At 56.3% G+C, this 46,774-nt stretch carries 48 protein-coding genes and 1 pseudogene (1 of these 49 only partly in view); 22 read left to right on the top strand and 27 right to left on the bottom strand.

The annotated features are described in order from the left end of the window. Positions 1–408: 408 nt before the first annotated feature. Complete coding sequence (locus FHP24_RS26570; RefSeq protein ID WP_139679255.1) at positions 409–612, bottom strand: hypothetical protein; 204 nt, start codon at positions 610–612, stop codon at positions 409–411. Between the two features lie 312 nt (positions 613–924). Here FHP24_RS26570 and FHP24_RS26565 point away from each other — a divergent pair, with 312 nt between their 5' ends. The 4 genes from FHP24_RS26565 to dinB all read left to right on the top strand — a co-directional run bounded on the left by FHP24_RS26565 (position 925) and on the right by dinB (position 4,564). Further along, complete coding sequence (locus FHP24_RS26565; protein ID WP_139679254.1) at positions 925–1,146, top strand: hypothetical protein; 222 nt, start codon at positions 925–927, stop codon at positions 1,144–1,146. Positions 1,147–1,273: 127 nt separating this feature from the next. Continuing rightward, positions 1,274–2,311 (top strand): IS110 family transposase, encoded by a 1,038-nt coding sequence (locus FHP24_RS26560; RefSeq protein ID WP_139679253.1) that lies wholly within the window; start codon positions 1,274–1,276, stop codon positions 2,309–2,311. Positions 2,312–2,574: 263 nt separating this feature from the next. After that, positions 2,575–3,342 (top strand): SOS response-associated peptidase family protein, encoded by a 768-nt coding sequence (locus FHP24_RS26555; RefSeq protein WP_139679274.1) that lies wholly within the window; start codon positions 2,575–2,577, stop codon positions 3,340–3,342. Positions 3,343–3,463: 121 nt separating this feature from the next. Next, positions 3,464–4,564 (top strand): DNA polymerase IV, encoded by a 1,101-nt coding sequence (dinB, locus tag FHP24_RS26550; protein ID WP_180356138.1) that lies wholly within the window; start codon positions 3,464–3,466, stop codon positions 4,562–4,564. A 269-nt stretch (positions 4,565–4,833) separates the two neighbouring features. Here dinB and FHP24_RS26545 read toward each other — a convergent pair whose 3' ends face one another. Then, positions 4,834–5,802 (bottom strand): 3'-5' exonuclease, encoded by a 969-nt coding sequence (locus FHP24_RS26545; RefSeq protein ID WP_180356137.1) that lies wholly within the window; start codon positions 5,800–5,802, stop codon positions 4,834–4,836. A gap of 214 nt (positions 5,803–6,016) precedes the next feature. Here FHP24_RS26545 and ku (FHP24_RS26540) point away from each other — a divergent pair, with 214 nt between their 5' ends. Together ku (FHP24_RS26540) and ku (FHP24_RS26535) are read left to right on the top strand one after the other, a co-directional pair. Next, a complete protein-coding gene (ku, locus tag FHP24_RS26540; RefSeq protein WP_139679252.1) occupies positions 6,017–6,901 on the top strand; it encodes a non-homologous end joining protein Ku in 885 nt (294 codons plus the stop codon). 14 nt (positions 6,902–6,915) lie between these two features. Then, complete coding sequence (gene ku, locus FHP24_RS26535; RefSeq protein WP_139679251.1) at positions 6,916–7,731, top strand: non-homologous end joining protein Ku; 816 nt, start codon at positions 6,916–6,918, stop codon at positions 7,729–7,731. A gap of 8 nt (positions 7,732–7,739) precedes the next feature. Here ku (FHP24_RS26535) and ligD read toward each other — a convergent pair. From ligD to FHP24_RS26515, 3 genes and pseudogenes are all read right to left on the bottom strand, one after another. Beyond that, positions 7,740–10,364 (bottom strand): annotated as a pseudogene (ligD, locus tag FHP24_RS26530) (DNA ligase D). A 566-nt stretch (positions 10,365–10,930) separates the two neighbouring features. Further along, a complete protein-coding gene (locus tag FHP24_RS26520) occupies positions 10,931–11,497 on the bottom strand; it encodes a hypothetical protein (RefSeq protein ID WP_139679249.1) in 567 nt (188 codons plus the stop codon). Positions 11,498–11,854: 357 nt separating this feature from the next. Next, the gene (locus FHP24_RS26515) at positions 11,855–12,097 is read right to left on the bottom strand and encodes a hypothetical protein (protein ID WP_139679248.1); all 243 of its coding nucleotides are present in this window, start codon (positions 12,095–12,097) and stop codon (positions 11,855–11,857) included. A gap of 423 nt (positions 12,098–12,520) precedes the next feature. Here FHP24_RS26515 and FHP24_RS26510 point away from each other — a divergent pair, with 423 nt between their 5' ends. After that, positions 12,521–12,838, top strand: coding sequence for a hypothetical protein (locus tag FHP24_RS26510; RefSeq protein ID WP_139679247.1), 318 nt, complete (start codon positions 12,521–12,523; stop codon positions 12,836–12,838). 369 nt (positions 12,839–13,207) lie between these two features. Here the strand turns inward: FHP24_RS26510 and FHP24_RS26505 are convergent, their stop codons facing one another. The 10 genes from FHP24_RS26505 to FHP24_RS28870 all read right to left on the bottom strand — a co-directional run bounded on the left by FHP24_RS26505 (position 13,208) and on the right by FHP24_RS28870 (position 22,494). Next, a complete protein-coding gene (locus tag FHP24_RS26505; protein ID WP_139679246.1) occupies positions 13,208–14,677 on the bottom strand; it encodes a sensor domain-containing diguanylate cyclase in 1,470 nt (489 codons plus the stop codon). Between the two features lie 193 nt (positions 14,678–14,870). Then, positions 14,871–15,470 (bottom strand): hypothetical protein, encoded by a 600-nt coding sequence (locus FHP24_RS26500; RefSeq protein WP_139679245.1) that lies wholly within the window; start codon positions 15,468–15,470, stop codon positions 14,871–14,873. A gap of 132 nt (positions 15,471–15,602) precedes the next feature. Beyond that, a complete protein-coding gene (locus FHP24_RS26495) occupies positions 15,603–16,007 on the bottom strand; it encodes a SyrB-like regulator (protein ID WP_139679244.1) in 405 nt (134 codons plus the stop codon). Positions 16,008–16,495: 488 nt separating this feature from the next. Beyond that, the gene (locus tag FHP24_RS26490) at positions 16,496–17,335 is read right to left on the bottom strand and encodes a transporter substrate-binding domain-containing protein (RefSeq protein ID WP_139679243.1); all 840 of its coding nucleotides are present in this window, start codon (positions 17,333–17,335) and stop codon (positions 16,496–16,498) included. 25 nt (positions 17,336–17,360) lie between these two features. Next, the gene (locus tag FHP24_RS26485) at positions 17,361–18,521 is read right to left on the bottom strand and encodes an alanine racemase (protein ID WP_246091953.1); all 1,161 of its coding nucleotides are present in this window, start codon (positions 18,519–18,521) and stop codon (positions 17,361–17,363) included. After that, positions 18,518–19,279, bottom strand: a complete 762-nt coding sequence (locus tag FHP24_RS26480; RefSeq protein ID WP_139679242.1) for an ABC transporter permease — start codon at positions 19,277–19,279, stop codon at positions 18,518–18,520. The genes FHP24_RS26485 and FHP24_RS26480 overlap by 4 nt, the downstream gene beginning before the upstream one ends. A gap of 13 nt (positions 19,280–19,292) precedes the next feature. Further along, positions 19,293–19,967: an ABC transporter permease gene (locus FHP24_RS26475; RefSeq protein ID WP_139679241.1), complete on the bottom strand. Its 675-nt coding sequence runs from the start codon at positions 19,965–19,967 to the stop codon at positions 19,293–19,295. Next, the gene (locus FHP24_RS26470; protein WP_139679240.1) at positions 19,964–20,773 is read right to left on the bottom strand and encodes an ABC transporter ATP-binding protein; all 810 of its coding nucleotides are present in this window, start codon (positions 20,771–20,773) and stop codon (positions 19,964–19,966) included. The genes FHP24_RS26475 and FHP24_RS26470 overlap by 4 nt, the downstream gene beginning before the upstream one ends. A 91-nt stretch (positions 20,774–20,864) precedes the next feature. Then, positions 20,865–21,767, bottom strand: coding sequence for a helix-turn-helix domain-containing protein (locus tag FHP24_RS26465; protein ID WP_139679239.1), 903 nt, complete (start codon positions 21,765–21,767; stop codon positions 20,865–20,867). A gap of 334 nt (positions 21,768–22,101) precedes the next feature. Then, positions 22,102–22,494, bottom strand: a complete 393-nt coding sequence (locus FHP24_RS28870) for a helix-turn-helix domain-containing protein (RefSeq protein ID WP_180356136.1) — start codon at positions 22,492–22,494, stop codon at positions 22,102–22,104. A 487-nt stretch (positions 22,495–22,981) separates the two neighbouring features. On the opposite strand from FHP24_RS28870, the gene FHP24_RS26455 reads away from it, so the two are divergent. Next, positions 22,982–23,194, top strand: coding sequence for a helix-turn-helix domain-containing protein (locus FHP24_RS26455; protein ID WP_139679270.1), 213 nt, complete (start codon positions 22,982–22,984; stop codon positions 23,192–23,194). Here FHP24_RS26455 and FHP24_RS26450 read toward each other — a convergent pair. Beyond that, positions 23,158–23,430 carry a helix-turn-helix domain-containing protein gene (locus FHP24_RS26450; RefSeq protein WP_139679237.1) on the bottom strand — a complete coding sequence of 91 codons (273 nt, stop codon included), beginning with the start codon at positions 23,428–23,430 and terminating at the stop codon, positions 23,158–23,160. The two genes, FHP24_RS26455 and FHP24_RS26450, sit on opposite strands and share 37 nt — an antisense overlap. Before the next feature lie 129 nt (positions 23,431–23,559). Between FHP24_RS26450 and FHP24_RS26445 the strand changes: the two genes are divergently transcribed. The 6 genes from FHP24_RS26445 (at position 23,560) to FHP24_RS26420 (ending at position 29,726) form a co-directional block, all read left to right on the top strand. Next, on the top strand, positions 23,560–24,345 hold the full coding sequence (locus FHP24_RS26445) for an IclR family transcriptional regulator (protein ID WP_139679236.1): 786 nt from the start codon (positions 23,560–23,562) through the stop codon (positions 24,343–24,345). Next, positions 24,257–25,531: a Xaa-Pro peptidase family protein gene (locus FHP24_RS26440; protein ID WP_342782361.1), complete on the top strand. Its 1,275-nt coding sequence runs from the start codon at positions 24,257–24,259 to the stop codon at positions 25,529–25,531. Before FHP24_RS26445 ends, FHP24_RS26440 begins: the two co-directional genes overlap by 89 nt. Then, a complete protein-coding gene (locus FHP24_RS26435; protein ID WP_139679234.1) occupies positions 25,528–26,760 on the top strand; it encodes a threonine synthase in 1,233 nt (410 codons plus the stop codon). The genes FHP24_RS26440 and FHP24_RS26435 overlap by 4 nt, the downstream gene beginning before the upstream one ends. Before the next feature lie 73 nt (positions 26,761–26,833). Next, positions 26,834–27,793, top strand: a complete 960-nt coding sequence (locus FHP24_RS26430; protein WP_139679233.1) for a tripartite tricarboxylate transporter substrate binding protein — start codon at positions 26,834–26,836, stop codon at positions 27,791–27,793. After that, positions 27,790–28,221: a tripartite tricarboxylate transporter TctB family protein gene (locus FHP24_RS26425; protein WP_139679232.1), complete on the top strand. Its 432-nt coding sequence runs from the start codon at positions 27,790–27,792 to the stop codon at positions 28,219–28,221. Before FHP24_RS26430 ends, FHP24_RS26425 begins: the two co-directional genes overlap by 4 nt. Positions 28,222–28,223: 2 nt before the next feature. Beyond that, positions 28,224–29,726: a tripartite tricarboxylate transporter permease gene (locus FHP24_RS26420; RefSeq protein WP_139679231.1), complete on the top strand. Its 1,503-nt coding sequence runs from the start codon at positions 28,224–28,226 to the stop codon at positions 29,724–29,726. On the opposite strand, the gene FHP24_RS26415 is transcribed toward FHP24_RS26420, so the two are convergent. Both FHP24_RS26415 and FHP24_RS26410 read right to left on the bottom strand, forming a co-directional pair. Further along, on the bottom strand, positions 29,723–30,751 hold the full coding sequence (locus FHP24_RS26415) for a PLP-dependent cysteine synthase family protein (RefSeq protein ID WP_246091952.1): 1,029 nt from the start codon (positions 30,749–30,751) through the stop codon (positions 29,723–29,725). The two genes, FHP24_RS26420 and FHP24_RS26415, sit on opposite strands and share 4 nt — an antisense overlap. After that, complete coding sequence (locus FHP24_RS26410) at positions 30,748–31,449, bottom strand: GHMP family kinase ATP-binding protein (RefSeq protein ID WP_180356135.1); 702 nt, start codon at positions 31,447–31,449, stop codon at positions 30,748–30,750. The genes FHP24_RS26415 and FHP24_RS26410 overlap by 4 nt, the downstream gene beginning before the upstream one ends. A 710-nt stretch (positions 31,450–32,159) precedes the next feature. On the opposite strand from FHP24_RS26410, the gene FHP24_RS26405 reads away from it, so the two are divergent. Next, positions 32,160–32,771: a hypothetical protein gene (locus FHP24_RS26405; protein WP_139679229.1), complete on the top strand. Its 612-nt coding sequence runs from the start codon at positions 32,160–32,162 to the stop codon at positions 32,769–32,771. A gap of 36 nt (positions 32,772–32,807) precedes the next feature. On the opposite strand, the gene FHP24_RS26400 is transcribed toward FHP24_RS26405, so the two are convergent. The 5 genes from FHP24_RS26400 to FHP24_RS26380 all read right to left on the bottom strand — a co-directional run bounded on the left by FHP24_RS26400 (position 32,808) and on the right by FHP24_RS26380 (position 36,779). Further along, positions 32,808–34,790 carry a relaxase/mobilization nuclease domain-containing protein gene (locus FHP24_RS26400; protein WP_139679268.1) on the bottom strand — a complete coding sequence of 661 codons (1,983 nt, stop codon included), beginning with the start codon at positions 34,788–34,790 and terminating at the stop codon, positions 32,808–32,810. Beyond that, a complete protein-coding gene (locus tag FHP24_RS26395) occupies positions 34,756–35,139 on the bottom strand; it encodes a hypothetical protein (RefSeq protein WP_139679228.1) in 384 nt (127 codons plus the stop codon). The genes FHP24_RS26400 and FHP24_RS26395 overlap by 35 nt, the downstream gene beginning before the upstream one ends. 4 nt (positions 35,140–35,143) lie before the next feature. Then, positions 35,144–35,548 carry a hypothetical protein gene (locus FHP24_RS26390; protein ID WP_139679227.1) on the bottom strand — a complete coding sequence of 135 codons (405 nt, stop codon included), beginning with the start codon at positions 35,546–35,548 and terminating at the stop codon, positions 35,144–35,146. Positions 35,549–35,552: 4 nt separating this feature from the next. Then, a complete protein-coding gene (locus FHP24_RS26385; protein ID WP_180356134.1) occupies positions 35,553–36,302 on the bottom strand; it encodes a ParA family protein in 750 nt (249 codons plus the stop codon). 66 nt (positions 36,303–36,368) lie between these two features. Beyond that, the gene (locus tag FHP24_RS26380) at positions 36,369–36,779 is read right to left on the bottom strand and encodes a hypothetical protein (RefSeq protein WP_139679225.1); all 411 of its coding nucleotides are present in this window, start codon (positions 36,777–36,779) and stop codon (positions 36,369–36,371) included. Positions 36,780–36,907: 128 nt separating this feature from the next. Between FHP24_RS26380 and FHP24_RS26375 the strand changes: the two genes are divergently transcribed. The 5 genes from FHP24_RS26375 (at position 36,908) to FHP24_RS26355 (ending at position 39,896) form a co-directional block, all read left to right on the top strand. Continuing rightward, on the top strand, positions 36,908–37,582 hold the full coding sequence (locus FHP24_RS26375) for a hypothetical protein (RefSeq protein WP_139679224.1): 675 nt from the start codon (positions 36,908–36,910) through the stop codon (positions 37,580–37,582). A 17-nt stretch (positions 37,583–37,599) separates the two neighbouring features. Then, positions 37,600–38,229: a thermonuclease family protein gene (locus FHP24_RS26370; RefSeq protein ID WP_139679223.1), complete on the top strand. Its 630-nt coding sequence runs from the start codon at positions 37,600–37,602 to the stop codon at positions 38,227–38,229. Positions 38,230–38,243: 14 nt separating this feature from the next. Further along, positions 38,244–38,846 (top strand): thermonuclease family protein, encoded by a 603-nt coding sequence (locus FHP24_RS26365; RefSeq protein ID WP_246091951.1) that lies wholly within the window; start codon positions 38,244–38,246, stop codon positions 38,844–38,846. Between the two features lies 1 nt (position 38,847). Further along, the gene (locus tag FHP24_RS26360; protein ID WP_139679221.1) at positions 38,848–39,162 is read left to right on the top strand and encodes a hypothetical protein; all 315 of its coding nucleotides are present in this window, start codon (positions 38,848–38,850) and stop codon (positions 39,160–39,162) included. A 197-nt stretch (positions 39,163–39,359) separates the two neighbouring features. After that, positions 39,360–39,896 (top strand): hypothetical protein, encoded by a 537-nt coding sequence (locus FHP24_RS26355; RefSeq protein WP_139679220.1) that lies wholly within the window; start codon positions 39,360–39,362, stop codon positions 39,894–39,896. 16 nt (positions 39,897–39,912) lie between these two features. Here the strand turns inward: FHP24_RS26355 and FHP24_RS26350 are convergent, their stop codons facing one another. Then, complete coding sequence (locus tag FHP24_RS26350; protein WP_139679219.1) at positions 39,913–40,248, bottom strand: helix-turn-helix domain-containing protein; 336 nt, start codon at positions 40,246–40,248, stop codon at positions 39,913–39,915. Between the two features lie 353 nt (positions 40,249–40,601). Here FHP24_RS26350 and FHP24_RS26345 point away from each other — a divergent pair, with 353 nt between their 5' ends. Further along, positions 40,602–40,886 (top strand): hypothetical protein, encoded by a 285-nt coding sequence (locus FHP24_RS26345; RefSeq protein ID WP_139679218.1) that lies wholly within the window; start codon positions 40,602–40,604, stop codon positions 40,884–40,886. A gap of 12 nt (positions 40,887–40,898) precedes the next feature. Further along, the gene (locus FHP24_RS26340) at positions 40,899–42,257 is read left to right on the top strand and encodes a hypothetical protein (protein ID WP_139679217.1); all 1,359 of its coding nucleotides are present in this window, start codon (positions 40,899–40,901) and stop codon (positions 42,255–42,257) included. Between the two features lie 212 nt (positions 42,258–42,469). On the opposite strand, the gene FHP24_RS26335 is transcribed toward FHP24_RS26340, so the two are convergent. The 3 genes in view from FHP24_RS26335 to virB10 are tightly spaced (each overlapping or abutting the next) and all read right to left on the bottom strand, a layout consistent with a single transcriptional unit that may run on beyond the window. Continuing rightward, complete coding sequence (locus FHP24_RS26335; RefSeq protein WP_139679216.1) at positions 42,470–45,187, bottom strand: type IV secretory system conjugative DNA transfer family protein; 2,718 nt, start codon at positions 45,185–45,187, stop codon at positions 42,470–42,472. Further along, on the bottom strand, positions 45,156–46,205 hold the full coding sequence (gene virB11 / locus FHP24_RS26330) for a P-type DNA transfer ATPase VirB11 (RefSeq protein ID WP_139679215.1): 1,050 nt from the start codon (positions 46,203–46,205) through the stop codon (positions 45,156–45,158). The genes FHP24_RS26335 and virB11 overlap by 32 nt, the downstream gene beginning before the upstream one ends. After that, positions 46,202–46,774 carry the final stretch of a type IV secretion system protein VirB10 gene (virB10, locus tag FHP24_RS26325; RefSeq protein WP_139679214.1) on the bottom strand. The gene runs 792 nt beyond the window's last position, so only the last 573 of its 1,365 coding nucleotides appear in the window; its start codon lies beyond the right edge, outside the window — the gene reads right to left on this strand; the stop codon is at positions 46,202–46,204. Before virB10 ends, virB11 begins: the two co-directional genes overlap by 4 nt.

Here is a 46,774-nt window from a genome sequence, read left to right as displayed (position 1 = left end):
TAGGCTGAATTCTGACCCGAGAGCTTCGGATAGGCGGGATTGGTGTTGGCCTTGTCGTGACAGGTCAGGCAGGCCGGGACCTTGTCAGTAGTGCGGCCCTGTTCTGCCAGCACACGGCCCTTTTCGATGAGACCAATCGATCTTGGTTGTAGTTGCGCGCCTCCATTTCAAGGCGTTTCGCTGGATCGCCAATATTCGGGAAGCAAGCTCGTGCTGATGGGGATTTGCGGACGGGCACCATCATAGTGTTAAGGTTTCTGTCTGCTCCCATGCAGCTAACAACATCTTCTTCGCGAGCACTGTCTCCGGGGATATGTTGGTGAGCAGGCGTATCTGAGACTTAGACGTGTTTCCGAATTTGTTCACAAGCCGAAGGGCATTGCGAATAATTCGCGCCCAAGTCGACATTCAGATGGTGATAGGCTCAAGGATCTGCCTCAGGTTCGCTGGCGTGCGGACGCCGAAGAGCCACCAGTTTATCAGGTCTCGCGCGACAGCCTGAGTTTGCGGATCCTTGGTGTCGAGCTTCTGTTCGCAGCACAGATCGTCAAGAACGCCGCGCAACATAGTCAGATCGTCGGAACCCAGCACATCGAATGATGAGAAAACCATGCTTTTTGCCCTAACCCGCCTTCTTTGTATCGAAGCCGGCGTAGCTGCATAGATGCTAAATCTAGCAATCATCATTTGTTTATGCTGCGTCGGACCAGTCAACGACACCGCTGTAAATGGCGATGGTAGCCGTGCCTGGCGCTGGAAAGACAAGCGGATAGCATGCAGGATCACATGCTGGCTGGTTCCTGGCGATCTTCAAGGGTGTGTTGCGTGTCACAAACGACAAACTTCGTTGCTGAACTGATCTAGGCCGCAAATTCGACCGCCGAGGTTACGCCATTTGAGCGCAGACGCCTGCTGAAGAGAGGTATGGCAATCGTTGGCGCGCAACAGGAACTCCTCGAACTCCGCGGCAACATCGTTCCGATCCGGCCGGGCTTCATGCAAGACATGGCCAAGCTGGCGGAGATCGCTGGCCGGGACGACGGTATCGTAGTCCTGATCGGGGCGGGCATGCTGATGTTGGCAGAGGAGATCCGACGGCTGCGGGTTCAACGCAATGCGGTCCAAGGTTTTACTTACGCCTATTGAAACGCCGCGGACATGCTGGTTCACTATCGGCAAAGAGGAGCCGACATGTGTTGGTGTGGACGGCTCTGAGACCTCGGAGATCCGTGGCATAATTGCCATGGATCTATGAGCGAGAGGAGCGCTTAGCATGAAGACCCTAATACGGATTGGAATGGACACATCGAAAAACGTGTTTCAGTTGCACGGCGTCGACCAAACTGAAGGTGTCGTACTACGCCGCCAGTTACGGCGTCGGGAAATGATCAAGTTCTTCGAGAACACGCCTCCCACTTTGATCGCTATAGAGGCCTGTGGCAGCTCGCATCACTGGGGACGTTTACTGAGTGCCTTCGGACACGAAGTGCGCCTTATCCCACCGCAATACGTCAAGCCGTACGTGAAACGAGGAAAGAATGATGCAGCGGATGCTGAAGCTCTATGCGAAGCGGTCAGCCGCCCGTCGATGCGGTTCGTTCCTATAAAATCGAAGGAGCAGCAGGCCGCTTGCATGTTGATGAGCGTTCGGGAACCGATGGTTGGCATGAAGACGCAGCTATCGAACGCGATCCGTAGCTATGCGGCTGAGTTCGGCATCATTGGGCCATCTGGTCGCCAAAACGTCAGCGCGTTGATCAGGCGGACACTTGAGGATGATACGCTTCCTCAGCTTGCGAGAGAGCTATTCAATCTTCAGGCGAAAGAATATCAGGCAGTGGAGGCTAGGCTTGAAGAGGTCGAAGCCAAGCTGATGAAGTGGCACCGAACCGATGATGTCAGTAGGCGGATTGCGACGATTCCAGGCATAGGACCGATTGGGTCAACGATGTTGAGCGTTAAGGCCCCTCCGGCCGAAAACTTCAGCTCGGGCCGCCACTTTGCCGCTTGGCTTGGTTTGACCCCTAAACACCACTCGACCGGTGGTCGGGTTAGATTGGGAGGCATCACCAAGGCAGGCGATCCGTCGATCCGATCAACGCTCATTGTCGGTGCAACCGCCCTACTAAGACATGTGAGGAAGGGACGAACGAAACCCTCACGGTGGCTCGCTGCAATGCTGGAGCGTAAGCCGCCGAAATTAGTCGCGGTCGCGCTGGCCAACAGGTTCGCCCGCATCGCTTGGCGACTGATGATCTCCGGCGGCGTTTATGATAGGCTGGAAGGTCCTGAACTATCCGCTGCGGTGTAGCCTGAACAATCCGGCCAACTTTCCAGAGCGAACGGCCGAGTAACCGAACTTGCAGGAACGAGTAGATGGAAACACCGATTGGTCGATACCCGCGACAGTCCGAAGGTTGCACTGGCGAAAAAACGTCGCGCATGTGTTTGGGGCGCGGGTAGCGAACACCATCTTGGCCAGCAGATTAAATCTGCATCAACAGGCCGGACATCTGATTGCAAGCAATCGCGTTGTCCGTATGCTCAGATCCTGACGAGGGAGGAGCCGTCCACATCTGCAACCTCTATCGCACGGAAGACAAGGATTGGGTTTCGCAATGGGCCAAGGACGCTGAGCGCCTTATCAACCCGATGGCGGCCTATCAGTTGAACCCGGATCAGATGGGGCCGATCCTGCGCAATACCGCTAACGGCAATAAGCAGCTTGTCCATGCTCGATGGGGACTGCCCTCGCCGCGTTACGCACGCGAAAAGGCGGCAAAGGCAAAGGCCGACAAACTCATTGCCAAAGGCAAGACTGCGGATCTCGAAGACCTTATCCGCATGGAGGCGGATCGCGGCACGACCAATGTGCGCAAGCTGACATTTCCGCACTGGAAGCGCTGGCTCGAACATCGATGCGTCGTCCCGGTCACCAGTTTTGCCGAGAAGGATCCGAAAAGCCAGGTGCCGGGCGGCAAGGTCCTAAATGCCTGGTTCGCCCGCGATGAGCAAACATCGCTGATGTTCTTTGCCGGCATCCATGTGCCGCATTGGCAAAGTGTGAGGAAGGTGAAGGACGGACCGACGACCGATGATCTCTATGGTTTCCTAACGACGGATTCGAACGAGTTGGTGAAACCGATCCACGAGAAAGCGATGCTGGTTCTTCTTCTTTCCCCAGAAGAGGTCGACGTCTGGATGCGGGCACCACGGAATGAGGCAAAGGCTCTTGCCCGGCCATTGCCGGACGATGCGCTTACCATCTCGTCCCGCGAGCCCTATGGTGCCTGGATTGTTGCGAAAGACGGCGAACCACTGCAGCAATCGCTACTATTGTGACATGCCGCCCGCGGATCGCATTCCCATTATTTGACTCTCTCCACAAATGTTCCTATTTTGTTCTTTTCGACATGGAAAGATATGAACATGAACTGCCTAGCTAGCCGCTGAAATCACATCGATGGATATCATAACCTCTCCGACCATCAGAAAGATCATCCATGTCGATATGGACGCCTTTTATGCGTCGGTGGAGCAGCGCGACAATCCAGAGCTTCGTGGCAAGCCGTTGGCGGTCGGGGGCGCTGCTGCACGCGGCGTGGTTGCAGCCGCCAGCTACGAAGCCCGAAAATTCGGAATTCATTCGGCCATGCCGTCGGTCACCGCTGCGCGCAAATGCCCTGAGTTGATTTTCGTAAAGCCACGCTTTGAGGTCTATCGGGCCGTTTCGCAGCAGATCCGCGAGATCTTCGCCGAATACACGCCGCTCATCGAACCGCTATCGCTCGATGAAGCTTATCTCGATGTGACCGAGAACCTGAAACATATGCCGATCGCCACAGAGATCGCACTGGAGATCCGCGCCAGGATCAAAGCGGTGACTGGGCTCAATGCATCTGCCGGCATCTCTTACAACAAATTCCTCGCCAAGATGGCGTCGGACCTCAACAAGCCGAACGGTCAGGCTGTCATCACGCCGAAGAACGGCGCCGCTTTCGTGGAGGGACTTGCCGTCAAGAAATTCCACGGCGTTGGCCCGGCCACGACGGAAAAGATGCACAAACTCGGGATCGAGACCGGCGCCGACCTGAAGGCTCAGTCGCTACAATTCCTCACCCAGCATTTCGGCAAGTCTGGTCCGTATTTCTACGGCATCGCTCGTGGCATTGATGATCGCCGGGTTAGGCCGGATCGCGTGCGGAAATCCGTCGGTGCCGAAGACACGTTCAGCCGAGATATCGACGACCTTGATCGTGCGATCCGTGAGCTGAAGCCACTTGCGGATAAGGTCTGGAACTATTGCGAAGCCAAGGGCATCACGGCCAAGACTGTCACCGTGAAGATCAAATATTCGGACTTCAGCCAGGCGACCCGAAGCCGGACCGCCGCCCTGCCGTTTTCTACGTGCCAAGACATTCTCGATGCCGCCTCAGGCCTTCTGGAAACGGTCTATCCGTTCAGGCGCTCGGTGCGATTGCTGGGCGTAACTCTGTCTTCGCTCACGAGTGACCAAGATGACGCTGGCAGCCAGGTTCAGCCGCAACTGGATTTCAGCATGTAAGTGAAACGAAAAAGCCTGCCGCGGGAGGAGGTGCGGCAGGCTTTTCGAATATAGCTGAACAGCGACTGGGAGGAAGAATGCCGCTGTTCCTTCAGGCTACCCTTGCGAGGAGGAGTGGGCCGCCTGAAATACGAAGCTCTGTGGGAGGAGGTACATCGCTTCGTTGAGATTGTTTATACAGCATCCCAGAGTTCCGGTTAGATAGCTTACAGCAACTCAGCTATGCGATAGATGCAAGTCGACCGAAGCGAATGCCTAATATTGTGCCATCAGGCTCGAAACCGGTCGAAGGCCGTCAGGAACTTGGTTGGCGGATCGGCTTCCGGATAACGATATATATCAGTCCGGAGATAGTGAAGTTCGTCGGCGAGATCGTGTTCATCGACCTCAATCCACCATGACTTTGGCCGGCCCTCACTCCCGTCCGACCACCGGTATCCGCGCGCCTTAAGGTGATCCTTCAGATCAAACGGGCTGTTTTCGGCAAAGATGCGGACACGGGATTTCTGGCTGTTGAGATAAAGCTCGGCAAAAGGCGTCGAGGCGGCAGGCCCCGTTTTTCGATCGAGGACCTCCAGCAAAGCGAAACAGTCGTCGACCGCTCTATGCCCATCGTGGAAATATCCGGCCTGACCGATGAGATAACCCAGCTTGGTACCCTCAAAGCCACGTGCCGACCAGTCGATCTCCGAGTTCGAACATGCCCAGGCCTTGTCCGAGAACGCTGATGAGAAAGCTTCACAGAAGGGGCGGTCGAAACCGGCATTGTGGGCGATGATGAGATCAGCAGGTGCGACCATGGCTCGCACGGCCTGCATGTCGATCAACTGCCCTGAAACCATCTCGTCCGTGATGCCGGTCAGCTTGGTGATTTCAGGCGGTATTGTTTTGCCGGGCTGCTGCAGGCCGCCATACACACCTGTTACGTCGCCTATCCCTCCCCGCTCGTCGAACGTAAAGGCGATCAGGCCTATTTCTATGATGTCCTCGTTGCGATGATTGAGACCCGTGGTCTCGGTGTCCAGGATGACTCCCTTCAGAGAGAACTCGGGGCGAGGAAAGGCCACGACTTCGAGAGGCTCAATTTTCCGCAAGACACGATAGCGACCGGACGCTGACAGATGCGCGACCATTTCGGCCTCCGTCATCTGTCGTCCCGCCGGCCGTTCACCCCGCGGCCGGGGTGAAACCTCACCTATAGGCAGATCGTCGGAAAACATATCGAACTGGGTGGGCAAATCTGACCGTCCTATCGCAGAGCACATTCGGTGCTACCACGATGAGCGATTGCAGTCATCCAATGGCCTTGGCTCATGACAACGATCGAACCTCTGTCCCACGTATTTAATCAGAACCACGGGATCAGTACCCTCGCTCCCAACGACAAAGCAACCGGAACGATTCAGCGCTTGTCCTGTTAATGGGCAACGGCTGTATCGGAGACAAAGGGACATGACATCGCCACGCGCCAACTGGAAAGGTCACCTCAGGCTTGGCGAAATCACCTGTCCTGTAGCACTCTACACGGCTGCCTCGTCCTCCGAGCGGATCAGTTTTAACATCCTCAACCGCAAGACTGGCAATCGGGTGCGTCGCGAATTCGTCGATAGCGAGACCGGAGATGTCGTCGAACACGACGATCAGGTCAAGGGCTATGAAACCAGCAATGGCCGCTATGTCGTACTGGAGCCGGACGAGATCTCCGCTGCAGTGCCCGCCAGCGACAAGACCTTGGCGATAACGGCGTTCATCCCGTGCGACGAGATCGATGATGTCTATTTCGACAAGCCCTACTATCTGGCGCCACAGGAAATGGGAGAAGAGGTCTTCGCTTTGCTCCGTGACGGAATGAAAGAGACCCAGGTGGCGGCGATTGCCAGCACGGTGCTTTTCCGCCGGCTTCGAACGGTGTTGATCCGACCCCATGGCGATGGCCTGATCGGAACCACCTTAAATTTCGATTACGAGGTGCGACCGGCAGACGAGGTCTTCGCGGACGTGGCGGACATCAATATCGACAAGGAAATGCTCGACCTGGCCGCTCATATCATCGCTACGAAGAAGGGCTCTTACGACCCGTCAAATTTCGATGATCGTTACGAGGAAGCTCTCGCCGAGTTGGTGAAGGCGAAGATCGAGGGCAAACCGTTCAAAAAGATTCAAGCACCAAAGGCATCGAAGCCGAGCGATCTCCTCCAGGCATTGCGGGACAGCGCCGGCGCGGCCCAGAAAAAGCCGACCAAGCGGAAATCCGCCAACTCCAACACCACCCGGAAGACAGCGACCAAGAGCGGCAAGTCCAAATCCGCCGGATCGTCTCGTCGCAAAGCCGGATAAGGAGCTGAACCGCGATGCCACTGCGTCCCTACTGGAAAGGCTATCTCAAGCTATCGCTCGTTACCTGTTCGGTGGAAATGACACCGGCAACCTCCGATAGTGAGAAGATCAAGTTCCATACGCTGAACCGCGCGACGAACAATCGTGTCTTGAGCCAATACGTGGACTCGGTCACGGGCAAAGCTGTTCGCGAGCCGGATGAGGTGAAGGGCTACCAGCGGGCCGAAGACGATTACGTCATGCTGGAGGACGACGATCTCGAGCATGTCGCGCTGGAGAGCACGAAGACGATCGACATCTCCATTTTCACGCCCCGCGATGAAATCGACTGGATCTGGCTCGACAAGCCCTATTATCTGACGCCAAACGACAAAGTGAGCGAAGAAGCGTTTGCCGTCATCCGTGCTGCAATGGATGCAAAAAAAATGGTCGGAGTTTCCCGGCTCGTCCTCGGCCGCCGCGAGCGGGCCGTGATGCTTGATCCACGAGGCAAAGGCATTGTCCTATGGACGCTTCGCTATGGCGATGAGGTGCGCGACGCAAAAGATTATTTCGATGGTGTGAGCAAGGCAAAGCCGGACAAGGACGCGCTGCCGCTCATTCGCAAGCTGATCAAGAAACAGACCCGCCATTGGGATGCCGAGATGGTCTCGGACCCCGTTCAGGAAAACCTTCTTGACATCATCAAATCAAAAAAGAAGCACCGAAAGCCCACGGCGGCAAAAACGTCCGAGCCTGGAAAGGCTGAAAAACCGAGCAACGTCATCGATATCATGGACGCCCTCAGAAAGTCAGTCGAAGCTGACAATCGCCGGTCGAAGAAAAAGTAACTGGCAAATCAGGCTTTCCCGTCGAGCCGCTTGATCGCTTGTGCGAGCGAGCGCTTGGATTGATCATAGTCTTTCCAGGCGTCGCTCTTGCTCAGAATGGCCGGAACGGTGAGGATGGTGAACCGCTTGGGATCGAGGTCCGATTTTACTTGGACCCAGGTGAGATACAGTTGCCCCCGGTCGGGCTCGTGCTGACAGTGGCGCGACCGCCGTCGCCATTCGATCGTTGCGCAGATAGTCGAGAAAGATCCGCCCTCCTCTGAGCTTCTTTGCCATCTTCGTCAGATAGAGATCCGGCTGATCCTCAGCCATCTGCTGGCAGGCGCGATAGGCGAAATCCTTCTCTTCCTCCCAACCGACAGATTTGCCTCTGCCGGCATCAAGCGGGGTGACAACATGAAGCCCCTTGCCACCGGTCGTCTTGCAAAAGCTGACGAGACCCAGATCATCCAGTCGATCGCGCAATTCACGGGCGGTGTCGACAACCATGGAGAAAGCCACATCGGCGCCGGGATCAAGATCGAAGACCAGACGGCCGGGCACATCCGGCTTGCCCGGCTGACAGTTCCACGGATGGAGTTCGACGGCAGCCACCTGCGCCAGCGCTGCAAGGCCTTCGACCCGATCGACCTGCAGGTAAGGCTTCTTGTCGTCGGGAACCTCGATGAGCTCCAGCAGGTTGGAAGTGCCGGTCATGGCGTGGCGCTGGAAAAACTGCTCTTTGTCGATCCCGTCAGGCGCCCTGACAACGGAACATGGCCGGCCGCGCAGATGGTCGATCATCCACGCCCCGATGGCCTCATAATAGAGTGCCAAGTTCTGCTTGGTGACTGGCGGATCCTCATCCGGCCAGAGCGGTTTGTCCGGGTTCGAGATCAGCACGCCCATCACCTCGGCCTTCGCACTTTTCCGACCGTACACCTTTGTCGTGGCCTTGCCATTGCGCTCGGCAATCGGTGTGGCCCGCGCTTGAGGTGCGGGCTCTTCGGCCGTAACCTCGCTCGCCGGCTTGTCTTCCCGCAAGCCCTTGAAGGCGGCCTGCCGCACCTGCCCGTCGGCCGTCCAGCCGGCGAATTCAATTTCGGCAACCCGATCCGGTTTTACCCAATGTATACCTTCCTCTTTCTTGGGAGCGCCAATCCCGGTGAACGGGGACCGTGCGGTTTTCAGTGGCTTCAAGGTGTCGAGCAACATTCTGGCCCGGCCATTGCCGAAGCTGGTCCCGACCCGCCCGACATAGACGAAGTGCTTGCCGCGATAGACGCCCGCCAGCAGGGAGCGGAACTGACTGCCATTTGTGGTGTAGCCACCGATCACCACTTCATACCCTGCCCGGCATTTGGACTTGATCCAGCTATCGCTTCTGCCTGATCGATAAGGCGCGTCAACTCTCTTCGATACTATGCCTTCGAGTGACAGCCGGCAGGCCGAACGAAGCACCGCGTCTCCTCCCGTCTCGAAATGCTCGACAAAGCGGACACGTGGACCGGGCTTGGCATCGGCCAGCAGAGCGTCCAGCCGGGACTTGCGCTCATCCAGCCGCATGTCACGCAGATCCTCGCTGTCAGCAAAAAGCAAATCGAATGCGAAATAGACGAGATCGTCGGTCCTGCCCTCCGACAAGGCTGCCTGGAGTGCCGCGAAGTCCGGGGCGCCGCTGTCATCGAGCGCGCAGATCTCGCCATCGATGATTGCATCCGGCAGCACCTGCGCGTCCTTAGCGATCGCACTAAAACGCTTCGTCCAGTCCAGGCCCTTACGCGTCTTCAGTTGAACCCTGCCTGCCTCGATGCGCATCTGTATGCGGTAGCCGTCGAATTTGATCTCATGCAACCAACTGGCTACCGAGGGTGGCCGATCCTGGGATTTGCAGAGTTGCGGCGGGATGAATGCCGGCATTGAAGCCTTGCTTGCGCGCCTGTCTGGATTCGATGCGGGTAGTTTCCGGTCGCTCCTTTCCTCTGCGGCAAAACCAATACTGCTATCCCAGACGGCGTCAGCGTCGACAGCTGCCTCGCTCAGCATAAATGGCTTCGGCTTGCGCCCCTTGCCCGACGTGATTGCTGCCATGTCGCGGCCGGAGGCGACCGATGTTTTCTCCCGATTGAGGATCGCTCCACCACTGCTGCTGACGGCATGATCGTCGCGATGCTTGATCAGCAGCCAGTTGGTACGTTTGCCGCCATCGCGATCCTTCTTCATCCGCACCAGCACGAAGCTGCCTTTTAAGCGATCGCCATGGAGAACAAACTTGAGATCGCCTTTCTTCATGGCCGCCTCGGGCGATATGTCGCCTTCGGGTTCCCAGTAACCGCGATCCCAAAGCATGACGGTGCCTCCGCCATATTCGCCCTTCGGGATCGTGCCTTCAAAGTCACCGTAGTCGAGGGGATGGTCTTCGACCTCGACCGCCAACCGCTTGTCGGCCGGATCGAGCGATGGGCCGCGAGTGACGGCCCGGGATTTGAAGACGCCATCAAGCTCCAGTCGCAAATCGTAGTGGAGGCGAGTGGCATCATGCTTCTGGATAACGAACCGAAGGCGCTTCGATAGCCGAACCTCGACGTCGCCGGAGGTTCTCCGGTTTTCTTGAAATCGCGCTTGGCTTGATAGGCAGGAACCTTGCTAGGCATCACGCGTCACCGGCCAGTGCCGCTGTTTTGAACCGACTGCATATCCGATCTCAGGATAAACCGGTCCACGAGCGCTCTTACCGTCTCTTCTTGTCCCAAGTCATCGATCACGGGGATAGGATCGGATGCAATGGCTTCCAGAACCTCTGGCCCGGCCCCCGCTTGGGACGCATCGAGAAGAGCTTCACGCGTCTCCCTTTCAGATTTCAGCTTGAGATAAAGCGCATGAATTATCTGATCTCGAATACGGAGATCAGTTTTAAAATGTTCGTTGTTGTTATGTGGCGCTCTCATATCTGAACAAGGCGCTGGCTGACGACGGGTTCACGATCGATTGAAAAAATCTGGCGAGCAGGCATGCAGTATCGAGGGCGGAAGCTTCAGGGTAGTCCGTGAAAGATTTGTCTTGGCCCTACCTTGGCGACAGCAGCAACCGCTAATAGGGGCGCTTCGGCGCCCCAAAATGTGATCCGGGGGAAAATGCAGTCGAGATTCGGCTGATGGGCGCCGAAACCCAGGGCAGTGTGGTCACGCGACGGTAAGGCGGTTGATCCATATCTGTCATTTTATGCCTCAAACCGCTGCAGCATTGCTCGCATCAGCTCGTTTTCCGACCGGAGCTTTTCCGCTAGAAGCTGTTTGAGCCGCTGATTTTCCATTTGGAGGACAGTGAGGATGTCATAGTGGTCGAATGATGAAGTAGGCCCCAGTATTTCTGCCGCCGCGAAGGTCTCGGGTGCCTGAATTTTCCTCGCCTTGCGAACCAATGCAGTTTCTCGTGGATTTTTATTTTTAGACTCACACGTAGTCGGCAAAACAATCAGCGTTTCGGCGTCGTCGACCGGTAACGCCCACATCGGCAAATCCATCGTCGTAATTTCGGCTTCAGGTGGTTTGCCAGGCGCCGGCAAATGGTCATCGGTTCTACCGACGATTTTCTCTTGCTGCGGGTCGCTTCTACCAGCACATTCCGGTTCGATGTCCGCATGTGGCATGTCATCGGCAACAGCTTGCGCAAGCGCCTTGAAGTTCGTGTCGCCCCATATAGACTTCCCCTCCACCTTCGGACGGCGGTCTCTCGACTTGTATTCGACAACGAAATTGCGCTGTGCTCGATTGATGGTGTTTTTCAAGTTACTTTCCTGCGTCTGACGAGACGTCAAGCGCGCCGTAAAGAGCGCTTCCACGATACGCGTGTTTGACAATGTTAACACAGGATAGCCGAAATCAACGGCTGCTCAACCTTGGCTGAGGCGAATTTCCGTAGGTGATGCCTGTGTCACAATTGTGACCCTACGATAGAGCGAAGGAAGCTGCCAATCGTCGGTTTATCTCCTGCCTGTCCGGCATCGGGCCGTACCGTCCAGTTCGCCACCGAGCTTGACGCCAAGCGCAAGTGACCTCGGGATGGCGACGATGAACTGGCATCGACGTTATTTCTGATGCAGAACCGGAGGCTGCATTAGCGGTAGACCGGAGTCTATCGACAATCAGGAAGCGTCGGGCTCCGATCGTACTTGCACTTTTGAAAAACGGCCCCGGCGCTCGGCTTCCCGAAGCGCGAGTATATCGAGATAGGAGTCGCGCATCGTCTTCATTTCAATCTCGCCGCGTATCCACTCCTCCAGCAAAGCAACGACAGCGGGATCTTCATCGATAGGCTCGCCTCGAGCCGCCGCACGATCGATTGCGCGTTTTGCGATAGCTCTGCGGGCTTCGGGACTGATGGCCATGTCATCTCACTCAACACGTTGGATAGCGGCGCGGTCTATCAGCCGAAACCTTCCATCGCGACATGAAATTGTCATCCGTCAACAATATCTCCAGAAGCATCCCTGTTCACAATTGTCCTGTCCGCGGGATTTCGCCGTGGTATTTGGCGATACCCGGGAGCAAAAAAAGCACTCCCATCTGGGTCGAGCACCCTTTTTGCTTCATTCGCCACGGATTGAGAATTGCAAAATGAGGGCCTGAGCTTGGATGGCGTTGAGAAGAAGATTGGATCGTAGCGTCTTCATTGACCTGAATCGGACTTAGTAGTTTGAGGCAACAGCGAGGACGCATTATTTTTATCGTCCGTCGCTCTGATTGGCCCGCCTGTGCCTTGACCAAGACACTTTGACAATGAAATGCATGACGGAAAAAGCTCGGAACCCATGCCATTTTATCTTGTCACACAGACCTCCCTCGTCGAAGCCGACGATGTACAGGCCGCCGCCCAGAAAGCGGTGGATAAGATCCGTGCCGGCGGGCGGCTCACAGTCGGCGTAAAATCAGATGAAAGGACGGTGACCCATGTCGCCGTCGCGGCGGCGATCGCGACCCAAATCGAGGTTGCGAGGATCCCCCCCGTATTCGATGAGGTGATGCAGCCAGTGTCTGAAGACGTGGCATTGTCGATTGATACAAGCCAGCCGTCTCTATTGGGACGGATCATCCGGAATGCTCGCTTGCTTGTGACAGGTCGCGGATAGAACGAAAAAGGCGACAGAGAAAGAGCGCCTTGTGGAAGGCGCAGATTGCCGAACGATTTTGCCGGGTGCAGTCGGTCCCGGCTTCTGCTCTGCCAAAGCCTCCTGCGCCTACCTTTGTCGGGAAAAATCGTGTCGAGTATTCCCTCGTTCCCGCCCCTTGGGCGTCGCTATGCTGAACACTTCGACACTCTTCTCGGGGTACTTCCGGATCTCGGACTTGCGCCGGTCGATCCGGTGGCTGGCGAGGTTTGGATCGCCGTCCAGTATCTGCGAAAAGATCATCCTCATCGGACAATTTCTTAGATCTTCTCTGACGCGGCCCGAAGGATAATTTGTCGCGGTCGAACGAGGTCCCTTCCGGCAACCGGATTAGCGTGGGCGCGCCCTATTGCGCAATTCCTCGCCCGATATATCTGAGTTGGCGTAATGTGCCTTCTTATGGTCGTACATCAATGCGTCTGCGCGTCTGACCACCGCTTCCATCGTTTCTCCCGCTTCGCTGGTCGCGACGCCATAGGACATACTGAGCGGTGCGTTGGAATAAAACTGGTTGTTGATCTTCAATAGCTCCGTGATGGTTTCTATCATCGTGCCGGCAGCCTTGGCATCGGCACCTGGGAGGAGCACTGCAAATTCGTCGCCACCGATCCGGCAGGCGTGGTTTGGTGCCGAGACGGCGCCGTTGAGAATTTCACCGAAGCGCCGAAGCAGTCCATCGCCGGCGTCATGGCCAAGCTGATCGTTGGCCTCCTTCAGGCCATTGAGATCGATGACGATTGCCGACACGGGCCGCAGCGACTTGCGCTCCAGCCGGTTCATCTCGTCGGCATAGAAAGCACGATTATACAGCTTGGTCAGGACATCGTGTTTGCCGAGATATTCGAGATAGGCTTCTGCCTTCTTACGTGCCGTGATGTCGGCTAGCGCCACCTGGACGCGCGACCAGTCCTTCTCGTGGCCTGGAAAAACGGAAAAATGCAGGAGAATATGGCGCACCGATCCGTCCAGCGCGTAGTTGATGACTTCACGATGGTGGAAGAGATTGCCGTTCCACAGTTCCATCAGCTGTTCGCGGAACGGCTTTTCCATGTCATCACGAAAGACCTCGCCCAGACGCTGCAGCAGATCGGTGCGATCCTTCGCGCAGAAAAGATCCAGCGTTGCCTGGTTGACGTCGATGACACCGATCTCGCTCATGCATTGATGCACGAATTCCGGGTGCACATCCATGAACGTCCGGAAGTCGGTAATACCACGGTCGCGAATATCCTCAGTAAGGGCACGGATCCGGCTGAAGTCTTCGATCCACAGTGACACGGGCGAATGCTCAAACACGCCCTCCGCCTGTAGGCGCTGCTCGGCCTCTGCGCGTCTTGCGTCCTCGCGAGCCGTGATATCCTCGGTCGTGAGCAACAGCTTGTCGAGAGCTTCCTCGTGGCCAGGAAGGACGGCGCCACGCAACTGGATATCAAGCCGCCGGCCCGAGATCGTGTAGTTCACCGTCGTGCTGGAGAAAGTCCTCTCTCCTTCGAACAGCGCAGCCAGTTCGTTGATATGGGTGTCCAGCATATCGTCCCGAAAAACCGAGGCGATGTTTGATCTCAGATGCTCCAGGCTGTCAGCTTCAAACAGTTCGAGCGTCTTGGCGTTCACGTCGAGGATCCGGATCCTGGTCGAGCATGCAACGATGCGATCGCGATCCTGCGCCAGGAAGGACCTGATGTCGGTGACGCCCTCTGCGCGCCATTGATCGAACAGCGTATTCACCTCGCTGAAATCTTCGATCCACATGGCGATTGGCGCGAGATTGAAAATATCGGAATCAAATGTCGTGGTCATTCAAAATTGCCCGAAAACTATGGAAATTGCGCAGCGGATAGACACTTGGTTCGGACCCTATGGCCAATAAGTAAACCGCTTATTGCCTTGTCGATCAGGAATGGACGGACGAAACGGAGCGAGTGCTCCTCGTGCTGTTTGCCTCCGTACCATCCCCGGCATTCGGGCTCTCCGAGACTTTAGCGCTTTCCGGTTAGTTTCTCTCAAACCTTTCGAGCATCTTGCGCAATAGGGCATTCTGCTCGGCTAGCTTTATCGAAAGCTGCCGACGTAAAATCTCTACCTCTGTGTCGAGCGCTGTCATTTCCTCGACTATTGTCTTCGGTTTGCCCCCTGGAGCTGCTGCGTCCGCATCCGCCTTGCTGACTTCAATTTCATTCGAATCGGGTGAGTTGGCTTTTTTCGGTCTTGCTACCTTTCGAGGAGTTACGAGACGATCGGGATTATCCTGTAGGGCAACATGAGAAACGTTGACACTCTCGACCGCCGCGGGTGTTAAGACCGCGTCATCGGCTGCGACAGAGGGAGCTGTCGCGGTCAGCGCACGGCCGGTTTGTCCTGTTTCTGTCGGGGTCTCTGGGATTAGATCTGGCGCCGAGGTGGGAGCTTCTGCTTCGTTCGGTTGCCCGACCTCAACGGCATGTTCAGAAGACGCAGATTCAAATGTCTCTTCAACAGCTGGTCGATACTCAAGAGCCGGTGTCTCTGTCGCGTGCGGGCGATTGTCGTCGGTTACGTGCGCTTTCGGCTTACGTGATACCAGGTCAGCTACAAATCTCCATGGTGTTCTCATCGCATTCTAACCTTGGCATGGCTGCAGCGTCGCGTTGCAGCGGATCGGATTGACCGGGCCTGATTACAGGCCCGGCGAACTTGCATCGGGATGTAGGGCTTTCGTGATAGATCGAAACCCTGACGCCCGCTATCAACCCTGACCGAGGCGCTTGCGCAGATCGGCATTTTCCGCGCGCAGCTTTTCGGAAAGCTGTTTGCGTAGTTGTTTGTTTTCTTCCTCGAGCTTGATCAGATCGCCGATATCGTCGCCGGCAGTGACCGGTGCAGATGCAGCCTTTGTGGCGCGTGGCACGCGGATAGCCGCCTTAGGCTCTGCAACACTCTTTTCTGCCTTGGCGGCAACCTGTTTGGAGCCACGCTTGGCGCGGGTCTTCTTGGCCGGCGTTTCCGGCGCCGCGGCGGACACGTCAGCGGTAGCTGCTTCTGCGACGGCCTTCGGGCGGCGCGGTGCACGCACCTTCTTTGCAGCAGGGGCTGCAGCAGGCGTATCGGTCGTGACGCCGTTTGGGTTTGCGGTAGTCGTTTCGTCGGCCATCAGTGTTCTCCTCTGTCAGGCGCAAAAGCATTTGTTTCGCCATTACGAGATGTCAATCCGTAAGACCAGCCTTTTCGTCTATTTGAGCCTGCGAAACGGCACCATGTGCAGATAACTATGCCGAGCGTCACCGCTTCGGTAGATATGCAAACTTGAAGTGGCAATGTCCAATCTGCCAGCAACGGCGAAGTTCCATCCACCTAACCTTCGGTAGACCTACCTCGCTTGATGAATCGAGCGGTGATTTTGAGTGGCCAGCGTTCTTCGCCAACCGACAAATTTAGAAGTTCCCGCCAGTCAAATCGTTCTGGGCTAAAATGCAACATTTGCTGAAGTAGAAAGGGAACGCGCTCTGGAGCTTATGTGGTCCTGAGCCACCCGGAATTGACGTCGAGAGGGCTCCGCCATCGGTGGAGCCCTCCTTCGAGTTTAACGCCAAAGGATCAGATCGGGATCAGGGAGTCATATTTTATACCGATGTCGCCAGGTTATTGCGATACGAGATCAGCTCCAAACCATTGAAGACTAATCTGCCTCAATGTTCCGTCGAGGGAAATGGATACAAGTGCATCATCAAATCTAGCAGCAAGCTCGTCGTCGGTTTTTCGCAAGCCGATACCGATACCGGGGCCAAAGAGGCCGCCTGACAGACGAGGTCCGTAAAGCTCAACCGCAGCACCATCCGCCGTATCTAGAAAGCTCTTCCATACCGAGAAATCGGCCAGTCCGGCGTCTATGCGGCCTGCTACGAGATCGAGATTAAGATTATCCTGCTTGTCGTAAATACGGATCTCGACGGCCTCACCGAAATACTCGTGGACGAACGCTTCGGCGTTGGTCGAGCCCTGCACGCCGATCACCTTGCCCCGCAGATGTGTTTTTAGTGTCCGTAGTAACGCATTGTTCTCTTCTGAATTGGCCGAAAGATCGATCTTTGTATCAGAACCGAGCGGTGCAATATCGCTGGACCGAGCGACGACGAAATAGTTGGACGTCAGGGCATAAGGCCGCGAAAACGCGATGACTTGCCTCCGCTTTTCGGTGATCGACATGCCCGCCATGATAGCGTCGAACTTCCCCACTGTCAGCGCCGGAATAATTCCGTCCCAAGCTTGAGTAACGAAATCACACTTGAGCCTGGCGCGCTCGCAGACTGCTTTGCCGACATCGATATCGAAGCCGATTGCCTGGCCGGAATTATCGACCGCGTTCCAGGGCGGGAATGCGCCCTCGGTCGCGATCCTAACATGCCTTTCCTGCTGCGCATTCGCCTGCGACGCAACCGTTGGAATCAAGGACAGCAGAATTACGATGATGTATCTTCTCATGATATTCCCCTTCTTGTTGGTTTGCTTAGAGGTAGATTTTCGGGATGTGATCCCGAAGCAGGCCGTAGAGCCCGACGACGTCCGTTCCCCATTGGAATGCAATCTCTTCATGGGTGATCGTTTGATCTCCCTGTTTTCCGAGCAGTACGACTTCATCGCCAAAGCGAGCGTCAGGGACATCGCTCAAGTCGATCCGAATGTGTTCGAGATGGCTGGGTGGTAGAAGTCGCGCACGTCGTCCTCTCACGAGCGCGGTGATGTTTGGCGGGAGTTGCCTGGGCAGGCCATCTCCCCATCCCATTCCGATAACGCCAAGCAGCATTCCTCGACGCAATCCGGCAACATCTGGAACGGTCCCAAGCGATCGATCCGTGCGCTTGACCGATACCAGCCGTGTGCGAACAGTCTTCAGCGCAGGTTGCAAAGGCATTGAGCGAGGCCCCTTGGTCCCTTCCGCGACGCCGAAGAACAGAGCCCCCGGATCGACGGCATCAAAGTCCATCTCCGGATGGTTCAACACGCCGTCAGTGCTCGACATCATGACGAGTGGCGGGCGAAGGCCACGGCGTTCCGCGCGCGTGACGATCGCACGCATCCTGCCGAATTGTTCTCGGGCAGCCCGCGTTCCCGATGTTGGAAGTTCGCTCATATGGGCGTACATGCCCTCTACGCAAACCCGAGGATCATCCGCGGCCGCTGCAAGCAATTCACAGACAGACAACGGCGTCGCTCCGGCACGGAAAAAACCCAGGTCGACCTTGAGGAACACACGTAGCCGCCCGATAACCGATCTCCATTGCCGCAATTCGTCGATACTCGAAATGCTGACCGTCAGACCAAGCGCGTCAATCGTTCGGGCCGCGGCTATGCCTGAGCCCGGATAAAGAAGAACTGGATTTGAAACGCCTTCGCGTCGGATCGCAATCGCATCCATTAGCGATGCGACGGCAAAGCCATAAGTACCTTCACTTGCGAGTGCGGCGGCGACCGGTCCTGCACCGCAGCCATATCCGTTCCGTTTCAGACAGGCATGGATTTTTACGTGTCCGCCAAGATGTGCTCGAAGCTGGCGATAATTATGCCGAATTGCCTCCAGATCAATCTCGTAGCAACTTCCTCGCAAGGTTGCATCGTCGCACATAACTGTCTGGTCGAGGAGCGGCCGTGAATTTAGCATCGTCGTCATCGCGACACACTCCCTCGCAAACGCGGGCGTAAAGTTGCGATCATCTCGGCAAACCAGAACATTCCAGTTTGGGCATTGCGCTGCTGATGTTTCGCGAGATGCCGCTCGAGGTGCGCAAAGGCGTATGAGATCACCAATGTGATGCCGAGATAGATAACCGCTGCAGAGATGAAGACCTCATAGGGAGAGAATGTCTGCGCGACGATCTTTCGTGCGGTGCCTGTCAACTCCATCAATGTAATCGTGCTTGCAAGCGAGCTTGCCTTCAACATCAGCACAACTTCATTGGCATATGCAGGCAATGCGAGCCTGATCGCAGCCGGCAGAACCACTCGCCGCGTTCGCAACGCATAGGACATGCCGAGCGCCTTAGCTGCCTCGACGTCGCCAAACGGAACTGCCCTGATCCCTCCGCGAAGGATCTCGGTCGTGTAGGCCGCATGATTGAGCGAAAACGCAATCAATGCACACCAGAATGGCTCCCTCAGAATGAACCAGGCGGCACTCGACCTTATCCAATCCATCTGGCTTGCTCCGTAATAAACGAGGAACAGCTGAATGAGCAGCGGCGTGCCGCGAAACACGAATGTGTAGGCGAGGACGGGAAAGGATAGGAAAGCCGTCAACGACGCGCGCATCAGGGATAGTGGTAATGCAATAAAAGCGCCAAGGATGATCGAGGCTATAGTCAGTTTTGCCGTAAGGACCATGCTATCGGCGAGCAGCGGCAGCACATCGAGGATGAGCGACAGGTTCATGATTATTCTCCGATCACGCGGTGCGAATGCCGCGATACGAACGTCTCTCGAGGGCTGCGAGCGCAACAAGCGATATTGAGGTGAACAAAAGATAGACCAGGGCAGCGGCCGAATAGAATGTCAGCGGGTCATGGGTCACTCCAGCTGCGACGCTTGCCTTGCGCATCAGGTCGTCCAGCCCGACAACCGAGATCAGCGCCGTGTCTTTCAGAAGAGTGAGCCAGAGATTTCCCAGGCCGGGCAATGCGTAGCGCCACATCTGCGGCAAAATGACGAGGCGCCAGATTGATATCCTCGACAACCCGAGAGCCCGGGCGGCCTCGATCTGTCCGGCCGGGACCGCCTGGATGGCCGCCCTGAATACTTCGGTCGCGTAAGCCCCGAACACTATCGTCAGCGCAAAAACACCTGCAGCAAACGCATCGACCTCGAGATAGCGGCCGAACAGGGCCGAGAGTGCGGCCGTACCTGCGAAATACAGGATTAGGATGATGAGAAGTTCTGGGACACCACGCACAATCGTTGTGTAGGCGCCAGCAACTGATCTTGTCGCTCGCGAGCTTGCGCGTTTTGCAGCAGCCCCGCACAGACCGAGGCCGATGCCAAGCACGAGGCTGGCCGCCGCGGTTTGCAATGTCGTAACGGCGCCGATCGCGATCTGGTCGGCAAATCCCTGCATGTTCATCATGACCGCAGGGCTCCGACATGGGATGCCAGGAACTGCCTCAGCCGCGGCGAGGACGGGTCTTCGAAGACGGTGTCTGGGCTACCTTCCTCTTCGACCTGACCCTGATGTAGAAACATGATGCGGTCAGACACCTGCCTGGCAAAGCCGAGCTCATGCGTCACGACGAGCATTGTCCGCCCCTCCTCGGCCAGAGCCCGGATGACCTTAAGGACCTCACCCACCAATTCGGGATCGAGCGCTGATGTAGGCTCATCAAACAGCAGGATCTCCGGCTCCATCGCCAGCGTCCGCGCAATGGCGATCCGCTGCTGTTGCCCACCGGAGAGATGCGACGGGTAGGCATTGCGTCTATCCGCCAGCCCGACCTTAACGAGCAATGCCTCTGCGCGTTCGATCGCCTCGCCCCTGGAGAGGCCGAGAACGTGGACCGGCGCTTCAATGATGTTGTCGAGAACCGTTTTGTGGGACCAGAGGTTGAATGTCTGGAAGACCATGCCGAGCCGGGCACGAAGCGCATTTATCTCCCGCTGTCCTGCAACCCCTTCCCGCATCCTGACATGCCGACCTGACACCCAGACTTCACCGTCAGTAGGCGCCTCCAGAAAGTTCAGGCAACGCAGGAATGTGCTCTTCCCTGATCCGCTGCTCCCCAGGATTGAGATCACGTCTCCGCGCCGGGCCGTCAGAGATACGCCTCTTAGAACCTCGACCGGGCCGAATTGTTTCTTGAGTTCGATGACGCGCAATGCTGGTTGCACGTCATCAGCGGTCGCGCGAAATACGCCGACACTCTGTTGAATAGTCATATTGCCCCTCGGTTGTTTTTCCGAGGATGCCTCTGCTACGCAAGTGCGCGCTTGTTGCTAATTGATAGGGCTGTGGGATCCGATCAAGAAATCAGTCGCTGGCCTTGCTTGGCCAGCTCGCCCTGTAGGCAAGCGGGGTCATTCCAACTTCGCGCCGAAAAATGTTGGAGAAATGGCTGGAATCGGAAAACCCTGATGAAAGTGCGATTTCAGTAATCGTCATCGCTGTGTGACGCAGGTGGTCCTTGGCCCGTTCGATCCGACGTCGAATGATAAACGAGTAAGGCGAGCAGCCCATAGACTGCCGGAACGCCCGACAGAAATGCGGCACGCTGAATTCCGCCATGCTCGCAAGGTCCGTCAAGGAAAGGTTGTCTGCAAGCTGGTCGTCGATCCTGTCGATCACGCGACTGAGAAGTGCCGGCGCAATTCCGCCCTTCTTTGGACTTTGCGCGAAACTCCGTTTTCGCATCAGTTGTGCGAATATCGTCGTGACATAACCTTCAATCAGCATCGTACCCGCGGGATTCTTGTCATCGATCTCCGTGCCGATCGCTCGGGCAGCATTCATGATGATCGGGTCCTCGAAGCCGAGATCTGGAACAAGCGATGGCAATACCTGCGTCGGTGATTGCGAGATCAGCTGTGATACGAAAGACGGATCGACGCTGATCGATAGATAAGCTGCGGTCGGTGCACCGGCCTCCCAGCCGCTCCAATGGCAGCCGGCCGGCACGAACAGCACTGCGCCGGGCTTTCGAGGCACAAAACCGGCATTCTTTCCGTCAATAAAATATTCTCCTTCCTCCGACGCTCCCTTCAGATTGAGAAGAACAAGGTGCCGTTTGGAGGTAAACGACGTCTCCTCCTTCTTCAGCCCACTTCGCTCAACGAGATCAGCCTGAGTGTATCGCCATGTCCGGGAGCGACGCGAAACGGTTCGACAGGCGCCCTGCTTGAAAGTCGATTGTAACGTCTGGCCATTCGTTGCCATTCTTCGCCCTCACCACACGACGGAAGTAATACCGATGGTTCGTTCCGGACCGTCTCGATCAGAGTGTCCATATGCTACGCTAAAGCGGGCTCAATGCCAGAGGTCTGCCATTCTTGCGCCTGCCTCAGGGCTCTCGACAGAGCGGCAGATGATCGTCTTTATGAAGGGAGGCGATAGCTGCTAGGCGTGCTACCCGCTGCCCCAATCACAGCTATCCCAATAATGCTAGGTTACCCGCAACCGCAAGGCATAAAGGTCACACCACGGGATCGAAAGCGACTAGATCGTGAGTCGCTTGGCACGCGAAACGTCGATTTGATGAACAATTGCGGCATCAGATCGGCTCACGCGAAGAGCCAGATATCGGAAGCGGAACAGATAAAAGTTGTCCACGCCTAATTGCCTCGATGACAGTTGAAGTTCTGTTAGAAGTTCCCAATCGCTCTTTGCAATTGCGAACATGCTGATCCACGGTCGCCTCAGTGATGCCCAGGATAGAGCCAATTTCTGCTGACGATTTTCCAATTGCCAGAAAACTGCAAATCAACCTTTGTCGATAGGTCAGGATGTAAGTTCCCGATGAATTCTTCAATACTCGGAAACGTTGAAAGGCAATGAATGCGCCCGCCTCAAGAAGCATCGTCGCCGCGGCGCTATCATCTCTCCGTTGCCCGAAATAGGTGACAATTCCCAAGCGTCCGTCAGACTGCGGCAGGGGTACAAACATGACGTCTTGGTATCTGGCCGTGTTTATCGCAACCTGTTCACGATTCTCTGATTGAGTCTGCTTCGATAGGCTGGATGTGTGGAGGGTAAGGGAGCCTGGTAACAGCCCGATCCACCGATATCTTAGGTGCAAGGAAAGCCACCGTCGCGTATCTTCAATGGGCCAGTCGTCTGGCCAGTACTCAGCGAGTGTCTCGTGCGGTGGTTGGTCGGAGGAGATTGGAAGCGTTTCAGAGATTGAAAGCGCCTTAAAGCCAAAGCGGCTTCCGAGCTGGTATAGAGCACGAGCGACTTGCTTAGGTTCGTCTGCCTGGGTAATCGCCGAGTTGAAAATCCTGAATGGGTCCGGGACGCATCGATTCATAAATCTCTCCGTGCTCAAATGCCGTCACGCTACCCTCGGATTGGTGCGACGAAAATGACTATCTGTCAGATTGCCCACTATAGTAGGTGGAGGGCTGTCGCACCGTTTGGAAAATACGGGCGTGATGAGATTGAGAAGCATTTTCGCCCGTAATCTGCGTTTGGCCCGACATCGATCCGGGTTGTCGCAGTTTGAGTTAGCCCAAATGGCAGGGCTTGATCGCAATTATGTTGGAAAGCTGGAAAGGGAGGAGAGCTCCCCGACAGTCGACACGATCGAAGCGTTAGCTATTGCGCTTGACTACGATCCAGAGCGGTTCCTAACCTTTTTCGAATGAGCTGCCGGAAGGTCCGTTGTGGAGGAATCGGGCGAACTAATTAGGTCGATAATCGTTACGCCCAATTCCTGAGCAATCCTTTCAATCGACGAGATAGTAGGATTAGAGCGGCCGTTCTCTAACTCACTCAAATAAGCGCGGGTAAAACCACTTCGGAAGGAGAGTTCCTCCTGGGTAATACCGCGAATCTTGCGGATTCGTCTAACGTTTTTGCCGATGGTGATACGCGTCTCCATCCGGCGATGCTGCAGAAATGTAAACTATATCACGACACGTTATACCCGCCATTTTCACTTGACAGCACGCAAGCTCGACTGACTTAATCTCCTAAAAGGAACATTGTACGCATATACGGAACACACGACATGCAAGGAAACTTGTCTCTCGAGCGCGGTCTCGCGGTCCTGAGAGTAATAACAGCGGCGGAAGAGCCGCTGGGAGTCCGTGAGATCGCTCGGCGCAGCGCTCAGAGCCCGTCAAGCATTCAACGGATACTGAACACTCTCACTGAACAAGGTTTTGTCGACCAAGTCGTGGAGACCCGTCGCTATCGCTCCGGACGGGAGATCCTGAACCTTGCCCGCAAACTTCTGGATCAGGACGAACTCATCGCACTGGCGCGCATACAGCTGAAACGCTTGGCCGATGATCTGGACCTGAACGCCTTTCTCGGCGCGCGGCGCGGCACAAAAGCGATCTATCTGGACGCCTTGCAGAGCAGCGGCTCTCTAGTAATACGCGCAACACCTGGTGAAAAAATGCTTCTTCACTCGACTGCGTTAGGCAAGGCGTTACTGATGGACGACACCGATGACAACGTCCGTCAGCTCGCCATCGATGAACCATTTGTTTCGAAGACGCCTCGTACGGTCACCGACGCCGAGAAGCTGATCGATCAGCTTCGGCGTGCCCGTCAGGTCGGATACACGACCGCGCTCAACGAAAATATTGCTGGCGTATTTTCAATCGGAGCGCCTATCCGGGATCCCTCAGGCGCCATTGTCGCGGCACTCAGCTTCGCATTCCCGCGCGCGCTCCAGCCACGCCTTTCTGTTGCCGAGCTTGGCGGGCGCGTCGCGCAAGCCGCGAACAAAGTGCTGCGCGGTGATGAGGCACCGGCCAGGTTCAAGGAGAATAAAGATGTTGCTTAATCAAAATCGACTTTTGCGAGAAATGGATCACTGCGGCTTCGATGCGATCATCGGTACAGCAGCAGAAAATGTAACCTACCTCTCAGGCTTCTGGGCATTGCCACAGTGGATCCGGCCCGGCCCGCAGGCCTACGCGCTTCAGTCCCGCAAGGGCGATGCAGTTGACATGTCGAGCATCATAACAAGCAGTGGAACACTCGATCTGGTTGCCGACCAGGATGTCACGGTCGAGCGAGTTCGCCGCTATGGCGAGTTTTCCTTTCAGGCCGGGTCTAACGATAAGCTTGACCGGGCCAGCCGCAAACTTATGGCGATGCAGGCCGGGACATGTTTTGCCCATCCGATCGAAGCGCTGGCGGCTGAGATTAAGGAGCTCTCGCTTGAAAGATCCCGGATCGGTATCGACATAGACGGCCTCCAGCCGGGCTACCTTGAGAAACTGAAAGCATCGGTGCCTGACGCTCATTTCGTCGATGCGACATCCACGCTCCGCAAGGTTCGCACGGTCAAGACGTCGGAAGAAATCGCGCGATTGCGCCGGGTCGGGCAGATTGCTGAACAGGCGGTTGATGCCGCACTTGGGGCGGCCCATGCCGGCATGACCGAAGTGGAAATGGCACGCGTCTTCCACACCACTACAGTCCAAGCCGACGCGGTCCCGGTGCTTGGATGTATCGGCTTCGGCGAACGAAGCGCCTTGATGAATGTGCAGCCATCCGATCGTGAGCTACGACAGGGTGATGTTATCCGGTTTGATGTCGGAGGCCGCTACAAGCACTACAGAGCCGATATTGCCCGTATCGCCATGTTCGGTCAAAATTCCGAAGCGGTTAATCAGCTTTACGCGGCACTTCGCTCTGGTGTCGAACTCGGAGCACGGCTGGCACGTCCGGGCGCCAAGGCGAGCGAGGTGTTCCTGTCCGTATGCGAAGAGGTTCGCAGATGTGGCATCGCCAATTACCAGCGCAATCATGTCGGACACGGAATCGGACTAGATGGTTATGACGCACCTCTACTATCTGCATCAAGCAAAGACGTGCTCGAAGAAGGAATGGTGATCTGCATAGAGACACCATATTACCAGATTGGCGCTTACGGCCTGCAGGTCGAGGATATGTTCGTCATCACCGCAGAGGGTGCGGAAAGGTTGACCGATGCCGGGCCGCTCAAGGTGATCGCACCATGACGACACTTGGTTTCACCCTCACCTGCTTACGCTGCCAGCATGTCGTTCCGGCGACTTTCCCGATCACCTCGGAAGGATGCCCGCTTTGCTCCGCTACCGCACCGTCCAATTTCAAGGCCACCTATCCGATCCATTGGAACCTGAACTTCTGGCATCCCGGCACGGTCCCATCAATCTGGCGATACGCGGCAATGTTGCCCATTTCGCCTCAGCATCAGGAAACACTTGGTGAAGGTTTGACGCCGCTCTCGCCCCTCTCAAGACTGGGACCAGCGCTTGGTGTTCCCGATCTGATGCTGAAAGATGAAAGCCGCAATCCAACCGGCTCCCACAAGGACCGGTTCTCGGCTGTCTTCATCTCCTATGCTCGCCAGCGGGGATACAGCACCGTCGCGACTGCAAGCTCTGGAAATGCTGGTGCGTCGCTCGCAGCCTATGCAAGCAAGTCCGGTATTCGCTGTGTGGTCGCAACGACATCTGACGGCCCGCGGGCTATGTCGGCACAGATCGATGCGTTTGGCGCGACCATGCTTCCCTTTGCTCAGAAGCAGGATCGATGGCGATTCCTCGCCAAGGCGTCAGTTGAGAACGGCTGGTTGATAGCATCCCCATTCCGCGCGCCGGTGATTGGCAGCCATCCCGTTGGTATTGAGGGCTATAAGACGCTTGCCTATGAGCTCGTCGAACAATTGGGCGGCAAAGCTCCGGACTGGTGCGTGTTGCCGGTATGCTATGGAGACGCTCTTGCTGGGCTGTGGCAGGGCTTCGTGGATCTGAGCGGGCTTGGCATCATCAACAAACTGCCGCGCCTTGTAGCAGCCGAAGCGTACGGCTCACTCGCGCAAGCCTTATTTAACGGACGTGATGACGTGGCAGCGGTGCCACGAAGCTTCGAGACCGTAGCGGTGTCGATTGGAGCGACGCAAAGCAGCTATCAGGCTCTGCGTGCGATCAAACAATCCGATGGCATCGCCTGTCCACTCACGAACCTTGAGCTTTTCGAGATGCGTTCCCAGCTAGCCAAAACCGAGGGTGTTTTCGCCGAGCTGTCGTCGGTCGCTTCTCTTGCCGCAATCCGCAGGCTTGCGATGAGCGGGCAGATTTCAAGCGGCGACACCGTCATTGCAGTCACTACTGCGTCCGGTCTGAAAGATCTCGATTTTTCCGACTCCGCATCGAAGCCGAAAGTGGTCTTCAGATCGCCACAGGAGGCAATGGCCGTACTCTAACAGATCGCAATGCGCCGCGGGGAAATTTGCGGCTACAGGCAGAACTTCAAGAACAAATAATAGGGAACCGATAATGGACAGACGTCAATTTTTAATCGCGTCGGGTGGTGTTTTGACCCTGCCGACATTTGCATTCTCACAGCCGATCGAGACGCCCAGCGAAAGTGCGACCATCGTGGTTGGATTTTCGGCAGGCGGAGCCGGTGATCTCGCTGCGCGAGTTGCCGCGGAATATGCCAAGCAGAATCGCAACTATCCGGTTGGCGTCGAATTTCGTCCCGGCGCCGGTGGCACGATCGCAACCGATCAGGTGCGGCGCGCGCCGGCAAACGGATCTGTGCTATCGCTTTATTCGGCGAGCCCGATATTGGTTGCTCCTCAAATCCAGAACCTTCCTTACAATCCACTGTCAGATTTCACCTACATTACCGCCTTCGCCAACACTGCGATACCTGCCTTCGTCCGTGCCGACAGTCCGTTACAGTCGTGGGCGGAACTCCTGGCCTTTGCCAAGGACAACGCTGGCAAGTTACGGTGGGCCACCGCTGCACCACGCGGCATGGCGCATATCGCAACGGAAGCGGCCTTCCGTCAGGAGGCGGTGACAGGCGCATTCGTACCGTTTTCCGGTGGTACTGACGCGATTACAGCGTTGCTGGGGGGCCATATCGATATGGTGGTAGCCGCAGATTTTGCCCCTCATCTGCGCGCCGGTAAAGTGCGGCTATTGGCAGAAAGTGGACCGGATCCTATCGCCGGCCATCCCGATATCCCCACATTCAAGCAACTTGGATATCCGTTATCTGTTGCCAGCTCGTACGGATTGTTCGGTCCCGCTGATCTTCCGAAGCCCATTGTCCGCTTCTGGGAGCAGGCAATACAGGACATGCTTGGAACCGAGGTTTACGGAAAATTCCTCACCACGCTGGGCGGCCAGGAGACGTACGAAGATAGCGATGCATTGACCGCATCCGTGAAGACGAATTTCACAGACATCGGAAAACAGATCGAGCTGTTGGGGTTTGCAAGATGACTCCGTCAAAAATAGTCCCCGCATTTCTCATGGTCGCAGCGCTTGTCGCAGCTGCCAGCTCATTATCCCTTGGTATCTGGTCATTCGGAGCACCCGGTCCGGGCCTGTTTCCATTGGCGGCATCGGTCATCATGATCGTTGGCCTTTTGCGCAAGGTGATCAAGACGTCCCACACGCATGAGAGTGACGACGCCACCGATTGGGTCCGCTTTCTGCAATACTGCGTCGCGATCGTAGGTTTTGTCGTCGGCGTTCACCTCCTCGGCACCGGCCCTGCCATCTTCCTGTTCATTGTCCTTGTCCTCGGCCGGATCGAACAGGTCGGATGGATGCGCTCAACCGCAATCGCAGCCATTGCGGCTGCTACGAGCTGGAGCGTGTTTCATAACCTGCTCTCCGTTCCGCTACCGCAGGGCATTTGGAGTTAGATATGGACGCGTTGCTTAATCTTCTGCATGGCCTTTCCATCGCTATTGAGCCCACCAATCTCGGTATTGCACTGGTGGGTGTAATTGTCGGGACTGCGGTCGGTGTCCTGCCGGGACTCGGCCCGACGGCGACGGTGAGCCTGCTTTTGCCGATCTCAATTTCGCTGAACCAAACGGCCGCGATCATTCTGCTTGCGGCGATTTATTACGGTGCCATGTATGGTGGGTCGATAACTTCGATCCTTATCCGTGTGCCCGGTGAAGCGGCCAGTGCGATCACAACACTCGATGGTTACGCGATGACCTCGAAGGGACGGGCGGGCGCGGCACTTGGGATGTCAGCCTTTGCCAGTTTTATTGCAGGCATCGCCGCGACACTCGGCATAGCCATTGTCGGACCCTCTTTCGCCGAAAAGGCGCTGAGTTTCGGTCCCATAGAACGCACAGGTCTTGTCCTGTTCGGCTTGACCTTGGCCGCTTCGGTCGGCAACGGATCGCGCAGCAAGGCGTGGACCATGGTCGGACTCGGACTGTTGCTTTCGACCTTCGGCGTCGACCTCGTCTCGGGCGAGGAGCGCTTCACATTTGGAAGCCCAGACATGCGAGACGGTATCGATATCGCAGTCCTCGCGATGGGCTTGTTTGGTGTCAGCGAGGTATTGGCATCAGCCGAGAAGAAGTTTGCAGGCCAGTCGAACAAATTGCCGAGCTACCGCCTTCGCGACCTATTACCAGATCGGCAGGAATGGAAGGCGTCCGCTGGACCGATCACGCGAGGATCAGCTCTCGGTTTCCTTCTGGGATTGCTACCAGGTGGTGGCGCATTGATCGCGAGCTTCGCAAGTTATGTCATGGAAAAGAAGCTTTCCTCAACACCGGATCGCTTTGGGAAAGGCGCGATCGAAGGCGTAGCCGGCCCGGAAAGTGCTAACAATTCGGCGGCGCAGGCAAGCTTTATTCCCCTTCTTTGCCTAGGCATCCCAGCCAATGCGGTCATCGGGGTGATTATGGGCGCCCTTCTCATGCAAGGTGTTACACCTGGACCGGAGTTGCTCAATCTGCATCCCGATCTGTTTTGGGGAGTCGTTGCCAGCATGCTCGTCGGGAACGCCATGCTTGTCGTCCTCAACGTTCCGCTTGTTCGCTTCTTTGTATTGTTGCTGAAGGTGCCAGAGGCGGTTCTAACGCCGCTCATCTTAGTCTTCTGCACTATTGGAGCCTTCAGCATCAACAACAGCCTGTTCGACGTTGGGGTCATGATTACCAGCGGTTTCGCTGCGCATTTGCTGCAAAAGGCCGGATACGAACTGGCTCCGCTTCTGTTGGCTTTTCTGCTTGGCTCACTTCTAGAACAAAACCTGCAGCAAAGCCTGATCATCAGCACCGGTGACTATTCGGTGCTTGTGCGCAGTCCGATCAACGTCGCCTTTCTGATGGCGACCGCCGCGACTCTTCTATGGCCATTGCTGTCGGACCGGGTGCACAAGTCAAAAATGTCGGTTTAGGTGCGAGACATAACCTGAGCGAGTGATCGCCGTGCCCAAACGAAACTGGACCAGTCGGCATCATTTCCGGCTGGTCCGAGCTGTGCAATCAATGGGCCGGGAGATATGCTTTCCGTTGACAGATTGACGTCGCCAAGCTGATCGATTGCATAAACTGTCGACAAATAGCGATAACCTTCGTCTGGAAGCAGGAACACCGTTTTCAGTTGTGGATCTCTCCTTGCAAACCAGTCGGCGACTAGAAACGCCGCACCACTTGTCGGGCCAGCGAATATTCCATGCGCACGATAAAGAGCGAGTGTTGCCTGATGGGCGAGGTCGGCTCCAACCCAGTGCACATGATCAATCAAGTCGTGGCGCAAATTCTCCGGGACGATGCTATTTCCCATACCTCGGACCCTCCGTGGTGCCGGGGGCTGCCCGAATAAAACGCTACCATAAGTATCCACAGCCACAACCTCCAGCTCCGGAAATGCGGTTCTCAAGAAATGCGCGGTCCCACTAATTGAGCCCCCCGAGCCAACGCTTGCCACCAGCCGGTCCACTCGTCCGATTTTGCGGATTATCAGACTGGCGACCGAGGCATATGACATCGGATTGTGAGCATTCGCATATTGGTTCGGCCAAAAGGCGGTCAGATCCTGTGAAAGCAATGTCCTCACTACGTCAAGCCGCACTCGCTGATTTCCGCTTTTGTTCGGATCTTCGGTCACGACGACTGTTGCACCTAAAAGCTTTAATCGATGTTCGAAAACATCATCGACTAGGCTGTCTGCTGTGACCAGAGACAGGCGATATTGTCGGGCCGCGGCAAGCATGGCCAACGCCAGGCCGAATGTGCCGGAGGTCGTTTCGACGATGTGCCCGCCGGCCCGCAACTCGCCAGTTTCCTCAGCGCGATCAAGCATGAACCGCGCTGGTAAAAGCTTCATCAGGGAAAAAGCGAGACCCCAAAGGTTCGGCCGAAGTCTCGCCACCCGTGGACTTTCATATTCCTGAAGCTTCGACCTCGCGAAGCCGTTCATGACCATGCTCGAGGCGCTGCGAATACGTCAAACTCTATAACTTTGCCAAACCCCTCTTCATGTAAAATGCGGCGCCCTGCATCTACCTGATCTCTCTCGCCCGCACCAAAAACCAAGCCAGCCACGTTACCGCTATGGGCGACCTGGACTCCGAGCGCCCCCGAGATTCCGCTTATTTTCACTATGTCGGCGAACCTTGAGATTGGCAGATGTCGCTGGTTCATCTCGGCGCTGACTGAGCTGACACGGCCCAGGGCGGCAGCGTCACCTGAGCGAATGGCACGAGCTGCAAGAGCTCGAAGAATGGAGAAAGTCTCTATCTCTTCAGGTGAGTATCGCGCTGGAGCGAATTCATCCGTAGCGACTGGTGGATCGCCTGTGTCAAAGCCGACGATAACTAGGCGAGGATAGTCACCCTCAAAGGTCTCTATCAGGGCGCCAGAACGATGACCGAACAGGACCGGTTGGTCGCCATAAGCGAGGGAATCGCTTGCAATTTCGGCGTCGACGGCGATTCTTGAAACCGTGTCGCGGGGAAGCACCAATTGTGCGAAATCTGCGACGGCGCGAATTGTTGCGATAACGTCTGCCGTGGACGAGCCGAACCCTGAGCCCGGAGGAATATTGCTGTCGATGGTCAGATCGCCGCCAATGATAGATTCTTTAATGAGCTTCAGAGTGAGCTCCGCGGCCTTCACGGCTTTCGTGCACCACGCAGGGCGGACGGTGACAGGTCCTGTCTCACGGGGCCAAAAACTCGCATGGCTTCGGTAGATTGGGCACGGGACCGTCAGTAATCCGCGCTTGAGGTGGTGGACATCGTCGGCGAAAACACCTTGCAGAAACTCTCCGTGGTGACCACAGCAGCGCCCGACACCGACTTTCGTCGACGAAATGGATTCATCCGATATAGGCCGTCTGTTCCTCATCTTCCGCGCTCCTTTTGAGCGTATATGATGGGCGGACGGCGAACAAATTGGGATACTTACTTTCCCGCATGACCGCCCACTATAGGCGGGAATCCATATAGGCTGACTGCGCGAAGCATTGATGTCGAGCTGTTACTAGATATACGGTTAGAGATGTAACGGTGATCGAACACGCGCACTTCGAAACTCTAGAAACCGCGTTATCTCGAGCAGCTAAGCGCAATTCTACGGGGGACAGGCCCCCGCCAAAACTGCTTCTTATTTCTAACTCATAGCCATACAGCCTCGATATTTTTCCGGCAGCAAGAGACACAAGTAGTCCCGAGATCCTGCAGCAAAGTTAGCCCTTGGGATCGCAACACGGCAGCTTACCCACTCCACTTGGGATTGGTCTTCTCTGATCACGCCAAAAATCTGCAGGCAAACTATTTCTGACTACCGCCAGGAGGCAAAGCTCAGAGGGCTTTGATTTCAGATATATGACAGAAGAGCATAATGGTATTTGTATATTCCGGGATGTTGACGCCACAACCCTGCTCATATTCGAACGAGATGGAACTCTACTTCCTAGCGATCGGCGCGGAAGCATTTTCCTAAGCGACATAAATGCAGAGATCGTCGAGGTTGCGCGACAAATCAGAAAGCTAGGTATTCCCTTCGGCTTTATCTCTGGCAAAAAAACAATGGAACGCAGTACACCGAGCAAGTCTCAAGCTGCCGCGCTCATAAAGATCCTCGACCAGATACTGAGTTCCGGCGATGCGTCCCCGGACTTCTGGATGGCGTGGCCAACCTCGCCTTATGGATCGACTGTTGGGCGTCGAGACGATGGCTTGCAGATGCTATCAAGGGCGATGATTATGGAGGTAATGCGATGGTATGCAGTGGAAAAGACGAGCTGCGTGTTTGTCAGCAGCTCGCCGGAAAGCCTCATCGATGCAGCAAAACTGGGGGTCAGGACGGTTCGCTACATCCCTCCGATGGCAGCTAAGTTTCCATTCGTGGAGCGATCGCAACCTAATGAAAAATCATCACACAACCGAAGAGCGGAAGAGTTATTTGAAAAGATAGCAAACCTAGCCAGCTTGTAAATTCCTTTAAATAGACTCAAGCTGAGCCATCGAGACCTATCGACCGCGCTCGCTGTTTCCATCCTGCGGGGAGCGCAACTTGGTTGTTTTCACCGTATGGCGCTCCTTCGGCTGCGACCGATCCTTGTCATGCCCCATGGTGTCGGCACGCGCGATACGCGATGCATCAACCGAACGATCGTTTGAAGTCTTGGTGATATTTTCAAGCTCAGCGACATAGTCGCGTCCTGCAGCAGACTTCGTATCAAGCGCTCCTGATTGGCGAGGGGCATCGCGATCGCGGTTTTTCGTGACACGCGAATCGAGTTGCAGACCAACAACCTTGCCTATGATTTTGGTTGCCTGCTCAAAGATCAGTCGATCGGACGGGTCAGTAATCTTCGCAGCAGCTATTACCGCTGTATTCGCCAGTGTTTGCTTGGCAGCCTTCGCCTGAGCGGCGTTGATCGGTGTAGAACGTAACATGTTTTCCTGCCCTTTCTCTCGTGTTGAATCGCGCCCTTTCTGAACTGCAATTTCAAGCCGTTGGTACTCGCGCTGCAGCCCCACTGAGAGATCTTGGCTTAATTCGCGGACGGTGCTCGGAGCGGTCCGGTCTCGCCCAAGACCATCAAGCATTTCGATCACACGTCCGACAGAGCGGCGGGTTTGTTCAAGCCTTCGTTTGGCATCCTCGCGGCACGGCGCCGTAGGTTTATCCGAGATTTTCGAGACCACTCTATCGATCACGTTGGACGGAGCAGTGGCCCCCATGCGCTGAAACATCTCCCATTCCCACCGTTTGATCGGCGGCGGTCCTGCGCGTTCCAGCCGCTTCTGGCGGTCGATTGGTATCCCTCGATCACGGGCCTTCTCGGCGAAGCGAAGCCGCCATTCCGTGAAATCCCGGATGTTCGGGTTCAGGGTGCGACCTGTTGCGCTTCGCAGCGCCACGAGTACATGCAGATGCGGATGCTTCTGCTTGTCAGATCGATTGTGGACGGCGTAAGCGAAGCGGTGGCCGGCAAACTGCTCTCTCAGGAAATCCCGGCCAGCCAAAACGAATTGGTCGCGATCAACATTGGCTGGGCCCGATAACAGGAGATGCATGAAGTCGCGCGGCTGGCGCGTTTGAAGAAGAGATCCAACCAATTGACCATGCTTCGTCAGTTCCCGGTGATCGGCTGTTGTCAGATCTCTGCGTTCGACACTCTGTTCATAACGGCCGCTCGTCCCCGGCCTTTCGACGACCTGCGTTTTCGTTGAAACCGTCACCTCCGCACCATTGCGTTGCATGGCGTGGAGCGTGGCCGTAAAGCCTTTCGGTCCCGACGAAAAGTCTGTCGGGTATCGCGAAACAGGGACTATACCCGCACTACGCATTGCCATGTTCAAGCGATGGTCAATCACATGCGCAGTGTCGATATCGGCGGCAATACGATTTCCTTGGATTCGATGGGATCGATTCTTCTTCTCGTGCGCAATGACCAACGCGAATTGTAGCCTCGTCTGCCCATTCACCCCGTCGCTCACGCTGAAAGCGTAGGTCCGATCCGTATCACCTTCCCGATAGAACCCTTCGTCGGCAAGCAAGCGAAGAGCATGCGCAACCTTCCAGCGATTAGTATTCTCCAGTTCGTAGGTGATCCGCAGAACATCGTCGCTACCCTTTCGACTGCCGAATTCCCGCTCCCAAGATCGCACCGCAGCGTTGATGTCGGTGACTTCCGCGCCATCCTGATCGCGAGCTTTCTCCTCCTTGCTTTGATAGACAAGAACGTTCTTTGCTGAGCGTGCCCCTGCCCCGTAAGATAAAACCTTTACGACGACAGCATTATTTCCAGTTGCGCGACTAAATGCCGAAGCCGCGCCCGCGTTCCGGCTTATTCTGACCGATCTAGCCGCTGCATCCGAGCGCTTTTTCGTTTCTCCGCCGCCACCTCCACGTCGACGGTTCTCCTCCTCGATCAGCTCGAAATAGCTCGGCAGCGTTCGGTCAGGCGATCTAGATATGGAACGACCTTTGGATCGATCGGTCATCATGCCTCCTGATAAGGTCAGTGATAAAGCTCGAAGGGCGCACGAAGCTAGCATCCCGAATTGCGTCCAATGTCGCCATTATGGCCTTCAGTTCCTGCATGATTGCAGCCCCGTCCAACGAAGATTCCTCAAGGAAGTCCTCATTGCGCAAAGCAAGCTCCCGAAGGAACTGATGCATGTTCGCGAGTTGGCGATCATGTTCTTCGAGCATCACGGGGATCCGCGTGACCTCTCGCGTGACGATAAGCTTCGCTATCATGTTGGCGGATAAATCAAAACGCTCTGCAACCTGATCGAGACCGACACGAACATGGCCGGGCAAGCGGAACATGATGGCTGGTTCTCGCATGTGCCTACAGCCCCCTTGCCTCCAAGGCTTCCCGGATCAAGCGATGCGTAGCCGAAGAAAGTTGCTCATGTTTTTCGAGCGAGACCCGAAAGACTTTTGTCAGGATTTCGTCGTCCAGATAGAGAGAAACGCGCTTCCTTCCAGCACCGTGCCCGCCAGCCTCTGTTGAGCCCTTCAGTGTCGACATCTCATTTCGACCTCTTCGATCGTCGTTGGTTATAACGGGCAAACGACGGTTTTCGGTGTCAGTCTGATCTTCATCCAGACCGCCCGTGTCCGGCAACCATGCTTCGAGATCGATACTCGTCGGCATATAAGAGGTCGCGGCTTCTTCGACCACTTCGGCTCGTTCGGCCGTGGCCGGCGACAAAGCCAGGATGTTTCCGGCTGCTGTACGTTCTCGTGACATGGACCTAGGCCGCCTCTGCCCGCAGGAGACCGATGAACTCGTTGTTAATCCGCTTCACGAGATCGATCGCGTCGAGAACACTTTCCGAAGCCCGGCGCTTGGCAGATGGCGTGAGGCCTGAATTCTTCTCTATGGTGGCCAGTTTGGAATAGAGCGACCCGAAGCCTGCACCGACGTCGCTGAAGTGATTGCTTTTGCGTACGACCGTTTCCACCATGGGAATCCTACCGTTGGTCAAGATTGCGTGGACCTCGGGAAGCGAGCGGTTGTGCTTCAGCGCAATCATATCGACGTAGTTCCAGATCGCGGCGAAGGGAATTGGACCGGACGCTCGCTTTTTCGAGATCTCTCTTAGGATGGTTGCAACCTTGATGGCCGATGTCGCGGCAGTTGGTTCGGGAATGATCGGAATGAGAATGGCGTCACACTCATGGTAGACCTCGATCGCCCGTTGGTGGACATAGCCACCGACGTCATAAATTCGGATGTCAGCTTCGGGCGCTTCCGAGAGGCGCTCGCGGAAGCGGTCGCCCGGGGCGACGCGCAGGTGGAGCAAGGTTCCATCGGTGGGCAGCAAGCCGCGCTTCATCGAAACATTGTACCAACGTGTCGCGGACTCCTGCTCGTCGCAGTCGATGAGAAGCGTACGATGTCCCTGCTGGGCAAACTCAGCAGCGAGATTGACATTGAGTGTCGATTTCCCCGCACCTCCTTTAAACGTTGAGATGGCCAATGAGATTGGTTTGATTGCCATCGTACTCCTCATTTCGTTGCAGGTGATCGTGTGGCGCTATCAAATTTTCCACGCCGACGACAGCGGTCAATCAAGGTGACCGAATGACTTCTTGAATTTCGCGCGGCACTCGTCTTGCTGCCGTGTGAAAAGGGCAGCGGTATAAGCCTCGTCATCAAGGTCTCGCTGACTTTTCGTAGGCGGACGGCCGGGCCAAACAGCGAGAATGGGTAGACAAAGCAGCGTCCAGGACGTGATTGTAGCAGCCTTGAACCAGGCCGACTGATCATAGAGGTCGGAAGCCGATTGCCAGAGCGTCAGCGTCCAGTCTGAAGGCAGAAAGACGTATGAAATCGCCAGGACGATCCAAAACCCCACGAAGCATGCCAGCATAAGAAACACTGGCGCCACAACCACGAGACATGCAGCCAGTGCGAGAAACCAGATCACGCGGATCGGGAACGTCAGGATAGCGAGAGCCGTTAGCAACGCTGCCATGTGCGCCTCTTCATTGATCAAGATGAGTGACTGTCACAGTCGTACCTCAAATTTTTCCAATTGACCACACTTTCACTGCAGTATAATTTGATGCATGCTCGAAATCTCGACATATGACGGATCCAAACATGGGATATGACGCGCAACTTCTCAATCTCACGGCGTTTAAGACAATTTCTCTTGCTACCGGCGCGTTTCCGCGTCCACGACGGTCAGAGATCTTGGACGCGGCGTCAATGGTCGCTCAAATTTCTTATCCTGCAGAAACAGATCTTATTCGGGGAATGCAGGCACGCCCCTGCGCGCCATCAATTGCGCCGGCGCTCGATACTGAAAACGAAATGGTGGAATTGGCGACAGGCGGAAGCGCGAGCATTGCGACGGAAACGCTAAGAGCCGACGGGGCGCGACGAGGTCTATCGGTGGCAGCCATTCGAAGCGCTCACAAAGGCGCAGCGCGCTCGACACTTCTGAATGTGGGCATGACCACCGCTCTCACTGATACCGAAAATGGAGCGCAAAGAGATTCTCTGCTTCATAAAGAACAACGGAGGCAAGGCACAATTGCGATGCACTGTGTTCTGGGCCTCTTCACTGAAGGTGAATCTGACTTTACCAAATCTGAGGTAGCGATCGAGGCGAACTTTTCCATTGAGGCTCGGCGCGCTGGCGTTTCGCTTGCATTTGCCGAGGAAGGGCATGAGGAGAGCCTCGCACGTCGGGTGAGAGAGGGTATTTGGTCGATCGCGCAACTCGCACATCCCCGCGGGGAATGTGGCCACTTCGGGCCGTCAATGGATTGATGCGGATGGGAAACTTGATGTTCATCTTCACTATTTTCGCGTCCGGACTGTATGCAAGCATCTACCTGCTCCCATCTATCACCTCGGATGGTGCCCACGCCGGGCAGCCAGTCTCTCGTCCGATCACCATGATCCAGGCAACTCAGGCGGAATTCGATTTGACGTCAAGCGAGAGAGCCACCTCCCTCCTCGCCCCATTTCCGACCACCGCACAATTCGAGACCGGTGACACCTGGGTGTCAGACGGCCGTCGATATCGTCTCTATGGAATACAGTCCTGTCTCAGAGGAACTCGTGTTACAGCTGCGAACGGTATGGCTCGCGATTGCGGCGAGCTGAACATCATTATGACACAGGCGATCATCAGGGATACAAGACCCGTCTGCGAGACCGTCAACGACATTGATCAGAACAACGCAGTCGTCGTTTGCCAGACAACAACTGGTGAGCATCGATACGATCTTGCAACCTATCTAATTGCGCAAGGTTGGGGATTTGCAGCATTCGACGATAGCGGCCAGCTCGTCGTGCCTGGCTACAGGGTAGCCGAAGACAGCGCCCGGTCAGCTCGCGCGGGCCTCTGGGCATCATCCGATCTGCCTCATCCAATTTCCGTTTTGCAGCAGCAGGGGGATGGTCAGCGATGAGGATCGCTTCGGGGATGCTGATCGTCTTCACTATCCTGCCCCTTCCATTGATGGCTCAATCCCGGCCAACCGATCTGCCGCGCCAGATTTATGGGGAGGTTCAGATCGTCGATAGCACGACCTTAGAGTTCGTCAGAACAAAACAGCTCGTACGACTGGCCGGATTTGAAGCGCCACGCCTCGATCAGATGGCAACCAGCGAAAGTGTCTCTTGGCCGGCTGGCCAAGTATCTCGGGCGTGGATGATACTGAGAACACTTGGGCAGGACGTCAATTGCGCGCCTGTCGGTCGCGATCGAAACAAGGTCCTCATCGCCCACTGCTTTGTCGGAGAGACAAACCTTGCAGCAACCGCGATCGCGGAGGGCATCGGATATGCGTTCAATTATCGCGACGAACCCAAGGTGCCGGCCTATTTCGATATAGAGAGGAAAGCGCGGGGGCTGGGCTATGGTGTATGGTCGTCGCCGACTCTCCCTCCGCCCTGGCTCTATTCGGCGCCGATGACAAAAGCTGCAGGGCAAGATCCCGAGCGGTCCGAACCCGTGCCCGGTCTACCCCTCCCTTTGCCGGTCGCCAAACAGACTGATGATATCAACAATGCGCATGGAGGCTGAGATGCGTCGCTTTCTCATAGTTCTTTCGACTGCAATTGTCCTGGGTTCGTCGAGCGGGATGGTCGCGCAGGCGCAGGACGCTGTCACGTCCTCACAGATCCAGCAGCGCGACCCTGACGTCTGCGGAGCCGCAGGATCCGGCTGCGATCCGGCCGAAGTTCAGCAATGGAAAGCGGTCGGCAACCGCATTGCCGATCTGTCGTCGGCCGATCTTAGTCAATACGCCTATGCGTGCGTTCAGCATCAAGACTGGAAACGCGAGTGCGAGACTGATCCCACCGCCGTCCTGAGACGGCTTGGTATCGAGGGATACTGAGCCATGTCGGCGAGATCGTCTGTTGTATGGCTGATCGCCGCGGTGCAGGCCGCGCAAGGCAATCCCGGAGGCAACATACATCGATATTCTCAACGCAACCGCTGTAATAAGCGGCCTGCACTGCTTTCATTCCGCCAAAGTCCGCGATGGCTAGGAGCAGCTACAAGAGGAAGAAATGGAGCCAGAGGGTGAAACGGATGCAGCCTGCTGTCGCCGCGCTGGTCAGCTCGGGGCTGGTGTTCATCGCAACATCGGCCAAATCGGAAGACGCGTCCTGGGGATGTCAGGTCTTGCTCTGCGCGGCCTCGCAAAATCCGTCTTGGCATGGTGTCGCCTATTGCGTTCCGCCCATGACAAAACTGATCTCCGCGATGAAAAGGCCGGGCTTCTCATGGCCGATCTGTCACGAAGCGAACGCCGGCAAACCCGGACATGAGGTCTACGAAGAGTGTCCAGCTGGTACGACGATCGGATATAGCCCGCAAGGGGACAATGATTGGCAAGGCGAACCAGATCAGTGCACCAGGACCATCAATGTCTGTCAGTCTTCAGGCAATCGAGACGTCAGCATGCAGGACGCTGGGGCGATTACCCGTGAAGTTTATGGGGATGGCAACGATGGCTGCCTGCAGCAGATTACAACACCGCGGCCTCGCCGGGCAGATCCTTATTTTTTCGACATTCTGAACGATGAGGGCGTGAAGCAGAGGTTCTGGTTCAATCTAAACCACTAGGCGCTCAGATGTTGCATCAGTCAGGAAGAACGCTCTTTTTCTTGCGCTGCGCCAGCAAGGCAGCAACGCGCGGGAGATCGGCTTCAGTGACGGTCAGGAGTTCCTCGATGCTGACATTCCATTCCTTCGCCATCTTGTCGAGAGTGGATAATTTGACGTCACGCATTCCGCGCATGACCTGCGACATATACGATTCCGTAAAGCCGAGCGGCTCAGCGAGTTCCTTATTTGTCGCTCCCCGCATACGTTTCAGCCGATCCAAGCCAATTGCGAGCCGATCCGAAAGGGGAAGTGTTTCCACCACCGAGATGTCGATCCACCCGGCGAACTCGTTTGCTTTCACACGCCCCATCTGCGGCCTTCTCCCAAATGACATGCTTTCGCCGAACGGTAACGTGCAACTCCCGGCCGACAGAGGAAGTCGCGATCCTGCAAAGACAGAGAGTTTTCACGGATCATGACACACCCAAGGCCAGAATTACCACAGAAGCTGAAACTGCTTATCCCTCTGCGTCCACGACCAGCTTCAACACATTTGCGACTGCTTACACCGGGGTGACAGATTCTCGCAATAGCACCATGTGACCGAACGTGTTGTCGATAGCTCGTGAAGGCGCAGACACCGGCCTGTTTGACCGTCGTTAGGATCATCCGTGTTGTTTAGCCGGTCACACGCAAAAGACGCACAAAGAAAGGAAGTGAGCAATGTTATTTGAGCCACGAAGCTACCGCATCCAGGTTCGAAGCCTTTTCGGTGCAATCGCCATTTTCGCAGTCGTCTTCATCTGCGCTAAGCTTGCCACTGCCGATGTACTGACGTTGGGTTACACGATGACAGTGCCGGTTTTCGTAATCCTGTCCTTTCTCATTGAAGATGCCCGTGTTGAAAACCATCGCTCCGGCGTGGTCTGGATTGAGATGGCGGTATCATTGGCGGCTGCGGCTGGCGTCGGCTATTTCGGATATTGCCTATGGCTGCTTGGCTATTGACGGTATCGCGAGATGCGGATCGTCGTTCGCAATAGCCCCGGCCACCACCTAGAGACGCTCACGAGTCATGAAGGAACCGCTCTTCGTGCCTGGTATGGCAATGCGGCGTCTAGGGAAGACGAGGCTGTCGCCCTTGCGGTGATCCGACGGGCAAAGGTTATGGACGGTTGGATCGCCTGTGACTGCGTGACCGAGCCGTTCCAGCCCTTGCTGGCGCCGATCCGGCAGGAGCGTACCTTCACGCTGCGGCGATTAAAGTCAAAGAGACTAGATGATCATCACGATGAATGGCGACCCAACCACGCCTCCTCCTGTCCATTTCATATCGACAAGGATAGCAGCCCGGCGCTGATCGACCACCAATTTCATATCCGCCCAATGCCGAAATCTGACAGGCGCCATGTCGATCCGCTACCTGCTATCCCCGATCGCCTTGCCAATCTATCAGAACGAGGGCTGCCGCGGTCAGCTGAGAGAAATGATCGCCCATCGAGGCTCGGGACCATTCTGTGGCGCGTTCTCGACAAGGCACAAATCAACATCATCCCACCGTTGCAGGATCGGCCTGAGTTTTCTCTCAAGAACCAGATCTCGAGATTTCGCACCGCGGCAAAGCATTTCAGAGTGTTACGGACCTGGACCTTCAATGCACTGATATCGACCTGGGCTGCGGATTACTGGGATGCCGACAGCCGATGGCAGGGCTTGCTCTCCGCGTCGCGCAAAGACTGGCCTCCAGCAGTCAGACGCACCGGGTTTATGCTCCTTTACGCCACGAGCGTATCTGCGCAGTCTATTATGCCGGCATCCTCTGCTCGAGTGCTCGATGTCATGGGCAAGGTTCGACAACCGCTCCGGGGCGATCCAGCGCATAGGGGACCGTATCTGGTTTTGCTCAACGCCGATTTCGAAGATGACGATAACGGGCCGGCCAGGGCGATCCAGGCTTATGCCCAGCCTGTCTACAATTCCGAAACGCTCTTCCCGATCGAATCGGGCTTCGAACGACAAGTGTCACACTTGCTGTTCTGGCTGCAGGACGCTCTTTTCGAAATGCTGCCGGACTTGCGGATCCGGATCGTCAAACCGCTCTTTGCATTAGAGGCGCGAAACGGCTTATGCCGACCAGACTTCGTCATCGAGGCTACCTATCGAGATAATCCGTGCACAACGCTCATCATCGAGGCGATGGGCATGGAAACAGAAGAATACCAAGCTGCGAAGGCAAAGACATTGCCGCGGATGGAGCAGATCGGGCCGGTCTTTCTGCTCACCCCCTCGGATCTTGCCAAGGATCAGGCTGTCACGTCAGCGCGCCGCCTACTGGCCTGGGTGATCGAACACATCCGTCATCCAACCGCCATATCGTAAGGCCTGGCCACGCTTCGAACGAATCAAATCGGCTCGTTATCGACGGCTATTGGAGACGTGCTTCGGTGCAGAGATATTCCGCACCTCGTTCCTCGAGGCAGTCATGCGCGCGACTTTGCGACCTGCCTGAAGATGGGGATCTCGAAACCTGCCCGATTGCAAACATGCCGGATACCGAATGCATATCGGCCGCTTGCGGCAGACTGGCCTGCCTAAGGCTCGACGGGTGCACAATCCTCGCCCAAAGGATCGCGGGCGGCCTCGGCAAACGCTCGCAGATATTTCCTCGAGTCGTCGTCCGATAGCCGATCGGACAAACGTTGGATCAGCAGGTCGACGTCCTTGTTGAGCTCAAGCACGTCAATCGAACTGTCATCTGTCCGCTGGAATAACACCTGGTTAAGGGCTTCGATATCCTTGCCAAAGACCTCCTTGACATCCTGCCGCCGTAGGACCGGCAAGCTACGTCGTGGTAGGCTCACCTCAGCAGAGGAAGTTGGCTCGGATACTGTCACCTCATTCCGGTCATCTGGGGCGCCAGGATAGATCTTCTGAACCAACGTCTCCTCGTCAATCTCAGGATCGATCCTGCCCTTGCTCGCAGGCGGTGGCTCGGATTTCCTGAATTGCCTCCCTCGTCCGGAAGTGGGGCGCTTCGTTTTCGAGTTGGGATCCGGAATCTTCGCTGACTGCTCAGCTTCCGCTACGCCGACGTCCCGTGTTTCGTCGAGATCAAGACGCTGGCGAAGCTCGTCAAGGGAGGAAATATAAACCTGCCGCACGCCATTCTTTACGGTAAATCGCGGGTCTTGCAGCCTATACCCCGGCGCTGTTGGTGCATCATCGTCACCTAAGGCAGGTTGGCCGCCATGCTCGATCGTCCACTCGATCGGCTCCATACAGGGCTTTGTCATTGATTTGAACCTTTGTACCTTGGCAAACATGCGTTCTCCGCCGGAATCAAGCTTCATAATCCGCATCAATGGCATTCCAGTCACCTGCAGAATTGCTTCTTCCGGCTTCATCATCATCAGCGTGTTGACGGAAAGCAGATCGACAGACACCGGGACTTTCGAGATTGAGCGCTGCCTTCGGCCATGGCGATGCGAATAAGAGGAATGCTCGACCCATTCCGTGGTCTTGCCCGCCGCCATGGACACCGCGGCCGCATCCTCCGGGTTCTGGAAGTTCATGAACAGCTTGATCGTCGAAGCCCCCATCAGGATCTTCTGGCCGGACCTTTGATAGAGGCGTTCAAGCTGGGCGCCGTCCTGAAGGATGAAGACAAAGCGAACCCCATTCTTGCGAATGAGCGGCGCGAGCGTCAGCACGGTGTCGATGCGGCCGCCATTGCCGAATTCGTCGAGCATCATCAGGACCTCGTGCTCGCCGTTCGGCAATGGCCCGAGCTGCACGAGCTTGTCGGCCATTTGCTGGATGAACATCGAGATCAGCCGCTCGTAGATCTGGATGGCGTTCCAGTCCGCCTGGATGAAGATGGCGAGCTTGCGCTTTCTGATCCCGTCGATGGGGATCGTGGTGATCGATGTAAGTGCCTCGACCATGGGGTTCTGCAGAAAATTGAGCTTGGCGACGATTTCCGCAGCGATCCCTTCGCCGAGCTTCTCATGGCGCCCGGCGAATTTTGTCAGCTGCATTCGGGTCTGGTCCGAGAGCACCGCCTCGTAATTTTCCAGGAGCTGGACGATCGCCTTCCGTTCGTCGGACATGGAGTTGAGGATGCGATAGAGCTCGCTCAGCGATTTGCGGGTATCGGGGCATTCGAGGACGAAGCCGAGCATCGCCGTCAGCAGGATCCTGGCACTCTCTTCCCAGAAATCCGAGGAGTCCGAGCGAAGCCGCTCGGGAAGCAGCATTTGCGTCAGCTTCTGCAGGTCAGTGATCCGCTGGTTCGGCTCGGTGCTGATCAGATCAAGCGGATTATAGCCATCGGTAAATCGGGAGCCCGGGGCCAGAAGAAAGATGTCGTAGCCTTTGTCCTTAAGGTAGCCCGAGGTCTCATCGAAAAGCTCGCCGCTCATATCGAGCACGACCTGCGACCCTTCAAAGCTCATCATCGTCGGGATGACGAAGCTGCGCGATTTACCTTGCCCGGGCGATCCGATGACCATGACATGCTGGTCGCCATCATTGCGCAGAAGCAGGCCCTGTTTCAGGCCAAGCACGATGCCATGCTTGTCTCGCAATCGAAAATCGGCGGCATCCTTCAGCGTCGCAAGCCTCGCCCGGCCCATGATCATCCGCTGACGCTTCTGAATGGCGGCCCCGATTGGAAAACCGACAAGGGCTCCTGCAGCGGCAAGCCCGGCCAGCGCCGCAAAGACGGTCTGGCGGGAGGGTTTCTGATAGGCTCCAGCCGCGTCCGTCGCACCGAAGGGGGCTTGATACATGGCGGCAAGGTGGTTGCCATAATAGCTGGCGATTGCGACGTGTTCACCTGCCTTGGTCGCGACCACGTAGAAGGCGATGCCGTAGACGATGGCGCCGGCATAGGCGGCGGCAAAAATCATCGCAGTCAGCGCGATCAGACTGAACATCGACCGGACGTGAAGCAGATAGAGGATCTTGCGCGAGAAGGCCCGTCCCGCCTTCAGCATCCAAAGGCTCAAAACGAAGAACAGGAACGGCGAGGATAGCGCTAAGGCGAGGACAGAAAGCCCGACGGTATTTCTCGTGTGGATGATCGACCAAGTGTAGCGCATGGCGTCGGTAAAGCGCACCACACCGACGTAGTCGAAATAGGACCCCTGTCCAAACGAGACGATATAGGCGTCGTATATCATCGCAAATACGAAGAGCCACAGGCCGGCCGCACCGATGATGGCGAATGGAAAGGTAAGCGGCGACGCGTTCTGCAGGCCTGACCACTTCGGGCGCTCAATCTCGGTGGGCGTGGATACGTTTGCCATCTTCATCGACCTCATCGGCAAAATAGATCTCGCTGACGCCGCGGCCGCCGATGGCATCACTCTTCTTCAGCTGGACCACGATCGGAATGATGGAGCGGATGTAACGAATGATATCATCCCGCTCCATGCGCACATTGCTGTTGAGCACCAGCGTCGACAGGCGATTGAAGGCGTGATGCGGCGAGTTCGCATGGATGGTCGACATCGAGCCGGGGTGACCCGTATTGATGGCATTGAGGAAGTCGAACGCCTCGTCACCTCGCAGCTCTCCCATGAAAATTCGGTCGGGCCTCAGGCGCAACGCGGTGGCGAGAAGATCGCCCATCGTCACCTTCGCCTCCCCCTGCCCACCTTTCGAGACGAGCAGTGACACGACATTGTCCTGGCGAGTGTCGAGCTCTGCGGTGTCCTGCATCAGGATGAACCGCTCCTGATTGGGGATAGCGGTCAGCATCGTGTTGAGAAAAGTGGTCTTGCCGGTCGATGTGCCGCCAGAGATCAGCATGCTTCGATGGTTCATCGCCGCGAGTTCGAGGAAAGCTCGGACCTGTCGAGCCCGCAGAAGCCGGGACAGTTCGATGTCGACGTCATCGATATAGTCGTTACCGGTGACCTTGGTGAAGCGGAAGGCGCCGGCCCGTTCATAGTCGTTCAGATCGAAGCGGCGGATGAACTGCTTGCGGATCGAAAACGCATGGCCGGTCGCAGACGTCGGGTTGAGCACGAACTGGACACGCTCCCCGCCTGTCAGCGTTGCCGACAGCAACGGGTTTTCGGCATTGACCGTCTGCTTCGTGAAGGATGCCGCCCGGGAAGCCATGTGGCGGATCGCCTCCTGGTGGAGACCTTCGACCCGCTCCCTCACCATGGCGAGATGGCCGATCTTCTCCAGCCAGACCTCATCATTGGCCTGGCAGGATATCTCGACAATGCCCGGATCATCGAGAAATCGCCGGATCGGCTCCAAGGCTTCGGCCAGGAAATGGTGCTCTGCCGAGATTGCGGGACGGGCGTTCATTTGCCACCTCTTTGCCTGCGCAACCGATCAAACTCCTCGCGGACCGGATCGGGATAAAGGCCGGCGAAATCGAGGTCGCGTGTGACAAAGACATTTATGTCGGAGCCTTGGCGGACATGGATGGTCGGACGAACGTTGCGGCTATCCTGGAATGCTTCAGTACCCAGTTGCTGGATGCCGGATGCGATCGTCTCGGCAGCGATCTGACGGGCGCGATCCTGGGATGTGTCGCCGCTGTTTTGAGGGACCTGCGTAACGCTTCCGTCACTGTTGACCACGGTGATGTACTGGTTGTCCTTTTGACCGAGCTGCGCGATGTATTGGGTGGCGCCTCCGATCAGGGTCATCAGCGCCGGCGGCCCGAACCGCTCCCAGTATTTCCGGTCGACACTCCCGGTCATGCCCGAGCGCCCAAGCCGGTCTGTTCCGTAAGAGCCGAGCTGCACCGAGACCCCATCACCACGGATCATCCTCGTCCAGACGATCAGGATCCGCTCCTGCCCACGCTCGACGCCGGATTTGTAGTCTCCGATCAGCGACGAACCAGCGGGAATCAGGATCCGTCGGCC

It is taken from the genome of Aliirhizobium smilacinae, from assembly GCF_006335145.1.
Classification (GTDB): Bacteria; Pseudomonadota; Alphaproteobacteria; order Rhizobiales; family Rhizobiaceae; genus Neorhizobium; species Neorhizobium smilacinae.
Note: the sequence above shows the minus strand (reverse complement) of the source record. Positions and strands in the feature narration are given on the sequence as shown.

Bases quoted from the DNA above. Each gene is read 5' to 3' on its own strand.
- FHP24_RS26565 (WP_139679254.1), top strand. From the start codon at position 925: ATGGCAATCGTTGGCGCGCAACAGGAACTCCTCGAACTCCGCGGCAAC.
- FHP24_RS26340 (WP_139679217.1), top strand. From the start codon at position 40,899: ATGCGGATCGTCGTTCGCAATAGCCCCGGCCACCACCTAGAGACGCTC.
- FHP24_RS26350 (WP_139679219.1), bottom strand. From the start codon at position 40,248: ATGGGGCGTGTGAAAGCAAACGAGTTCGCCGGGTGGATCGACATCTCG.
- FHP24_RS26420 (WP_139679231.1), top strand. From the start codon at position 28,224: ATGGACGCGTTGCTTAATCTTCTGCATGGCCTTTCCATCGCTATTGAG.
- FHP24_RS26485 (WP_246091953.1), bottom strand. From the start codon at position 18,521: ATGACGACGATGCTAAATTCACGGCCGCTCCTCGACCAGACAGTTATG.
- FHP24_RS26560 (WP_139679253.1), top strand. From the start codon at position 1,274: ATGAAGACCCTAATACGGATTGGAATGGACACATCGAAAAACGTGTTT.
- FHP24_RS26375 (WP_139679224.1), top strand. From the start codon at position 36,908: ATGGGATATGACGCGCAACTTCTCAATCTCACGGCGTTTAAGACAATT.
- ku (WP_139679252.1), top strand. From the start codon at position 6,017: ATGACATCGCCACGCGCCAACTGGAAAGGTCACCTCAGGCTTGGCGAA.
- FHP24_RS26390 (WP_139679227.1), bottom strand. From the start codon at position 35,548: ATGTCACGAGAACGTACAGCAGCCGGAAACATCCTGGCTTTGTCGCCG.
- FHP24_RS26425 (WP_139679232.1), top strand. From the start codon at position 27,790: ATGACTCCGTCAAAAATAGTCCCCGCATTTCTCATGGTCGCAGCGCTT.
- FHP24_RS26380 (WP_139679225.1), bottom strand. From the start codon at position 36,779: ATGGCAGCGTTGCTAACGGCTCTCGCTATCCTGACGTTCCCGATCCGC.
- FHP24_RS28870 (WP_180356136.1), bottom strand. From the start codon at position 22,494: ATGTTTGTACCCCTGCCGCAGTCTGACGGACGCTTGGGAATTGTCACC.
- FHP24_RS26470 (WP_139679240.1), bottom strand. From the start codon at position 20,773: ATGACTATTCAACAGAGTGTCGGCGTATTTCGCGCGACCGCTGATGAC.
- FHP24_RS26435 (WP_139679234.1), top strand. From the start codon at position 25,528: ATGACGACACTTGGTTTCACCCTCACCTGCTTACGCTGCCAGCATGTC.
- FHP24_RS26430 (WP_139679233.1), top strand. From the start codon at position 26,834: ATGGACAGACGTCAATTTTTAATCGCGTCGGGTGGTGTTTTGACCCTG.
- FHP24_RS26365 (WP_246091951.1), top strand. From the start codon at position 38,244: ATGCTGATCGTCTTCACTATCCTGCCCCTTCCATTGATGGCTCAATCC.
- FHP24_RS26475 (WP_139679241.1), bottom strand. From the start codon at position 19,967: ATGATGAACATGCAGGGATTTGCCGACCAGATCGCGATCGGCGCCGTT.
- FHP24_RS26395 (WP_139679228.1), bottom strand. From the start codon at position 35,139: ATGCGAGAACCAGCCATCATGTTCCGCTTGCCCGGCCATGTTCGTGTC.
- FHP24_RS26415 (WP_246091952.1), bottom strand. From the start codon at position 30,751: ATGAACGGCTTCGCGAGGTCGAAGCTTCAGGAATATGAAAGTCCACGG.
- FHP24_RS26465 (WP_139679239.1), bottom strand. From the start codon at position 21,767: ATGGCAACGAATGGCCAGACGTTACAATCGACTTTCAAGCAGGGCGCC.
- FHP24_RS26500 (WP_139679245.1), bottom strand. From the start codon at position 15,470: ATGAGAACACCATGGAGATTTGTAGCTGACCTGGTATCACGTAAGCCG.
- FHP24_RS26480 (WP_139679242.1), bottom strand. From the start codon at position 19,279: ATGAACCTGTCGCTCATCCTCGATGTGCTGCCGCTGCTCGCCGATAGC.
- FHP24_RS26370 (WP_139679223.1), top strand. From the start codon at position 37,600: ATGTTCATCTTCACTATTTTCGCGTCCGGACTGTATGCAAGCATCTAC.
- FHP24_RS26385 (WP_180356134.1), bottom strand. From the start codon at position 36,302: ATGGCAATCAAACCAATCTCATTGGCCATCTCAACGTTTAAAGGAGGT.
- FHP24_RS26355 (WP_139679220.1), top strand. From the start codon at position 39,360: ATGCAGCCTGCTGTCGCCGCGCTGGTCAGCTCGGGGCTGGTGTTCATC.
- FHP24_RS26455 (WP_139679270.1), top strand. From the start codon at position 22,982: ATGAGATTGAGAAGCATTTTCGCCCGTAATCTGCGTTTGGCCCGACAT.
- FHP24_RS26515 (WP_139679248.1), bottom strand. From the start codon at position 12,097: ATGGCCATCAGTCCCGAAGCCCGCAGAGCTATCGCAAAACGCGCAATC.
- FHP24_RS26445 (WP_139679236.1), top strand. From the start codon at position 23,560: ATGCAAGGAAACTTGTCTCTCGAGCGCGGTCTCGCGGTCCTGAGAGTA.
- virB11 (WP_139679215.1), bottom strand. From the start codon at position 46,205: ATGAACGCCCGTCCCGCAATCTCGGCAGAGCACCATTTCCTGGCCGAA.
- ku (WP_139679251.1), top strand. From the start codon at position 6,916: ATGCCACTGCGTCCCTACTGGAAAGGCTATCTCAAGCTATCGCTCGTT.
- FHP24_RS26495 (WP_139679244.1), bottom strand. From the start codon at position 16,007: ATGGCCGACGAAACGACTACCGCAAACCCAAACGGCGTCACGACCGAT.
- FHP24_RS26570 (WP_139679255.1), bottom strand. From the start codon at position 612: ATGGTTTTCTCATCATTCGATGTGCTGGGTTCCGACGATCTGACTATG.
- FHP24_RS26345 (WP_139679218.1), top strand. From the start codon at position 40,602: ATGTTATTTGAGCCACGAAGCTACCGCATCCAGGTTCGAAGCCTTTTC.
- FHP24_RS26450 (WP_139679237.1), bottom strand. From the start codon at position 23,430: ATGGAGACGCGTATCACCATCGGCAAAAACGTTAGACGAATCCGCAAG.
- FHP24_RS26360 (WP_139679221.1), top strand. From the start codon at position 38,848: ATGCGTCGCTTTCTCATAGTTCTTTCGACTGCAATTGTCCTGGGTTCG.
- FHP24_RS26335 (WP_139679216.1), bottom strand. From the start codon at position 45,187: ATGGCAAACGTATCCACGCCCACCGAGATTGAGCGCCCGAAGTGGTCA.
- dinB (WP_180356138.1), top strand. From the start codon at position 3,464: ATGGATATCATAACCTCTCCGACCATCAGAAAGATCATCCATGTCGAT.
- FHP24_RS26400 (WP_139679268.1), bottom strand. From the start codon at position 34,790: ATGACCGATCGATCCAAAGGTCGTTCCATATCTAGATCGCCTGACCGA.
- FHP24_RS26505 (WP_139679246.1), bottom strand. From the start codon at position 14,677: ATGACCACGACATTTGATTCCGATATTTTCAATCTCGCGCCAATCGCC.
- FHP24_RS26510 (WP_139679247.1), top strand. From the start codon at position 12,521: ATGCCATTTTATCTTGTCACACAGACCTCCCTCGTCGAAGCCGACGAT.
- FHP24_RS26405 (WP_139679229.1), top strand. From the start codon at position 32,160: ATGACAGAAGAGCATAATGGTATTTGTATATTCCGGGATGTTGACGCC.
- FHP24_RS26490 (WP_139679243.1), bottom strand. From the start codon at position 17,335: ATGAGAAGATACATCATCGTAATTCTGCTGTCCTTGATTCCAACGGTT.